At 59.7% G+C, this 57,671-nt stretch carries 33 protein-coding genes and 2 rRNA genes; 10 read left to right on the top strand and 25 right to left on the bottom strand.

What is annotated here, in order from left to right; all coding sequences use genetic code 11:
• Positions 1-49: 49 nt before the first annotated feature.
• From GIW79_RS11930 to GIW79_RS11890, 9 genes are all read right to left on the bottom strand, one after another.
• Positions 50-1,492 (bottom strand): efflux transporter outer membrane subunit, encoded by a 1,443-nt coding sequence (locus tag GIW79_RS11930; protein ID WP_032894227.1) that lies wholly within the window; start codon positions 1,490-1,492, stop codon positions 50-52.
• Positions 1,489-2,379 (bottom strand): efflux RND transporter periplasmic adaptor subunit, encoded by an 891-nt coding sequence (locus GIW79_RS11925; protein WP_032878498.1) that lies wholly within the window; start codon positions 2,377-2,379, stop codon positions 1,489-1,491. Before GIW79_RS11925 ends, GIW79_RS11930 begins: the two co-directional genes overlap by 4 nt.
• Positions 2,376-2,585 (bottom strand): DUF1656 domain-containing protein, encoded by a 210-nt coding sequence (locus GIW79_RS11920; protein ID WP_003187469.1) that lies wholly within the window; start codon positions 2,583-2,585, stop codon positions 2,376-2,378. Before GIW79_RS11920 ends, GIW79_RS11925 begins: the two co-directional genes overlap by 4 nt.
• Positions 2,582-4,660, bottom strand: a complete 2,079-nt coding sequence (locus tag GIW79_RS11915) for an FUSC family protein (protein WP_054922453.1) — start codon at positions 4,658-4,660, stop codon at positions 2,582-2,584. The genes GIW79_RS11920 and GIW79_RS11915 overlap by 4 nt, the downstream gene beginning before the upstream one ends.
• Positions 4,657-5,076 (bottom strand): MarR family winged helix-turn-helix transcriptional regulator, encoded by a 420-nt coding sequence (locus tag GIW79_RS11910; RefSeq protein WP_236282468.1) that lies wholly within the window; start codon positions 5,074-5,076, stop codon positions 4,657-4,659. Before GIW79_RS11910 ends, GIW79_RS11915 begins: the two co-directional genes overlap by 4 nt.
• 285 nt (positions 5,077-5,361) lie before the next feature.
• A complete protein-coding gene (locus GIW79_RS11905; protein WP_125919887.1) occupies positions 5,362-5,646 on the bottom strand; it encodes a hypothetical protein in 285 nt (94 codons plus the stop codon).
• Positions 5,647-5,746: 100 nt separating this feature from the next.
• Entirely contained in the window at positions 5,747-7,219 is a 1,473-nt protein-coding gene (locus GIW79_RS11900; protein WP_127880572.1) for a Fic family protein, read from the bottom strand.
• Positions 7,220-7,319: 100 nt separating this feature from the next.
• Positions 7,320-7,565, bottom strand: coding sequence for a DUF2789 domain-containing protein (locus GIW79_RS11895; RefSeq protein ID WP_236454129.1), 246 nt, complete (start codon positions 7,563-7,565; stop codon positions 7,320-7,322).
• Positions 7,566-7,597: 32 nt separating this feature from the next.
• Positions 7,598-9,178, bottom strand: a complete 1,581-nt coding sequence (locus GIW79_RS11890) for a glycosyltransferase family 39 protein (RefSeq protein WP_054896849.1) — start codon at positions 9,176-9,178, stop codon at positions 7,598-7,600.
• Between the two features lie 194 nt (positions 9,179-9,372).
• On the opposite strand from GIW79_RS11890, the gene GIW79_RS11885 reads away from it, so the two are divergent.
• The 4 genes from GIW79_RS11885 to GIW79_RS11870 all read left to right on the top strand — a co-directional run bounded on the left by GIW79_RS11885 (position 9,373) and on the right by GIW79_RS11870 (position 13,999).
• Complete coding sequence (locus GIW79_RS11885; protein ID WP_236454132.1) at positions 9,373-11,535, top strand: outer membrane assembly lipoprotein YfiO; 2,163 nt, start codon at positions 9,373-9,375, stop codon at positions 11,533-11,535.
• Positions 11,532-12,236 carry a DUF3142 domain-containing protein gene (locus GIW79_RS11880; RefSeq protein WP_236454135.1) on the top strand — a complete coding sequence of 235 codons (705 nt, stop codon included), beginning with the start codon at positions 11,532-11,534 and terminating at the stop codon, positions 12,234-12,236. The genes GIW79_RS11885 and GIW79_RS11880 overlap by 4 nt, the downstream gene beginning before the upstream one ends.
• 205 nt (positions 12,237-12,441) lie before the next feature.
• Positions 12,442-12,801 (top strand): helix-turn-helix domain-containing protein, encoded by a 360-nt coding sequence (locus GIW79_RS11875; protein WP_047712283.1) that lies wholly within the window; start codon positions 12,442-12,444, stop codon positions 12,799-12,801.
• On the top strand, positions 12,779-13,999 hold the full coding sequence (locus tag GIW79_RS11870) for a type II toxin-antitoxin system HipA family toxin (RefSeq protein ID WP_081089471.1): 1,221 nt from the start codon (positions 12,779-12,781) through the stop codon (positions 13,997-13,999). The genes GIW79_RS11875 and GIW79_RS11870 overlap by 23 nt, the downstream gene beginning before the upstream one ends.
• A 62-nt stretch (positions 14,000-14,061) precedes the next feature.
• Here GIW79_RS11870 and GIW79_RS11865 read toward each other — a convergent pair whose 3' ends face one another.
• From GIW79_RS11865 to GIW79_RS11815, 11 genes are all read right to left on the bottom strand, one after another.
• The gene (locus GIW79_RS11865; RefSeq protein ID WP_054896851.1) at positions 14,062-16,515 is read right to left on the bottom strand and encodes a TonB-dependent siderophore receptor; all 2,454 of its coding nucleotides are present in this window, start codon (positions 16,513-16,515) and stop codon (positions 14,062-14,064) included.
• 92 nt (positions 16,516-16,607) lie between these two features.
• The gene (locus GIW79_RS11860; protein ID WP_198790408.1) at positions 16,608-17,558 is read right to left on the bottom strand and encodes a FecR domain-containing protein; all 951 of its coding nucleotides are present in this window, start codon (positions 17,556-17,558) and stop codon (positions 16,608-16,610) included.
• Positions 17,555-18,064, bottom strand: coding sequence for a sigma-70 family RNA polymerase sigma factor (locus tag GIW79_RS11855; protein WP_019819531.1), 510 nt, complete (start codon positions 18,062-18,064; stop codon positions 17,555-17,557). The genes GIW79_RS11860 and GIW79_RS11855 overlap by 4 nt, the downstream gene beginning before the upstream one ends.
• Before the next feature lie 74 nt (positions 18,065-18,138).
• The gene (locus GIW79_RS11850) at positions 18,139-19,584 is read right to left on the bottom strand and encodes an efflux transporter outer membrane subunit (protein WP_089042749.1); all 1,446 of its coding nucleotides are present in this window, start codon (positions 19,582-19,584) and stop codon (positions 18,139-18,141) included.
• Positions 19,581-20,639, bottom strand: coding sequence for an HlyD family secretion protein (locus tag GIW79_RS11845; RefSeq protein WP_236454138.1), 1,059 nt, complete (start codon positions 20,637-20,639; stop codon positions 19,581-19,583). The genes GIW79_RS11850 and GIW79_RS11845 overlap by 4 nt, the downstream gene beginning before the upstream one ends.
• Positions 20,640-20,654: 15 nt before the next feature.
• On the bottom strand, positions 20,655-22,190 hold the full coding sequence (locus tag GIW79_RS11840; protein ID WP_054922445.1) for an MFS transporter: 1,536 nt from the start codon (positions 22,188-22,190) through the stop codon (positions 20,655-20,657).
• 227 nt (positions 22,191-22,417) lie between these two features.
• A complete protein-coding gene (locus GIW79_RS11835) occupies positions 22,418-23,338 on the bottom strand; it encodes a LysR family transcriptional regulator (protein ID WP_200584051.1) in 921 nt (306 codons plus the stop codon).
• Positions 23,339-23,398: 60 nt separating this feature from the next.
• Complete coding sequence (locus GIW79_RS11830; RefSeq protein ID WP_087149556.1) at positions 23,399-24,271, bottom strand: TauD/TfdA dioxygenase family protein; 873 nt, start codon at positions 24,269-24,271, stop codon at positions 23,399-23,401.
• A 219-nt stretch (positions 24,272-24,490) separates the two neighbouring features.
• The gene (locus GIW79_RS11825) at positions 24,491-25,855 is read right to left on the bottom strand and encodes an HlyD family type I secretion periplasmic adaptor subunit (protein ID WP_014716369.1); all 1,365 of its coding nucleotides are present in this window, start codon (positions 25,853-25,855) and stop codon (positions 24,491-24,493) included.
• Positions 25,845-28,001, bottom strand: coding sequence for a type I secretion system permease/ATPase (locus GIW79_RS11820; RefSeq protein ID WP_236454141.1), 2,157 nt, complete (start codon positions 27,999-28,001; stop codon positions 25,845-25,847). The genes GIW79_RS11825 and GIW79_RS11820 overlap by 11 nt, the downstream gene beginning before the upstream one ends.
• 41 nt (positions 28,002-28,042) lie before the next feature.
• On the bottom strand, positions 28,043-29,398 hold the full coding sequence (locus GIW79_RS11815; RefSeq protein WP_034125411.1) for a TolC family outer membrane protein: 1,356 nt from the start codon (positions 29,396-29,398) through the stop codon (positions 28,043-28,045).
• Positions 29,399-29,737: 339 nt separating this feature from the next.
• Between GIW79_RS11815 and GIW79_RS11810 the strand changes: the two genes are divergently transcribed.
• Complete coding sequence (locus tag GIW79_RS11810) at positions 29,738-45,535, top strand: LapA family giant adhesin (RefSeq protein ID WP_236477369.1); 15,798 nt, start codon at positions 29,738-29,740, stop codon at positions 45,533-45,535.
• Between the two features lie 150 nt (positions 45,536-45,685).
• A complete protein-coding gene (locus GIW79_RS11805; protein ID WP_054896857.1) occupies positions 45,686-46,024 on the top strand; it encodes a hypothetical protein in 339 nt (112 codons plus the stop codon).
• A 22-nt stretch (positions 46,025-46,046) separates the two neighbouring features.
• Here GIW79_RS11805 and lapD read toward each other — a convergent pair whose 3' ends face one another.
• Entirely contained in the window at positions 46,047-47,993 is a 1,947-nt protein-coding gene (gene lapD / locus GIW79_RS11800; protein WP_034125402.1) for a cyclic di-GMP receptor LapD, read from the bottom strand.
• Positions 47,994-48,007: 14 nt separating this feature from the next.
• Complete coding sequence (gene lapG, locus GIW79_RS11795; RefSeq protein ID WP_442968590.1) at positions 48,008-48,631, bottom strand: cysteine protease LapG; 624 nt, start codon at positions 48,629-48,631, stop codon at positions 48,008-48,010.
• 318 nt (positions 48,632-48,949) lie between these two features.
• Here lapG and GIW79_RS11790 point away from each other — a divergent pair, with 318 nt between their 5' ends.
• The 4 genes from GIW79_RS11790 (at position 48,950) to GIW79_RS11775 (ending at position 55,110) form a co-directional block, all read left to right on the top strand.
• Positions 48,950-49,660 carry a GntR family transcriptional regulator gene (locus GIW79_RS11790; RefSeq protein ID WP_096143747.1) on the top strand — a complete coding sequence of 237 codons (711 nt, stop codon included), beginning with the start codon at positions 48,950-48,952 and terminating at the stop codon, positions 49,658-49,660.
• A gap of 373 nt (positions 49,661-50,033) precedes the next feature.
• Entirely contained in the window at positions 50,034-50,792 is a 759-nt protein-coding gene (locus GIW79_RS11785; RefSeq protein ID WP_054899075.1) for a DUF3050 domain-containing protein, read from the top strand.
• Complete coding sequence (locus tag GIW79_RS11780; RefSeq protein WP_034125398.1) at positions 50,789-51,736, top strand: diiron oxygenase; 948 nt, start codon at positions 50,789-50,791, stop codon at positions 51,734-51,736. The genes GIW79_RS11785 and GIW79_RS11780 overlap by 4 nt, the downstream gene beginning before the upstream one ends.
• Positions 51,733-55,110, top strand: a complete 3,378-nt coding sequence (locus tag GIW79_RS11775; protein ID WP_236455389.1) for an amino acid adenylation domain-containing protein — start codon at positions 51,733-51,735, stop codon at positions 55,108-55,110. The genes GIW79_RS11780 and GIW79_RS11775 overlap by 4 nt, the downstream gene beginning before the upstream one ends.
• Positions 55,111-55,173: 63 nt before the next feature.
• Here GIW79_RS11775 and GIW79_RS11770 read toward each other — a convergent pair whose 3' ends face one another.
• The 3 genes from GIW79_RS11770 to rrf (GIW79_RS11760) form a co-directional block, all read right to left on the bottom strand.
• A complete protein-coding gene (locus tag GIW79_RS11770) occupies positions 55,174-57,054 on the bottom strand; it encodes a methyl-accepting chemotaxis protein (RefSeq protein WP_034125396.1) in 1,881 nt (626 codons plus the stop codon).
• 274 nt (positions 57,055-57,328) lie between these two features.
• Positions 57,329-57,444 (bottom strand): 5S ribosomal RNA (gene rrf, locus GIW79_RS11765).
• 109 nt (positions 57,445-57,553) lie between these two features.
• Positions 57,554-57,669, bottom strand: a 5S ribosomal RNA gene (rrf, locus tag GIW79_RS11760).
• Positions 57,670-57,671 lie beyond the last annotated feature (2 nt).

The following is a 57,671-nucleotide window of genomic DNA, read 5'->3' as shown; positions in this document are numbered from 1 at the left end:
GTCGGGTGAGGCGCCAGCGGGCCTCACCCAAGAAAGCATAGCAATCACCTCACGGTTTGCCGGGTTTTTCCCCTTGCGTTCGTCCGCTTTCCCAACCGCCGCCCAGGGCCAGGAACAGGTCGATCTGGCTCATGGCAACCTGGGTGTTGGCCGCCGCCAGTTGCGCACGCATATCGGTGTAGGTGCGCGTGGCTTGCAGGTCGGCCAGGAAGGATTCGCGGCCGGCCTGGAAGAAGCGATGGGTCTGGCCGGCGGCTTCTCGCGCCGACTGTTCGGCGTCGGCCAGGGCGTCGCGGCGTTGCAACACGGCGGTGTATTGGGCCAGGCCGGTCTGGGTTTCGCGGATGGCGTTGAGCACCACGCCGTCGAAGTGGGCCAGGGCGCCCTGGGTCGCGGCTTCAGCTTCATGCACGCGGGCGCGAGCGCCGTTGGTCGGTACAGTCCAGCTGATCATCGGGCCAAAGCCCCAGCGGTTGGTGGCAGGCGTGCCGAGGTTTTCCAGCAGGCCGACGGTGCCGACCGTGGCGCCGATGCTGATATCCGGGTACAACGCGCCGGTCGCCACGCCAATACGTGCCGTGGCGGCGGCCAGCTGGCGTTCGGCCTGGCGCACATCAGGGCGACGCTTGAGCAGCGTGGCGCCATCGCCTACCGGCAGCAGTTGAGCAATATGTGGCAGCTCGGCACAGGTGCCCGTGCCGGCTGGCAGTTGGTCGACAGGTTTGGCCAGCAACATCGACAGCCGGAACAGCGCCGCCTGACGCGAGGCTTCATAACGCGGTATGTCGGCACGCAGGGATTTGTATTGGGTTTGCGAACGTGTCACCTGGGTCTCATCACCACGCCCGGCATCTCGCAAGCGCTGGGTCAGTTTGGTGCTCTGGGCTTGCAGGTCGAGGGACTCGTTGGCAATCGCCAGTTCTTCGTTGGCCGCGCACACCTGGGTATAGGAGCGCACCACATCGGCCACCAGGGTGATGCGGGCGATATCCGCCGCGGCCTGGGTGGCATCGGCGCTGGCCTGGGCGCTTTCGATGCCGCGCTGCAAGGTGCCGAAGAGGTCGAATTGATAGGACGTGGTAATCCCGACGCTACCGATATTGCCTACCGGGACTTTGTCCGGCAGCAAGAAGGCCTCGCCAGATTCCTGCAAACGCTGGGCCTCGGCCTTGACGCCGGCACTCCAGCCGCCAGCGGATTCGGCCTGCTGCACCTGATAACGCGAGCGCTGCAAGTTGGCGGCGGCCACGCGCAGGTCGGTGTTGGAGGCCATGGCCTGGCGCACCAGTTCGTCCAGGCGCGGGTCTTTGTACAGCTTCCACCAATCGGCCGGCACCGGTGCCGAGACGACGTTGCTGCCCTCGCCCATGATCGGCCCTTGCAGGTCGCCACGGTTGACGGCGGCCTGTTCCGGCAGTTTGTAATCGGGCCCCACCACTTGGCAGGCCGACAGCAACAACCCCAGGGAAGCGGTTGCCAGAAGCCGCTTCATGGTTTGTCCCCGTCTTTGACCTTGTCGTCGATGATCGACACCGTCGCGGTGCGCCCGGCGATCATGCGAAAGTCCGCCGGCACGTCATCGAAGGCGATACGCACCGGGATCCGCTGGGCCAGGCGCACCCAGCTGAACGCCGGGTTGACGTTGGGCAACAGGTTGGAGCCGCTGCTGCGGTCGCGGTCTTCGATACCGGCGACGATGCTCTGCACGTGGCCATGCAGGCGCGCGTTGTCGCCGATCACACGGATGTCCACGCCCATGCCGACGTGGATGCCGTCGAGCTTGGTCTCTTCGAAATAGCCGTCGATGTGGAAGGAGTTGCTGTCTACCACCGACAGCACCGGGCGCCCGGCGGTGACGAACTCCTGGGTACGCGGTGCGCGGTCGTTGACGTAGCCGTCCACAGGGCTGCGGATCACCGAGCGGTCGAGGTTGAGTTGGGCGGAGTCCACCGTCACTTGCGCTTCGGCCAGTGCCGATTGGGCGCGGGCGACGCGGGACTGGCTCTCTTCCAGTTGCTCGCTGGGCACCAGGTTGCCCAGGCCACGGTTACGCTTGTACTCGCGCTGGGCCTGGGCCAGGGTTTCCTGTCGGTCGGCCACGGCGGCCTGGGCTTGGCGCAGGGCCAGCTTGAAGCGGTCCTGGTCGACGGCGAAGAGCACCTGGCCCTTGGTCACCAACTGGTTGTCGCGCACGTCAACGCGCTGGATCAGCCCGGAAACGTCCGGGGCGATCTGCACGATGTCGGCACGGATGTGGCCGTCACGGGTCCAGGGCGCAAACATGTAGTACATGACCATGCGCCACACAACGACGACCGCGAAACTCACGATCAACAACGTCAGGACGACACGGCCGATAGTCAAAAAAGGTTTTTTCATGTCATCAAATATCGACTGAGTGAGTCCACCGCGCCCAGCAACAGCGCGTAGAGCCCCACATTGAACAATGCCCGGTGCCAGACCAGGCGATAGAAGTGCATGCGCGTCAACAGCCCGTGCACCACCAGAAACAACACATAAGTAATGCCCATCAGCACCAGCAGCGTGGGCAGGAACACCCCGCTGATATCCAGGTCACCGATCATAAAGGCGCTCCATCAGGTAACGGCGCTTGCATCTCTGTACCGCCAATGAACTCCACACCGGGCAACAGCGCCAGACGCAGGCCGGCCAAGGCGTGCAGCAGATGCAGGCGCGTGTCGTCTTCGTCTTGCAGGCCCTGGCCATTGAGGGCGCGACGCGTGCGGTCCAGGGTCATCAGCAGACCGCTGGGCGCGGGCAAGCGTTCACCCGCCTTGAGGCAGGCCTTGAAGTAACCGCCCACGCCTTCCACCACCTGGTTGAGCAACACCCGTGGCACACCGAGGATGCGTGGCGAGTAGGCCAGCAGGTCGAGCAGGTTCAGCGCCACGCGCAGGTCGCGCAGAGCGATGCCAGTGTCCTGGCCGGTGAGGGCCAGGCGCGGCAGGTGTTGCATCAGGCGGTCGAGCATTTGTACGGCCATGTGCCGGTGCTCAGCCAGGGTGGCGGGCTCGGTGAGGCTGACGATGTCGCGCCAGCTGAAACGGGTGAGGCGCTTGGCCGCCAATTCAGCGCCGAAGGGTCGGGCGATCAACGTCCACACGAACGCGAACAGCAGGCCAACGGGCCCGGCCAGGTTGACGTTGGCGAAGTTGAGAAAGTCCGCGTCATAGGCGCCCTGGATGCTGATGAACGACGATGTGTTCACCAGCGTCAGCAACATGCCCAGGTAGAAGCGTGGCTGAACCGTAAGGGTGCCGATGCAGATAAACGGCACGGCGAAGGCCAGCACCAGCATGGGGAAGTCATGCAGGTTGGGCAGCACCAGAAACAGATACAAGCTGGCGAACAGCACCGACATGGCGGTCCAGAAAAAGAACCGGTAGATCTGCGGTGCCGGATCGTCCATCGAGGCGAAAAAGCTGCAGGCGACGGCGGCAAGGATCACGGCGCTGCCGCCGTCGGTCCAGCCCAGCAAAATCCACAGCACCGAGGCGACAATGATCGCGGTCACGGTGGAGAACGCCGAGTAGAACATCAGCCCACGGTCGAGGAACGGCGTGAGCCGCCCCAGGCGCCAGTGGCGGTAGACGGCGCGCCAGGTGTCCTGGCTTTCACACTGGATGGCGGCTTGCAGGCTACGACAGTCTTGCCACAGGTCGACCCATTCGCCCAGGCGGTACAGGGCGTTGGAGAACAGCAACGTGTGGCGGTCATCCAGCGCTTCGCCCTGGGGTTGGGCAGCGTCGATCTGGTCACGCAGCACGCGCCAGCGTTCCAGGGGCGCTTGTTCGGTGGTGCTTTGCAGCCAGGCGTTGGCCTCTTCCAGCAACGGCTTGAGCCGGTCGAGAAACTCCGGTGCGCGATGCTCGATGGCGTACACCGCATCATCCAGCGCATCGATTACCGGCAGCAGATGGATCATGCGCCCGCGCAGTTCCTTGGTGTTGCGCACCGTTTGTGGCCGCGCGCCTTCGTGAGGCAACTGGCCGATCATCAACTCAAGGGTGTTGAAGGTGGCGACCATGCCGCCGCGCAGGTTGCTGACTTCTTCTGGGTCTACCTGACGGGTGAGGAAGCGCTGGCTATAGACCTGGGCGTCGCTGAACCACTTGGCCACCGAGCCATCGAACACCGGCATCAGGCGCCGAGGCCAGAACATCGCGCCCACCACCGCTGCGACCGCGATGCCGAGGAAAATTTCTTCGGTACGCGCCTCCGCCACATCCCAGACCGCCAAGGGGTTATCCACCACCGGCAGAGCAATCAGCGGCAAGGTGTAGCCGGCCAGCATCAGGGCATAGTTATTCGCGGTGCGCAGGTGCATGGATAAGAACAGCAAAGTGCCGGTCCACAACGCAATCACCACCACCAGAATGTAGGGTGACTGAACGAACATCGGCACAAACAGCACCGCCGCCGCCGCGCCCATCAAGGTGCCGATGGCGCGGTACAGGGCTTTGGAACTGGTAGGGCCGACAAACGGGCTGGAGACGATATACACCGTGGCCATCGCCCAGTACGGACGCGGCATTTGCATGAGCATGGCGATGTACAGCGCGATCATCGACGCAGCGAAGGTACGCACCCCGTAGAACCAGTCGCGGGCGGGCGGGAAGCCAGTAAAAAATCCGTTCAAGGCGTCACAGCCTCGGCCGCTTCGAAGGCGCGCAATACACGCAGTGCCGCTCGCAGATCGTCGGGGGCGATATCGGCCAACACATCCTTGCGCAGACGCACCAATTGCGCCTCCACCGCCTGCACCAACTCACGGCCACGCTCGGTAAGGCTCAGAGCCTTGGCGCGGCGGTCGTGGATATCTTCGGTGCGGCATACGTAGCCGTCACCGCACAGTCGGTCGAGCAGGCGCACCAGTGATGGGCTTTCCATACCGGAAGCCTGGGCTACTTTGACCTGGTGCACACCGTCGCCCAAGCGACCGATCATCAACAACGGCACGGCGCAGGCTTCGGAGATGCCATAGCTGACCAGCGTGGTCTGGCAGATTTTGCGCCAATTACGGGCGCCCACCACCATGCTGCTGCTGAGGCTCATCTGGAGTTGTTCGAGGGATTGAGGCACTGGATAGTTCGCATACAGTTAGTTTGCTAACTATCAATATGGTCGATGCATGAAGCATCGTCAAGTTTTGAAACAATTTCGCAGATGAGTGGTGGGATGTGGCTTGAGTAAAGCGGGTTTTAGGGTAGGCATCAGCAAATCGCTGATATTCGCCATACGACAAACAAAATGTGGGAGCTGGCTTGCCTGCGAAAGCGGTGGTTCAGTTGAATATTCAGTGACTGACACGCCGCCTTCGCGGGCAAGCCCGCTCCCACATTAGGTCAGCGTCAGCATTTTTTGCTCCATCGCCACACGCTCCAGACTTTTAAAATCTCCGACGCAGCGATCAATCCAGCCATTGCCAGTACGTTGTAATGCGGGAAAACTCGAGCGCCAATCAACAGGAGCGAAACGGACGGAATAATGTGCACAAGTCGTAAGGGGGTTTGAAAAAAGACAAGCCACCTGACTGATTTTTTCTGAAGAAAAAACATGGCACAGGATGCGAAAATTGAGGCCTGTAAAACCAACCAACGCCCCCATAAACATGACAATTTGCACATCACTGTGCTCTCGCAAAACATCTGAGGCGCTTATCACATCACTCAGATACGGAATTCCTTTTTTTCAGACGCCTCATCTGGCGTGACTGGATGACCTCTTACTCGCCCATCAACCTCAAGCTCTCCTCCTCAATAAACCCAAACACCTCTTCCGCCACACTGTACTGAAACTGCTTACGCCGATGCTTGGAAAGCTTCCCACCGTTATCCAGGCACATCATCACCAGCTTCGACAGATCGCTGCCGCGCACGTCGTAGCGTTGGTTCACCGCTTTGATCACTTGGTCATAACGGTCGAGGAATTCGGTTTCTTCGCGCAGTTCCACTTCCAGTGCGCGGCGGGCCATTTGCAGGGTGAATTCGACGCAGCGGGTCGCATCCCAGTAGCGATAGATCGAGGGGTGGCCGATGAAGTCGAACGCCATGTGGTCGGCGTCCAGCCAGGTGACGTTCCAGAATTCCCGAGTCGGCTGGGAGAAGGTCTTGAGTGCCTCCAGATAGGCTTGTTCCTCGTGCTTCATGGCGACAGAGACCGGTAGCAGCAAACCATTTTCCAGTGCGCCGTAGTGGCAGAGCGTCTGGTGAATCAGGAAGCGAGACAGGCGCCCATTACCGTCCATGAACGGGTGCAGGAAGACGAAACCAAAAGCGGTGACCGCGGCCGCCACTAAAGGATCGACGTCTCGCACGGGCTGGTTGGCGAAGGCCATCAGCTCTTCCATCAATTCCTGGCAAAGCGCGGGAGCTGGCGGCACGTAGCTCACACCGGCTGCGCCGCGTAGCCCGTTGTGCAGATGGTTCTGTTCGTGGCGAAACGCGACGGCTTTGTCAAACGAATTGGAGATGGTGCTGTTTTGCAGCTCGACCAAGTAGACCTCGGTGAGCAACCGGCCTTCGTGGGCCTGGCGCAGGAGTTGGACGAAGCGGCGGGATTTTTCTTCGCTGGGTTGTTCTTTTTCGATGGCAAATGAATCGCGGGTTTCGTGCAGGTATGCCCACTGGATGGCGCGGTCCATCATTTCGGGAGGGAGGGTGGCCATGAAGGATTTGGCACGAGCCAATACATCAAGCGCCAACAACGCTTCCAGCTCAGGCGTTCGCTCTACGGTGGCGCAATAATGCAAAGAGCCCAAACCGTTGAAATCCACTCGCCAACGACTGTTGCGAATGCTCGGGCCGGTTACATAGCGCTGGGGATCGAACAAGGGAACAACGCGACCACGAACAGGAAGGGTGTGATCCAGCATTTTCCCGGTAAAGCCTTCCCACAGAAAACAGGCTTTTCGGATAAACGCACCGTTAGGCGAGTCGGCCAGCGCGTCCAAAAACGGTTCTGGGCCGAGCTGTTCAAACACCTGAGCAAGTATCGCCAGGTTCACGCCTTCATGCTTAAGCGCAAATAACACATGCTCAAACAGCGCATGTTGGGCGGGCGCCACCGAATGGGGAACTGCCAGGCAGTCGCCGATCAAGGTAATCCTCGTCACCGGCTTGATCATCGCAGTCCTCAAGGGTGCGATAACCTTTAGATCCAGCGCCTCACACAGATGAGCGTATCCGACTGTTGGCATGGCGAGCTTTCCAGAAAAAATTCACTTAGGCGATTAAAGCCCAGTTTTTTTTACCGCTCACCATTTTTTTTTACATACTCGCCCTTATTTGGATATTTTTTTACACCTTTCGCCCACTCCGCAACATCAAGTTCAACTCATCCACCACCACCGCCCAATCCGCATCATCCAGAATCTCTTCACGCAAAAATGCCTTCTGGGCGTCGCTCCAAAAAAACGCATCCGCCAGTTTCAACTCCGGCTTGAGCGGCGAATGAGAGGCGACAAATTGCTCGATACTGACCGGGTCGTGCGGCAAGCCAAGCTGTTTGAACAAAGCCGGTAGGCTGTGCACTGGCGATTCCATGGAGGGTTCCTCATAAGTAGGTTGAAGTGAGTCTAGCGGCAGCCTTCAGGTTGCGGCGCCGGTGCGTTGCATAGCACGAACAACCGCGCCCTGGCGCCACCGCCGTCCTGGCGACTGAGTTCGTGCCAACTGGTGGGCAGCGGCGCGAATTCATCCGGGGCTTCGTTGCTGCTGATCAACCATACCCGTCGCGTTTGAGCAGGCAGTGCTGAGAGGCGGTCCAGATAGATGCGGCCACCGTCCTGGTCCACCAGTGTGCCGAAACCATAGGCGTTCGGGCGAGTGGCAGTCCCGTCGGGTTTGGGGGGGGTGTAGAGCTGAAGTTGCGCGTCGGTCTGGTCGTAATACACGTAGCTGAGGTACCACATCATGTCGCTGAGGACGATGCGGTCGCCTTCCTGGTAGTTGCGATTGACGAACTCCACCGGCACGTTGAACTGGTCGTGTTCATCCACCTCGAAGTTGTTTTTTAACCCCAGCAGTTCTACGCCAACAAACAGTGCGAACAACGCCACGCCCAGCCAGGACAAACGGGACGGCAAACGGTCGATGGCAAGCGCCAGGACTATCGGCAGGCCTAACGCATACACCGTGAGGTAGCGCTCGATAAACACGGGCGAGATAAAGGACACGCCATAGACCAGCAGCAGCGGTAGCAGGCAAAACAGTGCCGGTAGGCGCGCCGCGTTATTGCGCCAGGCCGTCGATACAACCACCACGGCCAGCAGCAGGGGTAACAGCCAGAACAGCGGCGGCCACAGGCCGAGACCGTCATCCTGCAACAGGAACTGCCAGACCATCGACGGTAGCGACAGCAGATTGACCGGCTCTTCCCAACCAATGTCGCCGCCGACTTTGAGCTGTTCGACGTGCTGCACCAGGTCCAGCAGGTTGGGCAGCCAGGGTAGATACAGCAACACTATCGCCACGTTGGCGACCCACCAGGCAGGTCGCGTGATCAAGCGCTGACCCGGCGCCTGCAACCCCAGGTACGCCCAATGCACCAGCACGCACAGCGCAGTGAAGTAGTGGGTATAGAAGCCGGCGCTCATCAGCAGCACATACACAGCCAAATAGCGCGCGCGTTCGGGCTGCCTCACCCAGTACACCAGCGCCAGCGTGGCGCCCAGTAGCCACACGCCGAGCAGCGAATACATACGCACTTCCTGGCTGTAGCGCACCGCAGTGGGCATTAGAACCAGCAGGATCCCCGCCAGCACGGCTGCGCGTCGGGTGGACAGTTGCCGTGTCAGCCAGATGCCCAGGCCCACGACGGCCACGCCGGGGATCGCACTCAGGCTGCGAATTGAGCCGATGCTGTCGCCGAACACCTCGATCCAACCGCGCAGCAGCAAGAAGTACAGCGGCGGGTGCACATCATGGGCCGCGTGAAACCACAGGTCGGCCAGGGCGTATTCGCTGAGCAACAGGCTGGAGCCTTCGTCGCCCCAGATCGCCGCCGAGGTGAGGTGGTAAAACCGCAGGGCCATGGCCAGCGCCAGGATCGGCACCCACCACAGGCGGCTGAGCCAGCCGGCACCTTCCCAGCTCAAGCGATGAAAGGCAGGCAATGCCCCGTCTTTTTCGTGTTGCTCTACCACAGACCGACGCATATCGACTCCGCTACTACTGCCCCTCTTACAGGACAAACACTACGCATGCGCAAACACCGCCACTCTAGGCCAAAAGCCCTGGCCTCGCTGCTGGAATCGGACAAATCAGCAATTTGTGTAGGCCTTCACCGAAGCACTCGCCGGATCAGGCTATTATTGCCCCTTCTCCAAGGACTCAGGATCAAGGAAACGTTATGCGTATCGGTTTGCTGTCACCTCTGGCCCTGGCCCTGCTGGCCGGTTTTTCCCTACCGGCCCAGGCCAGTTCTGACGACTCGTGCTACCCCGACTGGCGGGTATCGCGTGACAGCTACGAGCCGTGCAGCAACCAGCCGTTTCTCAGCCCTGGCAACGACAGCCGAGTGAACCTGCGCCTGTTGCTGGCCGACAAAAAAGCAGCACCCCTGGCCCCCAATGCCTTGGGCGAAGACGATTTGGCGCAAGGGTTCGGCCCGGTGCCGTTTCCGGTGTACCGCCTGGTGCCGGCTCCGGCCACGAATGAGGAGCCTGACAACAAGGCTGACGATTCACGCACAGCCGAACTCGACACTTTGCTCCAGCCCCTGGGTATCAAGCGCGAGGAGTACAAGACCGCAGGCCAGGCCTTCCTGAATGGCGAAGGCAGCCGTTGCCGCAGCAATGACGATGACAGCGCCACGGCGTTTATCAGCCAGGTGATCAAGGCCCAGATGCCGCCCGCCGAGCGCGATGTGTTGGTCAAAGCACGCCTGCAATTACTGAGCACCTGTGACTGGAGCCGCCAGGTGGTGGACGCGCAGCTGACCCCGTCGGCCAATGCTCAGTTGTTTCGTACCTACTTGCAGGCCGCCGGCGATTTCTACAGCGGGCGCTTCGATTACGCCGAGCGCGGGTTCGCCGCCGCCGCCACCAGCGATGTGCCGTGGCTGAAGGAAACGGCGCTGTACATGACTGCGCGTACGTCGCTGAATCAGGCCCAGGCCGAAGCCTTCGACGAATACGGCATGCCGCAGCGCGAGCATGTGGATAAGTCGGCCCTGAGCGATGCCGAGCAAGGCTTTCTCGGTTACCTGAAAACTTACCCACAGGGCGATTACGTCGCCTCCGCCCGTGGGCTCTTGCGCCGTGTGCACTGGCTGGCGAACGACGATGCCAAGCTTGCCGAAGACTTCACCTGGCAATTCACCGAGGCCACCGACGCCCAGCGCAATGTGAGCGTGGACGAACTGGTGGAAGAGGCCGACCTCAAGTTACTGATGGTCGGCAACAAAGCCGCGAACAGCCCGATGCTGCAAGTGGTCAGCGACCTGATGGCGATGCGGGCCCACACCCCGCCGCTGTTGAGCCGCGAAGACCTGGATAAGCAAAAGAGCACCTTCGCCACTGAGCCCGCGCTGTTTGACTTCCTGCAAGCCAGCTATGCCCTGTACGTCGAGCACCAACCCGACACGGCCTTGAAGCACCTGCCTGCGGATGTGCCATCGAGCCTGGATTACTTCGCCTTCAGCCAACAGACCCTGCGCGCCCTCGCCCTGGAGGCCAAGCAGGACTGGAAAGGCGCCGAAGCCCTGTGGCTGCAACTGCTGCCGCTGGCCAAGCAACCGCTGCAACGTGACCAGCTGGAGCTGGCATTGGCCATGAACTACGAGCGCAGCGGCCAACTGGCCAAGGTGTTCGCCGCCGACTCACCGATCAGCGCCAAGCAAGTGCGCTACATCCTGCTGCGCAACGTCGCCGGCCCCGACCTGCTACGCCAGCAGATCGCCAACGCCAGCGACCCGATCGAGCGTCAGAGCGCGCAATTCGTGCTCCTCTACAAAGACCTGCTGCGCGGCCAGTACGCCACCTTCGCCGATGACCTCAAGCAGGCCTCGCTCTCTGACGACAAACTCGGCACCAGCCTGGGCTACACCTATACCAGCGGCCAGACCTTGAAGCTGTTCCAATGGAACGGCGACAAGGCCGAATCTGGGTACGCGTGCCCAAGCATCGCGCAAACCGCGGCGACCCTGCAGAACGAGGCCAAAAACCCGCATGCGTTGAACTGCTTCGGGGAATTCATCCTGCGCAACGGCCTGGACGGCATGCCGTTGGAACAACCCCGCGCCGCCGGCAGCCTGGGCAGTACCGACTCGGACTTCAAGGGTGAAACCTTCTCGCGCCTCGACGGCTACAAACAGGTGATCGCCAACGCCAAGGCGCCGAAAACCGACAAGGCCTATGCGTTGTTCCGCGCCATCAACTGCTACGCGCCGGCCGGCTACAACAGCTGCGGCGGCGAAGACGTTGCGCCGGCAGTGCGCAAAGCCTGGTTCCGCCAACTCAAGAGCGGTTTTGCCGATACCCAGTGGGGCAAATCGCTGCAGTACTACTGGTGAAATCGCTGTGGCTAGGCTTGCTGTTGCTGGCAAGCCCGGTTTTTGGCGCCGTTGACGCAGGCGACTACGACGCCTTCTGGCTGTGGAGTGGCGTCACGCCCCAGCCGGTCATCAAGCAGGCAAAAACCCTGTACATCCTGCAAGGCCAGATCAACGCCACGCGCCGCGCACCCCAGTGCGGTGTACAACTGATCGCCCAGGGCATGAGCGTGCCGCGCATTACTCAAGGCGACGTCTGGGTGGTGTACCGCGCCCACACCCTGCGCTGGCCGGAACGGGTCTACACCCAGGTGCTGGGCCAGGTGCAACGCTGGCGTGACGCCGGCAACCCGGTGGTCGGTATCCAGATCGACTTCGATGCCCGCACCCAATACCTGCACGAATACGCCGACTTCCTGCGCGACCTGCGCCAACGCCTGCCCGCCGACCTGCGCCTGAGCATCACCGGGCTGATGGACTGGAGCAGCAACGCCGACCCGGCCGCCATCGCCCAGCTCAAAGGCGTGGTGGATGAAGTGGTGGTGCAGACGTATCAGGGGCGGCACAGCATCCCTGACTATGCCGCGTATTTGCCGCGGATGAATCGGCTGGGCGTGCCGTTCAAGATTGGCTTGATTCAGGGCGGGGAGTGGCAAGAGCCGGGGTATCTGCGGGGCAATGAGTGGTTTCGGGGGTATGTGGTGTTTTTGCAGAATCTTTGAAGTTTGGTAACACCTGTAGGAGCGAGCTTGCTCGCGAAAAACGTCAACGACAACGCGTGTTTCCTGATTGAACGCGGCGCCTGTGAGTTTTTCGCGAGCAAGCTCGCTCCTACAAAAAGCCTTGGCATCGAGCCGATTTTTTGCAGGTAGCCCTAGAGACTTGGATGATATAAGTTACCTCTACTGTTTTAAAGAGTGATATATCATGCAAGAAACAGCGAAGCCCTACCCCCACAAAGGGTACATCTCAGAGAGAAGCGCTGAACTGATGAGAGGTATCGGCAACGGTATCGAAATAGCCCGCATTCGTCGTCGGTTGAAAATCTCCACCATATGCAGCCGGGCGGGCATTACACGGCAGACGTATCAGCGGCTGAGACAGGGCGAGGCCGGCGTATCCCTCGGCGTGCTGATGAACGTGCTGAGCGCGATGGACTTGGAAGAAAGCATGGCGAGCATCGCGTCACCAGAGCTTGACCAGGTTGGGATTACCATGAGCCTCGCCCGTGAGCCTGAGCGAATTCGCACTGAAGGAGAACACGATGTCCTGGAAGCCGATTGGTAATGCCTTTGTTTTTTCAGCTCACTTAGTCGGTGACCCGGTCCCTGTTGGCGAAGTGGCCATGCATGGGAATGGATTCGTTTTTCGCTACGCCAACAGTTGGCTCGCACGGCCCGACGCATTTGCGATTGACCCGCTGAGTTTGCCACTGACCCCTAACCAGTATTCCTCGACGCGCATGTTTGGTGTGCTCGACGATGCAACGCCCGATAATTGGGGTCGGCGTGTTCTGCTGGCGACCCACAAACAGCATCCACAAAACGAAGTTGAATGGCTGCTTGCCTCGCGGGGAGCAGGAGTGGGTTGCCTGCTGTTCAGTGCGTCAAGAAGTCAGCTGCCAACCCTGCACCAACCCCCGCAATTTGAAGACCTTGAGAAAATCATGGTGGGCCTTGATCGAGTCGAGAAGGGTGACGTCGACCTGCCTGCGGAAATCGCACGGTTATTCGAGTTTGGGAGTTCCATGGGCGGCGCCAGGCCGAAGGTCACCGTGACCCATGAAGGCAAGGAATGGATAGCTAAACTCGGCCGTAGCGACGATGTGTTCGACCAGCCACGGGCGGAATTCGCCAGCCTTCAAATGGCGGATGCAGCAGGTCTACCCGCAGCCAAGCACAAGTTGGTAGAGGTCGCAGGCAAACCGGTGTTGATGGTCGAGCGTTTTGACCGACATGAAGCCGCTGGTCGCGAGCACTATGTCAGCTGCAACTCTCTGGTAAGCACTGAGAAGCCGAGAATGCGGGTTGATGCGGCTGACGGTGCCGTTTCCTACTCCAGGATCGCCGACGTATTGAAGAAGGTCAGCGACGATGCCACCTTTGACATGCGTGAGCTTTACAAGCGTATGGCTTTCAATGTGCTCATCGGCAATAGCGACGACCACCTGAAACAAACCGGGCTACTGCTGACCAGCGCCTCGGGCTATTCCCTTGCGCCAGTATTTGACGTGTTGCCCCACCCTACCCAACTAGGCTTGCAGGCGCTCATCATCGGCAATGAAGGCCGGTTATCGTCTGTCAGTAATTTGCTGAGTACGCCTGAACGCTTTGGGTTGGGGGCCGATGAAGCAAGGTCCATCGTCACGGATATGTATGCCGTCGTGCGAGAAGCCTCCGGTTTTTTCGAAGCGGCAGGCTGCAGCGGTGCCGAGGTACGCATGCTTTCCAATGTGTGTACACGATTTGCAGCGGACCTGGTGTAGGGCGGCAACAGAGCGCACCCTTGAAGGGTGCGCGCCGCAGCAAATATCACCTAAACGCTAAGTTACCAATCGTAGGTCAGGCTCGACACCACCGTGCGTCCTTCCCCGTAGTAGCAATCCAGATCACTGGTGCACTGCGAGACGTAGGTCTTGTTGCTGAGGTTCTGCACGTTCATCGCCAGCTTCACGCCCTTGAGCTTGAGCGGCGAGGCGCCCAGGTCGTAGCTTAGGCTTGCATCGTAGACACTGTAGGACGGCACGTTGAAGGCGCCTTCGTAGTAGTCGCCCAGGCTTTGACGGGCGTAACGCACGCCAAGCCCTGCACCCAGCCCCGCCAAGGGCGTGTCGCCGAGCACGGTGTAGTTGACCCACATCGAGGCGGTGAGTGGGGAGATGCCGGCCGGGTGGCGACCTTGGCGGCCATCGTTGTCCTTGGTGTATTTGACGTCATTGCGCGCAGCCGAGGCGACCACGTCCCAGGCATCACTCAAGACGGCCTTGGCTTCCAGTTCAACACCTCGCGAGCGCAGGGCGCCGCTTTGGGTGCTGAAGGTGGTGTCCACCGGGTTGGTGGTCAGCACGTTTTCCTGATCCAGTTGATAAACAGAGGCCTGGATGAAGCTCTTCTGGCCCGGCGGCTGGAACTTCACGCCGACTTCGTACTGTTTGCCGGTGGAGGGTTCGAAGGGTTTTCGGTTCGCATCAGTGCCGGCCAGCGGCAGGAAGGATTCCGAATAGCTGACGAAGGGCGACACGCCGTTATCGAACAGGTACACCAGGCCCGCACGGCCGGTGAATGCCTGGTCTTTGCTGGCAAAGCGGGTGTCCTGTATCGGCTCCTTGTTCACCACATTCGCCCAGTCATAGCGGCCACCGAGTACCAGCACCCATTTATCCAGCTTGATCTGGTCCTGCAGATACAGGCCGGTCTGGGTAATGGTGCGGTCCCAGCGGTACGGTTGGCCGAAGTTCAAGGGCTGGCCGTACACCGGTTTGAACAGGTCGATGATCGGCGGGTTGCGGTCATACAGGCCATGGAACTGCGAGTTGGAATGGTAGTAGTCCAGGCCAACGATGAAGGTGTGGGACAGTGCGCCCGTGTCGAATTCAGCCTGGGCGATGCTGTCCACGCCGAACACTTTGTTGGTCTGCGACCAGTCCACGCCGAAACGTTGCAGGTAGCGTTGGTCCTGCACGCCGGTGTTGGGGTTGGCGACGAAGCGGTAGCCGTGCAGCGGCGCGGTGTAGCGGTCGTCGACCTCGGCGTAACGGGCGTTTTGCTTGAGGGTCCAGATGTCGTTGAGGCGATGGGAAACTTCGTAGCCCAGCACGTATTGCTCGCGGTTGTACTGGTTGACGCCCGGCTCGCCGATAAACACATCGCGCTTGATCTTGCCGTTGGGGTTGTCCCACAGCGTGCCGGACGCCGGCAGGCCTTGGGCTTCGGGCACGCCTTTATCTTTCTGGTACTGGGCGAACAGGGTCAGGCTGGTGTCGTCGTTGGGGCGCCAGGTGAGGCTGGGGGCGATGAACTGGCGCTTGTTTTCGACGTAGTTGATTTCGTCTTGCGCATCATTCGCCAGGCCGGTCAGGCGGTAGAGAAACTGCCCCTCCTCGTCCAGCGGGCCGCCCAGGTCGATGGCCGCGCTTTTGTGTTCGTAGGTGCCGGCTTCCAGTACCACTTGGTGTATCGGCGTTTCGCTGGGGCGCTTGCTGACCATATTGACGATACCGCCCGGCTGGTTCTGGCCGTAAAGTACGGACGCCGGGCCCTTCAGCACCTCGATGCGCTCCAGGGAATACGGCTCGATCTGCAACGCGCCACCTGTGCTGCCGCCGCCATAAGGCAGGTGCAGCCCGTCCAGGTACAGCGGCGTGGGCGAGAAGCCGCGTGACGTCGGCTCATCGAACAATTTGACTCGGTCGGCAAAACCACCAGCGCTCATACCTGGGGTGTAGAGCAACGCCTGGGTGACACTCTGGGCGCCACGCGCCTTGATCTCGGCGGCGGTGATCACGTTGATGGTCTGGGGGATTTCTACCAGCGCCGAGTCGGTCTTGCTGCCCGAGGCGCTGCGCTTGGCGACAATACCGTCCACCGGGCCCCAGGCGCTTTCCTGCTCCTGCCGGCCACTTATCTGGGTCGCGCCCAACTGCAAGGCTCCGTCGCCGGAAAGGGCCTGCAACGACCAACCGCCCTGGGATTGCACCGCCGCCAAACCACTGCCCGCCAGCAAGCGCTGCAATCCCGAACCTACACCGTAACGCCCTTTCAAGCCGGCGCTGCGCTTGCCGTCGGTGAGCGATGCGTCAACCGACAGCAAGATGCCTGAGGCACTGGCGAAACGGTTCAACGCCTGGTCGAGGCTGCCCGCCGGAATGTCATAGCTGCGCAGCGCTTCGGTGCTTTCTTCGGCTTGAACCATGCTCGGCAGTACCGGAGCCGTTGCCAGCAGGCCGGCAAACAGGCCACGACGCAGCGCGCGGGCCAAAGGTTGGATTGGGTGGTGCGACATGGCAGGACTCCCCGTGAGAACGCTTCTTGATTGGCTTTCAAGAGGTATCCCGAACGGGCCGCAGAAACCGACAAGCCCTGTACAAAGTATTTTCAGACCCGCGCCTTGATCGTTACCCAGTAACGGGTCACCGCCTGCACGTGCACGGGCAATGAACGCTCCAAGGCCGCCAGGATCGCGTCGGTGTCGTTCAGCGGGAACACGCCGGTCAACAGCAGGTTCGACACCGCCTGATCACAGCGCAACAGGCCCGGGCGGTAGCGACTCAGTTGCGCCACGAACTCACCCAACGGCTGACGTTCGGCAACCAGACGATGCTCGGTCCAACTGCTGGCATTGGCGCTCACTGCCGGCAACGCGGTGCTTTGGCGTGCGTTGAACCACAGGCTGTCCCCTGCCTGCATATGCACCGGCGTGCCCTGCAACGGCGTGACCCGCAGGCGACCTTCGTACAAATCCACACGGCTGCCGTCGGGCAATTCACGTACCGCAAAGCGCGTGCCCAACGCCTGTACATCACCGGCAGGCGTTTCGACGATCAGCGGGCGCGAGGCATCGTGGCCGCTGGTCAGCAAGACCTCGCCACGGATCAGCCGAATACGTCGTTCGGTAGCGCTGAAACGCAGGTCTACGGCGCTGTCACTGTTAAGGTCCAGTTGCGTGCCGTCGCTCAAGGTCATATGGCGAATTTCGCCCGTGGCGGTACGCAGCTCTGCAAAGGCCGCCTGCCAGGGCTCGCTGCGTTGCACCAGATAGCCGCTGCCACCGGCCACCAACAACAGGCCGAGCAATTTGAGCGCGGCGCGGCGCTGGGTATCCGGGGTGTCGCGCAATACGGCGCGAGCGCTGTCGGCGGGTACGCCGCCAAGGGTGTGTTGCAGCTGCTGCAAGCGCTGCCAGGCGCGGCGGTGTTCCGGGTCAGCGGCCTGCCAGCGGGCGAACGCCTGGCGCTGCTCGCCCTTGAGCTCGCCGCCCCATTGCAGCATCAACCACTCGCTGGCTTGCTCGACAATCGCAGGGGCGATGGGCGCGTCGCGCTTCATTCTTCGTACACCACCTGGTAGCAGGCGACGATGGCCCGGGTCATGTACTTCTGCACCGAGCTGACGGTGACGCCCAGGCGCTCGGCGATTTGCGCATAGCTCAAGCCTTCGAACTGCGACAGCAAAAACGCACGGCGCACATTGTCGGGCATGCGATCGAGCATGGCGTCGATCTGCATCAGGGTTTCGAGGATCAGCGCGCGGGTTTCCAGGGACGGCGACTCGGGCTCGGGCAGGTGCGCGATGCTTTCCAGGTACGCACGCTCGATGCGCAGGCGGCGCCATTGGTCGATCACCAGGTTGCGGGCGATCTGCGCCAAGTAGCTGCGGCTTTCTTTGTCACCCGGGAAGCGCCCGGCCACCAGCAGGCGCAGGAAGGTGTCCTGAGCCACATCGGCGGCCTGTTCCCGGTCGCCCAGACGCTTGCGCAACCAGCCTTGCAGCCAGCCATGATGGTCGCGGTACAGGATGTGAAGCTGTTGCTGGCCGTCAGTCGCGATGCCCATGAAAAGCTCAGAAGTGTTATTGAGAGCAATTATCATTACATCTTATTTGGCGACTGACAAAAACTCTTTCTCGCTCAGCGCACAGCGGTCTGCAACGGGTACACCGACTCCCACCCTCCTCCCAGCGCTTTGTACAGCCCGACCATGGCCAACGACACGCCGGTGGAGCTTTCCACCCACTGCTCCTGCGTCGCCAGCAATGCGCTTTGCACGGTGAGTACGTTGACGAAATCCGCCACGCCTTCGACGTACTGATGTTGCGCAGTGGTCAGTGCGATCTGGTTCTGGCGCACCGCTTCGGCCAGGCTGTCGCGACGCAGTTGGCTGGCGTTGTAGCGGGACAGTTGATCATCGATTTCATGCCAGGCGCGTAGCACGGTTTGCTGGTAGGCCAGCGCCGCTTCCTGTTGCTGGGCTTCACGCAAATCGACCATGCCTTGCAGGCGCCCGCCGTTGAACAGCGGTAGGCTCAATTGCGGGCCGAAGGCAAAGGCACGGGAACCCCAGGAGCCGAAATCCGAGAGTTGCATGGCTTGGGAGCCCAGGCTGCCAGACAGGGTGATACGTGGGTAAAAGTCGCCCTTGGCCACGCCGATGCTGGCAGTGGCGGCGTGCAAGCGAGCCTCTGCCTGACGGATGTCTGGGCGGCGCTCGGCGAGTTCCGATGGCAGGCCGATCGCGACCTGGCGCTGTGTTTGCGGCACAGGGGCGTCTTTGGACAGCTGCGCGTACAGCGCCTGGGGTGGCTCGCCCATCAGCAGGCTCAGGGCGTTGATCAACTGGTCCTGACGCTGCTGCAGATCCGGCAGGCGCGCTTCGATAGCCGCGACCTGGGCGGCGGCTTCGGCCACGTCCAAGTCGGTCGCCACGCCGTCGGCCAACCGCAATTGCGAGAGCTTGAGGCTGTGGCGCGCAACGTCGAGGTTTTGCTCGGTGACAGCGCGGGTGTTTTGGACGCCGCGCAGTTGGATGTAGTCCTGGGCGGTCTCGGCCAGTACCGACAACAACACGGCGCGACGGTCGTTTTCGGCGACTTCCAGGGTGGCGTCGGCGGCTTCGGTTTCGCGCTTGACCCGGCCCCAGAAGTCCAGTTCCCAGGCGGCCGAAAAGCCCATGTCCCATTGGTTGAAGGCTGCGCGGCCATTTTCGCCGGAAGGGTCGTTCAAGCCTTTGCCGCTGTTGCGCTTGCGCTGGTAACCGCCGCCCGCATCGACATTCGGGTAGCGCTCGGCGGTGGTTACCTGACGTACCGCGCGGCTCTGTTGCAGGCGGCTGCTGGCCAACTTCAGGTCGAGGTTATCGCTGAGGGCGCGGCGTGTCAGGGCTGAGAGCTGCGCGTCGTGGAACACGTCCCACCAGCGCTCCTGCAAGGGATCGCTGACGGCACGGCTGGCAGCTTGTCGGCCCTGAGGTTCGCTCCATTGATTGATCTGCGGGCTCTCGGGCCGCTGGAAGTCGGGACCGACCGTGCAGGCACTCAGGCTGATCAGGCTCAAGGTGAGCCAGGCGAGGTGTTTCATTGCTGGGCCACCTCACGCTGTTGCGCGACCGGCCGGGTGTCGACGCTGGCTTCCACCGACATGCCGACGCGCAAACGCTCGGTCAGTGGCTGGTTCGGTTCCAGGATGATCTTCACCGGAATACGCTGCACCACCTTGGTGAAGTTGCCGGTGGCGTTGTCGGGCTTGACCGAGGCGAAGGTCACCCCGGTGGCAGGCGCCAGGCTTTCCAGATGGCCTTTGAGCAGTTCGCCGTCAAGGCTGTCGACGCTGACTTGCACCGCTTGCCCCGCGTGCATATGCGACAGTTGGGTCTCTTGGAAATTGGCCACCACGTAGGCTTCGGCCAGTGGCACCACCGCGAGGATCTTGCTGCCCGGTGTCACATAGGCGCCGACCCGCACCGCACGCTCACCGACCATGCCATCCACCGGTGCGACAATGCGCGTGTAAGACAGCTGATAACTGGCCATTTCCAGCGCGGCCTGGGCGCGTTTGAGCCCACCTTCGGCGGCGTCGCGCTGGGCGGTGAGGATTTCCACCTGCTTGCGTTCGGCGGCCAGCACGGCGGTGGATTTGGCCAGGCGCGCGGTAGCCTGGTCGATGCGGGTCTTGGCTTGCTGGGCGTTCTGCACGGTGCCCGCACCGACGCCAGCGAGGTGGTTATAGCGATTCAGTTCATGCTCGGCAAACGCCACTTCTGCGCGATCTGCTGCCACGGTGGCCTGGGCCTGGGCGATCACCGAGCTTTGGCGCTCCAGGGTCGCGCTGGCGTTTTTCAGCTGGGCCTGGGCGACCAGGGTGTCGGCATCGGCGGCCTGGGCGGCGGCGCGAAAATCGCGGTCGTCGATCAACGCCAACAGTTGGCCAGCCTTGACGCGCTGGTTGTCTTCTACCAGCACTTCCTTGATGAAGCCTGCCACCCGCGGCGCCACCAGAGTGAAGTCGGCGGCGACAAAGGCGTCGTTGGTGGTCTGGTGCTTGCTGCCCAGTACGCCCGGCGCAATCAGGTAAACCAGCACGCCGACGGCAAATACAGCAATAACGGAGACGGCAATTTTGTCTTTGCGTTTCATGGAAAGTCCTTGAGGTCAGGCCGGAGCGCGAGGCGGATAGATCCGCGTGGGCATCCAGAAAATCAGCAGGATCAACGCCACCGCGACACCGGCCATGACGACGTAAAGATCCGAAGAGGTCAGCACCACGGTCTGCTCGTGCAAGCGGTGGGCGAGGCCCGGCGCGTCAGCGTCGGCCAGGGGCGAATTGCCCAGGCGGTCCACCAACATGGTTGAATGGAAATGCCCGCGCTGGGTGGTCAATGTATCCAGCACCGCAGTGGCGATCACAGCAGCCAGGCCTTTGACGGTATTGAACCAGGCCGAGGCAAACGGCCCTTCGATGGGCTGGATACTGCCGGTGGACAGCATCAGCAGCGGCAGCACGGCCATCGGCTGACCGAAAATCTGCAGCAGGTACCAGCCATAAAAGTCGTCACGAATCCACGCCGAGGTCAGGTGCGAGCTGCCGATGCAGCACAGCACCAACATGCTCAGGCCAATGCCCAGCACCCAGCGGCAATCGACCCAGCGCAGGTTGCACAGCGCCGCCACCAGCGGCAGCGCAATCAACTGTGGCAGCGCCATCAGCAGCATCACCGGCGCAGTTTGCAGCGGCCGGTAGCCCTGGACCTGGGCGAGGAAACTCGACGGGATGATGATCACCGAGGTCAGCACCATCAGCACGCCGGCCAGCACGATCAGGGCGAAGGCCAGGTTGCGCAGGCCGAGCATCTGCAGGTTGAAGAAGGGCAGCGGCTGTGACCATTCGTTGAGCATGAACAGCACCAGCAACAATGTGCCGCCACACAGCAGGAAGGTAATCAGGCCCGATTCGAACCAGTCCAGGCGATTGCCCTGCAACAAGCCGATCACCAGCATGCAAATCGCCGGAAAGCCCAATAGCAGGCCACGCCAGTTGAACTGCTTGAAGCGCTCCAGGCGCAGCGGGTCTTGTGGCAAACCGTAGGCCACGGCCGCCATGGCCAGCAGGCACGGCGCGACGATCTGCCAGAACGCCCACTGCCAGCCGACGTATTCGGTCCACAACGCCGCCAGCGGCGTGCCCAGGCTGGGCCCGAAGGTGGCGGTCAGTGCGTAACCGGCCAACCCGTACAACTTGACGTTGGCCGGCAAAAAACGCAGCGCCACGGTCATCAGCATCGGCGGCAGCGCGCCACCGGCCAGGCCTTGCACGGTACGCAGCAGCAGCAGGCTTTCGTAGTTCGGCGCAAACGGGCAAAGGATGCCCAGCACGGTGAACAAACCGATAGCGCACAGGGTGAAGCGACGCAGGGAAAACGTCACCGAACACCACGGCGCGAAGGCCATGGCTGCCACGGAGGTGGCGGTATAGGCGGCGACCAACCACGTGCCTTCATCAAAACCGATGTACAGCGCGCCACGGATATCGGCGAGAGCAACCTTGGTGACCATCTCGTTGAGACCGGAGACCAGCACCGCCAGCAACACGCCGAGCAAGCCGATGATGATGCGCGGGCCGAACACGGGTGGGCTCGGGGCCGTAGGTTTGGCTGCGGCCTGGAGGACGGGGGCAGCGAGGGACGTCATGAACAGGTAACTCGGAATGAGAAATACCCGAGCAGTTTAATCAGGCACTCTCATGACAAAAAGTTACTTGTTGGCAGGTTATAAGTGCGCCAGGCGCAACTTTGAACATCAATACTGAACCCTGTGGGAGCTGGCTTGCCTGCGATAGCGCCAGTTCAGTAAGAGATTCAGTGACTGACACGCCGCCTTCGCAGGCAAGCCAGCTCCCACATTCATCCGCGTTCGCTTTATACCGGCTGGGCTTCTAGCCAGGTGGCATGACAGCTTTCGCGCATGGTTTCACGCAGCCATTTGTGCGCCGGGTCTTTGTCGAAACGTGGGTGCCAGGATTGGGCCAAGACCAGGGTTGGCAGTGGAATCGGCAAGGTAAATGCACGCAGTGGCAGGTTCAGACGCTTGGCGCTCAGGAGGGCTTCCTTGGGCACCGGCAGCAGCAGGTCGGAATCGGGCAGCATGAACATCGCACCGTGAAAGCCTGGGGCGATCATGGCCACACGGCGCTCCAGGCCTTGGGCATTCAACGCTGTATCGATGGGCCCACGGGCGATGCCGCGCCGGGAGATGCTGATGTGGGAGTAGCTGGCAAAGCGTGCCGCCGTGATTTCTTCGTCGAACAGCGGGTGGTCTTGTCGTGCCAGGCCGACAAAGGTGGTGGAGAAGAGGTTCTGCACCTTCACTTCCGGGCTGGCAGGCATGGTGTTGCTCACCCGCAAGTCCAACCGCCCTTCGCGCAGGGCTTCATCGTCAGTGTCGCCTTCGGGCACAAAGCGCAGCTCACACAACGGCGCCACACGCTCCATGGTGTCGAACAGTCGCCCGCCATACACGCCGATGAAAAAGTCATTGGCGCGCACGCTGAAGCGGCGGCGCAAGGTGCTCAAATCGACTTGGTCCGCCGAACGGAACAGCAACGCAGCCTGCTCCACCACATTGCGCACCTGGCCTTGCAGCTCGAGCGCCTTGGGCGTCGGCACCAGGCCACGGCCGGCACGCACCAGGATCGGGTCACCGACCGCTTCACGGATACGCGTGAGGGTGCGGCTCATGGCGGCCGGGCTGAGGTTCATCCGCCGCGCGGCGCCCACCACACTGCCCTCGTCGAGCAACGCGTCGAGGGCGACCAGCAGGTTCATGTCCGGTAGTTGCATGCCAAGCACTCGTAATCGGTTGGGAGTGAACTGGGCGCAATCCTAGCAGGCTTTATCGGGTTAGAACGGCGCGTCACCCTGAATCGTGGTGCGGTACAACTTGCGACGCAGGTGGCTTGGGCAACCAGCGGCCAAGTGGATCAGCGAGCGGTTGTCCCAGAACACCAGGTCGTGGGGCTGCCACTGATGACGGTAGATATTTTCCGGCAGCACGCTGTAGGCATAGAGCTGGGCCAGTAGGTCACGGCTTTCGTCATCGGGCAAGCCGACGATACGGGTGGTGAAGCCCTCGCTGACGAACAGCGCCTTACGGCCGTTTTCCGGGTGGGTGCGCACAACGGGGTGCACCACTTCGGCAACCTGGGCGAGCTGTTCGGGGGTAAGGGTTGGGCGCCAGTTGCCTTCGAATTTGGTCTCGCTGTAGCGCGCCGTGTAGGAATGCGCGGCGCTGCGGCCTTCGACCGCGTTGCGCAGGTGACCTGGCAAGTGCTCCCAGGCTTTGTGCATATCGGCGAACAGAGTGTCGCCGCCTTCAGATGGCAGTTCCTGGGCATGCAGCATCGAACCCAGGCTGGGCAGTTCTTTGTATGAGAGGTCCGAATGCCAGAACTTGCCTGCATCCCCCAGGCCGATGGATTGGCCGTTCTCGATGATGTTGGAAACGATCAGGATCTCGGGGTGGTTGGCCAACAGGAACTGCTTGAGCACATGGATCTGCAACACGCCGAAACGGCGGCTGAAGGCGATCTGTTGTTCGGGGGTGATGCGTTGGTCGCGGAACACGATGACGTGGTAGTCCAAGTGCGCGCGATGGATGCGGGCGAAGTCCTGCTCGTTGACTGGGCGGGATAAGTCCAGGCCGATGATCTCGGCGCCGACACTGCCGGGGAAGGGGTGGATGTCGAAGGTTTGGAGGGCGGTGGTGGCAGACATTTGATTCATTCCCGGCGGACAGGGGAGTGAATTTATAGGCATAAGGATGGAAGCTTAAATACCGTTAGCGCATATGGATATGGCGTTTGGTTTGAGGTTCAGGGGCATGCTGATGGCCTCATCCGGAGCAAGCCCCCTCTCACATTTTGATTTGTGAACACATTCAAATGTGGGAGCTGGCTTGCCTGCGATGAGGTCGGTACATATAGGAGCCGAAGATCAACGCTCGTGCAACGCCTCGGCCCGTGCCTTGATGATCGGCTTGAGCAGGTAGCTGAGGATGCTTTTCTTGCCGGTGATGATATCCACCGAAGCAACCATGCCAGGGATGATCAGCAGCGGCTTCTCATCGGTGCCCAAGTGGCTGCGGTCGGTGCGCAGAGTGATCATGTAGTAGGTGGTCTTCTTGTCTTCATCCGTGATGGTGTCGGCGCCGATGCGTTCGAGCTTGGCCTTCAGGCCACCGTAGACCGTGTAGTCGTAAGCGGTGAACTTGACCACCGCTTCCTGCCCTGGGTGCAGGAAGGCGATGTCTTGCGGGCGGATCTTGGCCTCTACCAGTAGGGTGTCGTCCAGCGGCACGATTTCAACCATATCGCTGCCCGGCTGGATCACACCGCCAACGGTGTTGACCAGCAACTGCTTGACGATCCCGCGCACGGGCGAGGTGACCAGGGTGCGGCTGACCCGGTCTTCCAGCGCGCGGCCGGTGGACTCGGCCTTGTTCAGTTCAGTACGGGCTTCGTTGAGTTGGGTCAGGGCTTCGCTGCGGAATTTGCCGCGGGTTTCATCGATCTTGCGTTGCACTTCCTTGATCGCCGATTCAGCACGCGGGATCGCCAGGGTGGTAGCGTCCAACTGTCCGCGGGTTTCCATTTCGGCGCGCTTGAGGCGCAGCACTTCTACCGGCGACACCGCGCCCTGGGCCACCAGCGGCTCGGACATGTTGATTTCCTGGCGTTGCAGGGACAACTGGCTGCGGTATTGGCCCTGCTTGGAGGTGAACTCGCGCAGTTCCTGTTGGCGTTGCACGAGTTGTTCCTGCAAGCCGCCGACTTCGTCTTTCAACTGCTGGCGGCGGCTTTCGTACAAGGAGCGCTCGTTGGCGGCCTGGCTCGGCGCGGCCTTGAGCACCTCGTCAGGGATGTTCAGCGGGCGGTCATCCACCTGGGCGCTCAAACGCTCGACACGCAGTTGCATGGCCAGGCGCAGGGCTTCGGTTTCCCCGGCGTTGGAGACAAACCGCGTGTCGTCGAGACGAATCAACGGCGCGCCAGCCTCTACGATCTGGCCTTCCTTGACGTACAGCTCGGCGACGATGCCGCCTTCAAGGTTCTGGATTTTCTGCAGCTTGGACGACGGAATCGCCTTGCCGTCGCCACGGGTCACTTCGTCGATCTGGGAGAAACCGGCCCACACCACCAGAAATACAAAGAACGCGATGATTGCCCAGATGGTCAGGCGGATGACCCGTGGCGCATCTTCGATCAGCGCCTTGTTGACCTCGGGCAGCGGCTGGCCCTGCAGCGAATCGGAGCCTTTGAAGTAGCGGCCGACCGCACTCTTGATGGAGTTAAGCAACACTGATCTGCCCCTTCTTCAACGCTTCCATGACCACGGCTTTCGGGCCGTCCGCGAGAATCTGCCCACGGTCGACCACCAGCAGGCGATCAACCAGGGAGAGCAGTGAGGCTCGGTGCGTGACCAGCACCACGGTCTTGTTTTGCACCACGGCTTGCAGGCGTTGCTTCAAGCGTTCTTCACCGGTGTTGTCCATGGCGCTGGTGGGTTCGTCCAGCAGCAGCATGGGCGGGTTGAGCAGCAGCGCACGGGCCAGTGCAACGTTCTGGCGCTGGCCGCCGGACAGGTTCTGCCCACGCTCGCCGACTTGCAGCTCGTAGCCTTGGGGATGCAGGCGGGCAAATTCGTGCACGCCAGCCAGTTCGGCGGCTTGCAGGACCATTTCATCCTCGACGTAGCGCGCACCGCTGACTAGGTTGTCGCGCAGGGTGCCGGCCAGCAATTGAATGTCTTGGGCGACATAGCCGATGTTGTGGCGCAGTTCGCTCACGTCGATCTGGCGCACGTCCACGCCGTCCACCAGCAAGGAGCCGGAGTCGGGTTGGTAAAGGCCAACGATCAGCTTGGCCAGGGAGCTTTTGCCCGAGCCGCTGCGGCCGATGATGCCGATTTTTTCCCCTGGCTTGATCACCAGGTTGATGTTTTTCAGCGCCAGGTTCTGCTGGTTCGGGTAAGTGAAGTTCAGGCCCCGGCACTCGATGGCGCCTTGCAGGGTGCGCCGGCTCATGGGGCGCTCTTCGAAGTTGCGCTCCTGGGGCAGCTCCATCATCTGGTCCACCGAGGTCATGGTGACCTTGGCTTGCTGATAGCGCGTCAGCAGGCCCGACAGCGAGGCCAGCGGGCTCAAGGCGCGACCACTGAGCATGTAGCAGGCAATCAGGCCGCCCATGCTGAGGTTGCCGTCGATGATCTGGTACACGCCGAACACGATCATGATCACGCCGGCCAGTTGCTGGATCAGCAGGGTCATGTTCATCGACAGGCCCGACAGCAACTTCACCCGCAGCTCAAGCCGGCTCAGGGTGCCGATGGTCTGTTCCCAGCCGTACTGACGCTCGCTCTCGGCATTGTTGACCTTGACCGCATCGAGCCCGGCGAGGGTTTCGATCAGGCTCGACTGGCGCTCGGCGGCCAGCGCCATCGTGCGTTCCATGGTTGCGACCAAGGGCTTCTGCAAGGCGTAGCCGATGCCCAAGGCGAGCGGGAACGCCAACACTGGAATCCACACCAGGTGCCCGCCGAGAATGGCGATGACCAGGAAGATCAGCAGCGTAAACGGCAGGTCGATCAGGCTGGTGAGGGTCAGCGACGCGAGGAAGTCGCGCAGGCTTTGAAACTCGTGGATGTTCTGCGCGAAGCTGCCGACCCGCGCCGGGCGGTATTTCATGGACATGCCGACGATGCGCTCGAACAGCGTGGCCGAGATGATCAGGTCGGTCTTTTTACCGGCCAGGTCCAGGCACAGGCTGCGCAGGCTTTTGAGGATCAGGTCGAACAGGTAGGCACCGCAGATGCCCACGGCCAGCACCCACAGGGTGGCGGTGGCCTGGTTCGGCACAACGCGGTCGTAAACGTTCATCACGAACAGCGGCGCGGCCATGGCGATGATGTTGATCAGGAAGCTGGCGGCGATGGCGTCGGTGTAGAGCCAGCGTGAACGCATGAGGGTGTCACGGAACCACGAGCGCGCCCGCGGAATCAGGCTGCCGTGGTTGACGTCGAACTTGTGCTGCGGCTGTGCAAAGAAGACTTTGCCGATGTAGTCGTCGGCCAGTGCTTCGCGCTTGATCAGCACTTCACCGCCGTCGCTTTCGCTGAGCAGGATCCGCGCTTCATCTTCGCCCTTCCAGCCCACCAGCACGGTACTGCGACCGTCCTTGAGCAACAGCAGCGCCGGCAGTGCAATGGTCGGGATCTGTTCCAACTTGTGTTGCAGCAGCCGGCCTTGCAACCCGGCCCGCGCAGCGGCACGCGGTAGCAGTTCGGCACTCAAGCGTTGCGAAGGCAGCGGCAGGCCGGTGGTGAGCATGGCCGCACTGGCCGGTTTTTGATGCAGGGCGCAGAGCGCCAACAACCCGTCAAGTAACGGGTCGTCGTGCAGTGCGCGTGGATCATGACTGAGATGAACTCGACTGACTTCAGGTTCCACGCGGGGCACTCTCGACTAACAGATGGGGCTATTGGGGTGGCTCAATTCATCCCAGGCAGTTGGACTTTAGGTTTCACGTCGTTCTGCACGACGGAGGCCATTGGTGCAACCACTCCCTGGCTCTTGAGCAATTCGCCCATGGTCGCCTTGATTCGGTACTGAGTAAATAACTGAATGTTCTTGATTTCTTCCAGGCGGCGGGAAGCGGTGAACAATTCATTTTCGCTGTCGAGCAAATCCAACAGCGTACGTTGACCAAGGCTGAACTGTTGCTGGTAGGACGTGCGTACGCGGGTGCTGTGATCCACGTACTGCTGGGCGACCGGCAATTGCGCATTGGCGTTGTTCAGGGCGTTCCAGGCCAAGCCTAGTTCTTCATTGAGTTGGCGCAAGGCATTGTTACGGATGTCCAGCGCCTGGTTGGCCTGGTAGGACTTCGATTGCAGGTCGGCCTTGTTGCTACCACCGGCGAACAGGTTGAAGCGCATGCGCACCATGGCTTCCCAACCATTGCTGTGGTTGGGATCACCGGAGACGTTGTTGTCGGCGTTGGTACCCAATTCAGCGTCAAAACGCGGATAGAAGTTGGACTTGGCGGCGTCGTACTGCTTCTCGGCGGCAGAGATATCCGACTCGGCCGAACGCAGGATCGGGCTGTTGTCGAGCATCTGGCGACGCGCTTCATTCAGGTCGGCCGGCAGCATGGCCATGAATGGGGCCGGACGCTCGAGTTCGTCGGGCATCTGGCCGACGGCGCTGAGGTAGTTGACCTGCGCATCGGCCAGGTTGGTCTGCTCGGTGATCAAGTTGTTACGGGCCTGGGCCAGGCGCGCTTCGGCCTGGTCCTGGTCGGCACCGTTGCCGACGCCGCGCTCGGTGCGCAACTTGATCTGGTCGTAGATGCGTTCGTGGTTGCGCAGGTTATCTTCGGCCAGGCGTACGAACTCACGACGGGTCAATACTTCCAGGTAAACCTGGGCAACGGTCAGCGCGGTGCGCTCCGAAGTCCCGAGCAAAGAGTAAGCGCGGGAATTAACGTTGGCTTGTTGACGCCCGACTTCGCTGGAGGTGGCGAAACCGTCAAAAATCATTTGCTGCAGGCGCAGGCTGGATTCACCGCGGTTGAGCGTGTCCCAGTGATTGCCGCCAGGATTGTTGGCGCGGGTGGTGGCGTTGTCGGTTCCTTGGCGGCCGTAACCGGCGTTCAGGTCGACACGCGGCAGGTAGCCGCCTTGTGCAGCGCGCAATTGGTAATCGGCAGCGATGCGGCTGTTAACACCTGCCTGGATTTCCGGGTGTACATCCAATGCCTGTTGCATGGCTTGGGGCAGTGTCTGGGCTTGTACGAAACTGGCGGCGAGAACGAACGGTATTGCCTTGAACAGGTGCAGACGCATTTAAAATTCCCTAGGACTTCTTGTCTCAAATCACAGCGATTGGCACCGCTGCGTCGGATAATGGCTACCGTAATGACCGTACGTCGGAAAGTTCAAAAAGCGGAACTGCTTCACACACATGTAGGACGGTTCGCCGCATAAATATCAATGTGACATTACGGGGCCGATTGTTTAGGATGGCGGCCCTAAGGTCAATAGTTTGGCACTAACTAGATAGCTAAAAAATCTAGCCAATTATTTGACGTCAATGCATATATAGACTACGCCCTCCCAATTGGCAGCCCTAATAGCGCGCTGCGAAATGGAATTTGTCGAAACGGATCGCCGGAGAAAATTTTAATGAGCAGTGTTGTTGCCATCGTCAAAAGCATTGTTGGTCAAGTTTTCGTTATTTCTCCGGAAGGTGCTCGGCGCGTCCTCGTTGAAGGTGATCGCTTGTTCGCGGGCGACCAGATCGACACCGGTATGTCGGGCGCCGTGAGCCTGGAGCTGGCCGACGGTCGCATTCTGGACCTGGGCCGTGACACCCAGTGGAGCGCCGACCTGCCGGACTCCAGCCTCGACCTCGCCGCTGCCAGCGAGCAAGCCGCGCCATCGGTTGCCGAGCTGCAACAAGCCATCGCCGCTGGCGCCGACCCGACCACCGACCTGGAAGCCACTGCCGCCGGCGCAAACGCTGCCGGTAACGGCGCAGCCGGGGGTGGCCACAGCTTCGTGGTGCTGGACGCGACCGCCGGCCGTGTCGATCCGACCATCGGCTTCCCCACCGGTACGCTTGGTCAGGGCACTTCGGCTCTCAACGCGCTGACCGGTGCCCCAGGCTCCGCTGACGCGGGCAACCTGGTGCTGCAGCCTTCGACCCTGTCCCTGAGCGCAACCCCCACCATCACCGAAGCCGGTGGTGTGCTGACCTACACCGCGACCGTGACGCGGCCATCCAGCAGCGACCTTACCGTCACCTTGTCCAATGGCGCGGTGATTACTATCCCGTCAGGCCAACTGACCGGTACAGTCAACGTACCCCTGGCGCCCAACGACACCCCGTACAACGACCCTAGCCAGATCAGCGTGGGCGTTACGGGCACCACCGGTGGCGGCAACCTGGTATTGACCATCGACCCTAACCCGGCCGTGACGCAGATCACCGACACCATCGACACCACCACGGTCACTCTAACGGCTGGTTCGACCGTGACCGAAGGCGGCCAGATCACCTACACCGCCACCTTGACCAACCCGGCGCAGACGCCGGTGAATGTCACCTTGAGCAATGGCTCGGTGATCACGATCAAGGCCGGTGAGTCGACAGGCAGCGTTGTCGTAGATGCGCCAGCTAACGACGTCTACAACAACGGCTCGACGGTCAGCACCACGATCACGGGCGCAACGGGCGGTAACTTCGAGAACCTGGTACCGAATACCACGCCAGCGGTTACCACCATTACCGATTCGATCGACACCACCACGGTCACCCTGACCGCGGGTACGACCGTGACCGAAGGCGGCCAGATCACCTACACCGCCACCCTGACCAACCCGGCGCAGACCCCGGTGAACGTCACCTTGAGCAATGGCTCGGTGATCACCATCAAGGCGGGCGAATCGACGGGTACCGTTGTGGTCGATACGCCGGCCAACGACGTTTACAACAATGGTTCGACGGTCAGCACCACGATCACGGGCGCAACGGGCGGTAACTTCGAGAACCTGGTACCGAATACCACGCCAGCGGTCACCACCATTACCGATTCGATCGACACCACCACGGTCACCCTGACCGCGGGTTCGACCGTGACCGAAGGCGGCCAGATCACCTACACCGCCACCCTGACCAACCCAGCGCAGACCCCGGTGAACGTCACCTTGAGCAATGGCTCGGTGATCACCATCAAGGCGGGCGAATCGACGGGTACCGTTGTGGTCGATACGCCGGCCAACGACGTTTACAACAATGGCTCTACCGTCAGCACCACCATCACGGGCGCAACGGGCGGTAACTTCGAGAACCTGGTACCGAATACCACGCCAGCGGTCACCACCATTACCGATTCGATCGACACCACCACGGTCACCCTGACCGCTGGTTCGACCGTGACCGAAGGCGGTCAGATCACCTACACCGCCACCTTGACCAACCCGGCGCAGACGCCTGTGAATGTCACCTTGAGCAATGGCTCGGTGATCACCATCAAGGCCGGTGAGTCGACAGGCAGCGTTGTCGTTGATACGCCAGCTAATGACGTCTACGTCAACGGCAGCACCGTCAGTACGACGATTACGGGCGCGACTGGCGGCAATTTCGAGAGCCTGGTGCCGAGCACCACGCCAGCGGTTACCACCATTACCGATTCGATCGACACCACCACTGTGACGCTGACAGCCCCAACCGAGGCGAACGAAGGTGGTCAGGTGACGTATACCGCCACGCTTTCCAATAAAGCGGGCACTGATGTCACGTTGAAGTTGGACAACGGCTCAAGCATCACCATCAAAGCTGGCGAAACCGTTGGCACCGTGACCGTGCCCGCCCCTACCGATGACGTGTTCATCGACAAAAGCACCCAAACGGTCAAGATCACCGAAACCACCGGCGGCAACTTCGAAAAACTGGAAGTTGCAGGTAACGGCGCGACCACCACGATCAACGACACCATCGACAAAGTTGATGTGGTTCTGACCGCTACCACCACCGTTGGCGAAGGCGGCAACATCGTCTACACCGCCAGCCTTGTGGATAAAAACGGCGCACCGGTGACTAACATCACTAACCCGTTGACCGTCACTTTGGATAACGGTCAGACCATTACTATCGGTGTTAACCAATCCAGCGGCACCGTTACCACCGTGGCGCCAGACGATATTTATAAAGGCGATCAGACCGTCACCGCTGCTATCAAGGGTGTGACCGGCGGCGAGCATTTTGAAAATCTGGTTCCAGGTACTACCCCAGTTAACACGACCGTTACCGATACACCGGGCACCGATAACACCACTACCGTGACACTGACGGCTCCGACCGAGGCGAATGAGGGTGGCGAGATCACTTACACCGCCACGCTTTCCAACAAAGCGGGCACTGACGTCACGCTGAAGTTGGATAACGGCTCAAGCATCACCATCAAAGCTGGCGAAACCGTTGGCACCGTGACCGTCCCTGCGCCTACCGATGACGTGTTCATCGACAAGAGCACGCAGACCGTTCAGATCACCGAGGCCACTGGCGGCAACTTCGAAAAACTCGAAGTGGCAGGCAACGGCGCGACCACCACGATCAACGACACCATCGACAAGGTCGATGTAGTTCTGACGGCCACTACCACTGTCGGCGAAGGCGGCAACATCGTCTACACCGCCAGCCTTGTGGATAAAAACGGCGCACCGGTGACTAACATCACTAACCCGCTGACCGTGACCTTGGATAACGGCAAGACAATCACCATCGGTGTGAACCAGTCGAGTGGCTCTGTCACCACTATCGCGCCGGATGACGTTTATAAAGGCGACCAGACCGTCACTACCGCTATCAAAGGCGTCACTGGTGGCGAGCACTTTGAAAACTTGGTCCCTGGCACGACGGCAGTGAACACCACTGTCACCGACACCCCCGATACCGACAACACAACGACTGTCATCCTGACTGCGCCAAATGCAGTTAACGAAGGTGGCCAGATCACCTACACCGCAACCTTGAGCAACAAGGCCGGCACCGACGTCACGCTGAAACTCGACAACGGCTCAAGCATCACCATCAAGGCTGGCGAAACCGTAGGCACCGTCACTGTCCCTGCGCCTACCGATGACGTGTTCATCGACAAGAGCACACAGACCGTCAAGATCACCGAGACCACTGGCGGCAACTTCGAGAAGTTAGAAGTCGCAGGCAACGGCGCGACCACCACGATCAACGACACCATCGACAAAGTCGACGTAGTCCTGACCGCCACCACCACCGTCGGTGAAGGCGGCAATATCGTCTACACCGCCAGCCTTGTGGATAAAAACGGCGCGCCGGTGACCAACATCACCAACCCGCTGACCGTTACCTTGGACAACGGTAAAACCATCACCATCGGCGTAAACCAATCGAGCGGTAGCGTTTCGGTTGTTGCTCCTGATGATGTGTACAAGGGCGACCAAACCGTCACCACCGCCATCAAAGGCGTGACCGGCGGCGAGCACTTCGAAAATCTGGTTCCAGGTACTACCCCGGTTAACACCACCGTTACTGATACACCGGGCACCGATAACACCACTACCGTAACGCTGACAGCTCCGACCGAGGCGAATGAGGGTGGCCAGATCACTTATACCGCCACGCTTTCCAACAAAGCGGGCACTGACGTCACGCTGAAGTTGGACAACGGCTCGTCGATCACCATCAAGGCTGGCGAAACTGTTGGGACCGTCACCGTGCCCGCCCCTACCGATGACGTGTTCATCGACAAGAGCACGCAGACCGTCAAGATAACCGAGACCACTGGCGGCAACTTCGAGAAGTTAGAAGTCGCAGGCAACGGCGCAACCACCACGATCAACGACACCATCGACAAGGTCGATGTAGTTCTGACGGCCACTACCACTGTCGGCGAAGGCGGCAACATCGTCTACACCGCCAGCCTTGTGGATAAAAACGGCGCGCCGGTGACCAACATCAACAATCCGCTGACTGTGACTTTGGATAACGGCCAGACCATCACTATTGGCGTAAACCAATCGAGCGGTAGCGTTTCGGTTCTAGCTCCTGATGATGTGTACAAAGGCGACCAGACCGTTACCACTGCTATCAAAGGCGTCACTGGCGGCGAGCACTTTGAAAATCTGGCTCCAGGTACTACCCCGGTTAACACCACCGTTACTGATACACCAGGTACAGACAACATCACTACTGTGACGCTGACAGCGCCTAACGCTGTTAACGAAGGTGGACAGATTACGTACACCGCCACGCTTTCCAACAAAGCGGGCACTGACGTAACACTGAAACTCGACAACGGTTCAAGCATCACCATCAAGGCCGGCGACACTGTTGGCACTGTGACCGTGCCCGCCCCTACCGATGACGTGTTCATCGATAAGAGCACCCAGACCGTCAAGATCACCGAAACCAGTGGTGGCAACTTCGAAAAGCTCGAAGTGGCAGGCAGCGGCGCGACCACTACGATCAACGACACCATCGACAAGGTTGATGTAGTTCTGACCGCCACTACCACTGTTGGTGAAGGCGGCAATATCGTCTACACCGCTAGCCTCGTGGATAAAAACGGCGCACCGGTGACCAACATCACCAATCCGCTGACCGTCACCCTCGATAACGGCAAGACCATCACCATTGGCGTAAACCAATCGAGCGGTAGCGTTTCGGTTATTGCTCCTGATGATGTGTATAAGGGCGACCAAACCGTCACCACGGCTATCAAAGGCGTGACTGGCGGCGAGCATTTTGAAAACCTGGTCCCAGGTACAGATAACGTCACTACAACTGTGACTGATACACCGGGTACCGACAACACCACTACCGTGACGCTGACGGCTCCGACCGAGGCGAGCGAAGGTAGTCAGATTACCTATACCGCGACCTTGAGCAACAAGGCTGGCACTGACGTCACCCTGAAGCTGGATAACGGCTCGTCGATCATGATCAAGGCTGGCGACACTGTTGGCACCGTGACTGTCCCTGCGCCTACCGATGACGTGTTCATCGACAAGAGCACGCAGACGGTCAAGATCACCGAAACCACCGGCGGCAATTTCGAAAAACTCGAAGTGGCAGGCGACGGCACAACCACCACCATCAATGACACCATCGACAAGGTAGATGTGGTCCTGACCGCTACTACCACCGTCGGCGAAGGCGGCAATATCGTCTACACCGCCAGCCTTGTGGATAAAAACGGCGCACCGGTGACCAACATCACCAATCCGCTGACCGTGACCCTGGATAACGGCAAGACCATCACTATTGGCGTAAACCAGTCGAGCGGTTCTATCACCACCATCGCGCCGGATGACGTGTACAAAGGCGACCAGACCGTCACTACCGCCATCAAAGGCGTGACCGGCGGCGAGCACTTTGAAAATCTGGTTCCAGGTACTACCCCGGTTAACACCACCGTTACTGATACACCGGGCACCGATAACACCACTACCGTAACGCTGACAGCTCCGACCGAAGCGAATGAGGGTGGCCAGATCACCTATACCGCGACCTTGAGCAATAAGGCCGGTACCGACGTCACGCTGAAGTTGGATAACGGCTCTTCGATCACCATCAAGGCTGGCGACACGGTTGGCACCGTGACTGTCCCTGCGCCTACCGATGACGTGTTCATCGACAAGAGCACGCAGACGGTCAAGATCACCGAAACCACCGGCGGCAACTTCGAAAAACTGGAAGTTGCAGGCAGCGGCGCAACGACCACGATCAACGACACGATCGACAAAGTTGATGTGGTTCTGACCGCTACCGCCACCGTTGGTGAAGGCGGCAACATCGTCTACACCGCCAGCCTTGTGGATAAAAACGGCGCACCGGTGACTAACATCACCAATCCGCTGACCGTCACCCTCGATAACGGCAAGACCATTACCATTGGTGTGAATCAGTCGAGTGGCTCTATCACCACCATCGCGCCGGATGATGTGTACAAAGGCGACCAAACTGTCACTACCGCCATCAAAAGCGTGACCGGCGGCGAGCACTTCGAAAACCTGGTCCCTGGCACGACGGCAGTGAACACTACTGTCACCGATAACCCTGGCACCGATAACACCACCACCGTTACGTTGACGGCTCCGGCTGAGGCAAACGAAGGTGGTCAGATTACGTACACCGCGACCTTGAGCAACAAGGCCGGTACTGACGTCATCTTGAAGCTGGATAACGGCTCTTCGATCACCATCAAGGCTGGCGACACGGTTGGCACCGTAACCGTGCCCGCGCCGACCGATGACGTGTTCATCGATAAGAGCACTCAGACCGTCAAGATCACCGACGCTTCCGGCGGCAACTTCGAAAAACTGGAAGTTGCAGGTAACGGCGCGACCACCACGATCAACGACACCATCGACAAAGTTGATGTGGTCCTGACGGCCACCACCACCGTTGGTGAAGGCGGCAACATCGTCTACACCGCTAGCCTTGTGGATAAAAACGGTGCGCCGGTGACTAACATCACCAATCCGTTGACCGTCACCTTGGATAATGGCCAGACCATCACCATCGGCGTAAACCAATCGAGCGGTAGCGTTTCGGTTATTGCTCCTGATGATGTGTATAAGGGCGACCAAACCGTCACCACGGCTATCAAAAGCGTGACTGGCGGCGAGCACTTCGAAAACCTGGTCCCTGGCACTACGGCAGTGAACACCACTGTCACCGATACCCCCGGTACCGACAACACAACGACTGTCACCCTGACTGCGCCAAGTGCGGTTAACGAAGGTGGTCAGATTACCTACACCGCGACCTTGAGCAACAAGGCTGGCACTGACGTCACCCTGAAGCTGGATAACGGCTCGTCGATCACGATCAAGGCTGGCGACACTGTTGGCACCGTCACTGTCCCTGCGCCTACCGATGACATGTTCATCGACAAGAGCACGCAGACGGTCAAGATCACCGAAACCACCGGCGGCAACTTCGAAAAACTCGAAGTGGCAGGCAACGGCGCAACGACCACGATCAACGACACCATCGACAAAGTTGATGTGGTCCTGACGGCCACCACCACCGTTGGCGAAGGCGGCAACATCGTCTACACCGCCAGCCTTGTGGATAAAAACGGTGCGCCGGTGACTAACATCACCAACCCGTTGACCGTCACCTTGGATAATGGCCAGACCATCACCATCGGCGTAAACCAGACTAGCGGTAGCGTTTCGGTTCTTGCTCCTGATGATGTCTATAAAGGCGATCAAACCGTCACCACCGCTATCAAGGGTGTTACCGGCGGCGAGCACTTCGAAAATCTGGTTCCAGGTACTACCCCGGTTAACACCACCGTTACTGATACACCGGGCACCGATAACACCACTACCGTAACGCTGACAGCTCCGACCGAAGCGAATGAGGGTGGCCAGATCACCTATACCGCGACCTTGAGCAATAAGGCCGGTACCGACGTCACGCTGAAGTTGGATAACGGCTCTTCGATCACCATCAAGGCTGGCGACACGGTTGGCACTGTGACCGTGCCCGCTCCTAGCGATGACGTGTTCATCGATAAGAGCACTCAGACCGTCAAGATCACCGACGCTTCCGGCGGCAACTTCGAAAAACTGGAAGTTGCAGGCAGCGGCGCAACGACCACGATCAACGACACCATCGACAAGGTCGATGTGGTCCTGACGGCCACCACCACCGTTGGTGAAGGCGGCAACATCGTCTACACCGCCAGCCTTGTGGCTAAAAACGGCGCACCGGTGACTAACATCATCAATCCGCTGACCGTCACCCTCGATAACGGCAAGACCATCACCATTGGTGTGAATCAGTCGAGTGGCTCTATCACCACCATCGCGCCGGATGATGTGTACAAAGGCGATCAAACTGTCACTACCGCCATCAAAAGCGTGACCGGCGGCGAGCACTTCGAAAACCTGGTCCCTGGCACGACGGCAGTGAACACTACTGTCACCGATAACCCTGGCACCGATAACACCACCACCGTTACGTTGACGGCTCCGGCTGAGGCAAACGAAGGTGGGCAGATTACGTACACCGCCACGCTGTCCAACAAAGCGGGCACTGACGTAACACTGAAGCTCGACAACGGTTCAAGCATCACCATCAAGGCTGGCGACACCGTTGGCACCGTAACCGTGCCTGCGCCTACCGATGACGTGTTCATCGACAAGAGCACGCAGACCGTTCAGATCACCGAGACCACTGGTGGCAACTTCGAAAAACTGGAAGTCGCAGGGAATGGCGCAACCACCACAATCAACGACACCATCGACAAGGTTGATGTAGTCCTGACCGCGACCACCACCGTTGGCGAAGGCGGCAATATCGTCTACACCGCCAGCCTTGTGGATAAAAACGGCGCACCGGTGACCAACATCACCAATCCGCTCACCGTGACTCTGGACAACGGCAAGACCATCACCATCGGCGTAAACCAATCGAGCGGTAGCGTTTCGGTTCTTGCTCCTGATGATGTGTACAAGGGCGACCAAACTGTCACCACCGCTATCAAGGGTGTGACCGGCGGCGAGCATTTCGAAAATCTGGTCCCTGGCACTACCGCGGTGAACACCACCGTTACGGACACACCGGGTACCGATAACACCACCACGGTTACGCTGACTGCGCCAAGTGCCGTTAACGAAGGCGGCCAGATCACCTACACCGCGACCTTGAGCAACAAGGCCGGTACTGATGTCACCTTGAAGCTGGATAACGGCTCGTCGATCACTATCAAGGCTGGCGACACGGTTGGCACCGTGACCGTGCCCGCTCCTAGCGATGACGTGTTCATCGATAAGAGCACGCAGACCGTCAAGATCACCGACGCTTCCGGCGGCAACTTCGAAAAACTGGAAGTTGCAGGCAACGGCGCAACCACCACGATCAACGACACCATCGACAAAGTCGATGTGGTCCTGACGGCCACCACCTCCGTTGGTGAAGGCGGCAACATCGTCTACACCGCCAGCCTTGTGGATAAAAACGGTGCGCCGGTGACTAACATCACCAACCCGTTGACCGTCACCTTGGATAACGGCCAGACCATCACCATTGGCGTAAACCAGACTAGCGGTAGCGTTTCGGTTCTTGCTCCTGATGATGTCTATAAAGGCGATCAAACCGTCACCACCGCTATCAAGGGTGTGACCGGCGGCGAGCATTTCGAGAATCTGGTCCCTGGCACTACCGCGGTGAACACCACCGTTACTGATACACCGGGCACCGATAACACCACTACCGTAACGCTGACAGCACCGACCGAAGCGAATGAGGGTGGCCAGATCACCTATACGGCGACCTTGAGCAATAAGGCCGGTACTGACGTCACGCTGAAGTTGGATAACGGCTCTTCGATCACTATCAAGGCTGGCGACACCGTTGGCACTGTGACCGTGCCTGCGCCTAGCGATGACGTGTTCATCGACAAGAGCACCCAGACCGTACAGATCACCGAAACCACTGGCGGCAACTTCGAAAAACTCGAAGTTGCAGGCAGCGGCGCAACCACCACCATCAACGACACCATCGACAAAGTCGATGTGGTTCTGACCGCCACTACCACCGTTGGAGAGGGCGGCAATATCGTCTACACCGCCAGCCTTGTGGATAAAAACGGCGCGCTGGTGATTAACATCACCAATCCGTTGACCGTCACCTTGGATAATGGCCAGACCATCACCATCGGCGTAAACCAGACTAGCGGTAGCGTTTCGGTTCTTGCTCCTGATGATGTCTATAAAGGCGATCAAACCGTCACCACCGCTATCAAAGGCGTAACCGGCGGCGAGCATTTCGAGAACCTGGTGCCGGGCACTACCGCGGTGAACACCACCGTTACGGACACACCGGGTACCGACAACACCACTACTGTGACGCTGACAGCGCCAAGTGCCGTTAACGAAGGTGGTCAGATCACCTACACCGCGACCTTGAGCAATAAGGCCGGCACCGACGTCACGCTGAAACTCGACAATGGTTCAAGCATCACCATTAAGGCTGGCGACACTGTTGGCACCGTCACTGTCCCTGCGCCTACCGATGACGTGTTTATCGATAAAAGCACCCAGACCGTTAAGATCGCCGAGACCACCGGCGGCAATTTCGAAAAACTCGAAGTGGCAGGCGACGGCGCAACCACCACCATCAATGACACCATCGACAAGGTAGATGTGGTCCTGACCGCTACTACCACCGTCGGCGAAGGCGGCAATATCGTCTACACCGCCAGCCTTGTGGATAAAAACGGCGCACCGGTGACCAACATCACCAACCCGTTGACCGTTACCTTGGACAACGGCAAGACCATCACCATCGGCGTAAACCAATCAAGCGGTAGCGTTTCGGTTGTTGCTCCTGATGACGTGTACAAGGGCGACCAGACCGTCACCACTGCTATCAAAGGCGTGACCGGCGGCGAGCATTTTGAGAATCTGGTCCCTGGCACTACCGCGGTGAACACCACCGTTACGGACACTCCGGGTACCGACAACACCACTACTGTGACGCTGACAGCGCCTAACGCTGTTAACGAAGGTGGCCAGATTACGTACACCGCCACGCTGTCCAACAAGGCGGGGACCGACGTCACGCTGAAGTTGGACAACGGCTCGTCGATCACAATCAAGGCTGGCGAGACCGTGGGCACCGTAACTGTGCCTGCGCCTACCGATGACGTGTTCATCGACAAGAGCACTCAGACCGTCAAGATCACCGACGCTTCCGGCGGCAACTTCGAAAAACTGGAAGTGGCAGGCAACGGCGCAACCACCACGATCAACGACACCATCGACAAGGTGGATGTAGTTCTGACCGCCACCACCACCGTTGGCGAAGGCGGCAACATCGTCTACACCGCCAGCCTTGTGGATAAAAACGGCGCAGCGGTGACCAACATCACCAATCCGCTGACCGTCACCTTGGACAATGGCAAAACCATCACCATCGGTGTGAATCAGTCGAGCGGTTCCATCACCACCGTAGCGCCAAACGACGTCTACAAAGGCGACCAAACCGTCACCACCGCCATCAAAGGCGTGACCGGTGGCGAGCATTTCGAGAACCTCGTGCCGGGCACGACGGCGGTGAACACCACCGTCACCGACACACCAGGCTCCACCGACCTGACCACCGTCACCTTGACTGCCCCGACCGCGGTCAACGAAGGCGGCCAGATCACCTACACCGCCACCTTGAGCAACAAGGCCGGCAGCGACATGCTGGTCCAGCTCGACAACGGTTCGAGCATCACCATCAAGCAAGGTGAGACCATGGGCACGGTGACCGTCCCGGCGCCTACCGATGACGTGTTCATCGACAAGAGCACCCAGACCGTCAAGATCACCGGCACCACCGGCGGCAATTTCGAGGGGGTGACCATCACACCTGCGGGCGCCACGACCACCATCAACGACACCATCGACGACGTGACCGTGGTACTCAAGGCCACCGGTTCGGTCAGCGAAGGCGGGCAGATCGTCTACACCGCGTCCCTGGTCGACAAGAACGGCGCGGCCGTGAACAACGTGGGCTCCGACTTGGTGGTAAGGCTGGATAACGGCTCGACCATCACCATCGGCAGTGGCAAGTCCACCAGCTTCACGACAGCTACCGCACCGAACGATGCCTATGTCGGCGCCAATGATGTCAGCGCCAAGATCACCGGCGTGGTCAGCGGTGGCGACAAGTACGAGCATCTGATTGTTGACGCCAGCCCCGCGGTCACCAAGGTCACGGATGTAGTGACGGATACCAAAATCAGCATAACGGGCGATGGCTCGGTCACTGAAGGTGGCACAGCCCACTACACCCTGACCTTGACCAACCCGCCGCAAACCGACGTAACCGTGACGCTCAAATACAGCGGCACCGCCACTGACGGTTCGGACTTCACCGGCGTGTACACCGTGAAGATCCCGGCAGGCTCCAGCAGCGTGCCGTTTGATATCCGCACGCTCGACGACAAGATCACCGAGCCTACGGAACAGATCGTTATCACCATCGACAAGGTCACCGGAGGCAACTTCGAGAACCTGGTGATCGACAAAGGCACCGTCACCACCAACATCCTCGACAACGATGCGCCGCCGGTGATCGACCTGGATGCCAACAACTCCAGCGGCGCCACGGGTGCCGATTACAAGACGACATTTACCGAGGGTACCGCCGGGCCGGGCGTGTCGATCGCCGATACGGATATCAAGATCACTGACCCAGACAGCACACTGCTGACGGGCGCGACGGTCACGCTGACCAACGCACAGGCCGGTGATGCCCTGAACCTGGGCAATAGCGTGAATGGCATCAGCGTCAGCACCAACAACCAGACGGGCACTATTACCCTGACGTTGTCCGGCAGCGCAACGCTGGCTGACTACATGCAACGTATCCAGAACATCACGTTCACCAACAACAGCCACGACCCGAGCACCACACCGCGCACCATCACCGTGACGGTGACCGATGGCGGCAACTACTCCAACGTGGCCACCACCACCGTCAACGTGGTAGCGGTCAACGATGCACCAGTGGCCACTGGCGGTGCTGTGACCGGTACGGAAGACACGGCGCTGGCCCTGACCTGGGCCAACTTCGGCGTGAGCGATGTGGACTCGCCACAAGCCAGCCTCGGGGTGAAAATCACCGACCTGCCAGTAGCCGGCAAGCTGCAATACCTTGCGGCGGACGGCAGCACCTGGACCAACGTGACCAGCGGCCAGACCTTTACCAAGGCCCAGATCGATGGCGGCCAACTGCGCTTTATGCCGAACGCCAACGAGTCCGGCGCCGACGGTTACGGCGGCACTGGCGTGGGTAACAAGCAGGCGGATTACGCGCAGTTCAAGTTCCAGCCAACCGATGGCAAGGACCTGGGCACCAGCGCTACGGTGAAAGTCGATATCACCCCAGTGGCCGACGCACCGACCCTGAGCGTGGCCGACAACAACGTTGCCTCGACCGGCCTGGTCAAACAGGGCTGGAACAGCATCGCCGGCCTCGGCAACAACGGCAACGGTGCTGCACCGGACGTGCTGAAAAAAGCCATCGATAACGCGGGCACACCCAACAGCACCTCTGTGGTGACCAACGTCGAGTCCGTCGACAACGTGGCCGCTGGCTCTGGTTCCAAGATCTCCGGCCTGATCTACATGGAAGCGGGCAAGAGCTACACCTTCAGCGGTATCGCGGATGACAGCGTGGTGGTCAACGTTGGCGGTAAAGACGTTGCGAGCGGTTTGTGGGGTACCAACAGCGGCAAGTTCAGCGGCTCGTTCACGCCAACGACCACTGGTTACTACAGCCTTGAGATCTACCAGGCCAACCAAGCGGGGCCTGGCAGCTTTGACGTCAACCTGTCGGTCAACGGCGGGGCGGTGCAGAACCTGAGCACCAGCACCGTGCCGCTGTACACCGGCCTTACCGACCTGACCAACGCCGGCGTCACCGTATCCGACCTGCATGGCAGCAACGGTGACGGTTACTACGTGGGCTACAAGCTCAACGAAGGCCAGGAAAACGGCACGGTCAAATTGTCCAAGGTCACCACCGCGCTGACCGACACCGACGGCTCCGAAACCCTGAGCGTGAAGATCAGCGGCATTCCGGCAGGCTCGGTGCTCACTGACGCGTCGGGGCACACCTTTACTGCGGGTAAAACCGTGGGCGAAGTGAATGTCACGGGCTGGGACCTGAACACCCTGACCATCAAGCCGCCGACCTACTACAGCGGTCAGTTCAACCTGACGGTCACTTCGACGTCCACCGAGAGCATCGGCGGTTCAGCGACCACCACCGCGCAATTGCCCGTCACGGTGCACCCAGCGACCTACAATTCGGTCACCGGCACCTCGGGCAGCGACACCATCAATGGCAGCGATGGCAACGACATTGTCGTGGCCGACGTCGCCGGCTTGAACGTGGTGCAGGGCAAGAACTACAACATCGCGTTCATGATCGATACATCGGGCAGTATGGGTGCGGACTCGATAGCAGCGGCAAAAACCTCGCTGACCACCACGTTCAACTCGCTGAAAAACAGTATCGGCGCCAGCACTTCTGGCACTGTGAATATCTTCCTGGCGGATTTCAGCGACCAGGTCAATCGCACGGTGACAGTCAACCTGAAAGACCCAGGTGCATTGGACTCGCTGCAGAAAGTCCTGGATTCCATGGTGTCTACCGGCGGGACTAACTACGAAGACGTGTTCAAGGCCGCGGCCAACTTCTTCAAGAGTGCCCAGGCGACTGGCAACACTGGCGCTATCAATACAACGTACTTCATCACCGATGGTCAGCCGACGTTTTACCAAGCGTCCGAGCAGACCAACCCATACTTGTACGGCAACGTCAGGCTCGATGATGTCGTCACCATGAACAACTACACCATAGGTACCGCCACCCGGATCAACATCGATTCGAATAACTACCTTGATATCAACTCTGCCGGCAAGGTAACCCTCTGGTCTTACGGCTGGGGGTACAACAAGGGAATCATCCACGCCCAAGGGGATGGCACCTATGAAATATCGGTGCAAGGCGGCCTCGGCTACGATACCGACTACTCCACCACCCTCAACTCCAACAGCGCGTTCGCACTGCTTAAAGGTCTGTCCACAGGTGGCGTAGAAGCCATCGGCCTCAACAGTGGGGTCAGCCTGAATCAGTTGGCACCGTACGACAGCGATGGCAAGCCACAGGCCAACATCGATCCGAAGGACCTGGCCAACGCTATCCTCGGCCACACAGAGGCGACGTTGCCGGGCGCGGACACCGTCAGCGGTGGCGACGGCAACGACATCCTCTTCGGCGACCTGGTGAGCTTCAGCGGGATCAATGGCGAGGGTTACAACGCGCTGCAGGCCTTTGTCGCACAGAAGACCGGCGTGGCTGTCTCGGCAGTGACTGCCTCTAACGTTCACCAGTACGTCACCGAGCACTATGTGGACTTCGACGTCTCCGGCGCCAAAGATGCCGGCGATACACTGTTGGGCGGGGCTGGCGATGACATCCTGTTCGGCCAGGGCGGCAACGACCTTCTGGACGGCGGCAAAGGCAATGACATCCTGCTGGGTGGCACGGGTAACGACACGTTGATTGGCGGCCAGGGCAACGACATCCTGATCGGTGGCTCGGGGGCCGACACCTTCGTGTGGAAGGCGGGCGACATCGGCAACGATGTGATCAAGGACTTCAAGGCGTCCGAAGGCGACCGCATTGACCTGCGCGATTTGTTGAAAGGTGAAACCGACAGCACCATCGACAATTACCTCAAGATCACCACGGTAGAAGGTGTGTCGACCCTGCAAGTGAGCAGTGAAGGCAAGCTCAACGCCGCCGGTGGCCTGGCCAATGCTGATGTGACGATCAAACTGGAAGGCAACGATTGGTCCCACACCAGCATCAACTCGCTGATCAGTGGTGCCGACCCGACCATCAAGATCGATCACACCTAAGACGCGATTGATCGGCCGCCCTTCCAGGCGGCCGATTTTTTGGCCTACGGGTCGCTGGCCCTGGCGGACGGCGCATCGCATACTCACGCCCATACACGCAGCGTTGACCTATGCTGTTGAACGCCTGTGGCGCATTTTCGAGGGGTTGTTATGTTTTACGTGCAACGTGATGCACAGGGCGCGCTGGTTCGCGTAGAGGCCGCTGCCTTTACCGAATCCACTGAAACCCTGCCGGCCGATCACCATGAGATACAGGCCTGGTACGCCAACGAAGTGGTGGAAACCAGCCTGGCCCAGCTCAAGCAGAGCGACTTTGAGATGATCCGGGTGCTGGATGACTTGATCCAGGTGCTGACCCGCAAGGGGGTGATCAGCGTGACCGACCTGCCGCCGGCAGCCCAGGCCAAGTTGATGGACCGTAACCAGGCGAGGGAAGCGTTGGGTGGGTTGAGCCAGTTGATCGATGATGACGAGAAAGGATTGATTTAATCCAACCGCTCCTACAGGTGAATTATTTCCAGGGCGCGGGCTCGCCAAACAGTTGGCCCTGCACGCCGAAAATCCCCATCTCACGAATCACCTTCAGTTCGCCCTCGGTCTCTACACGTTCGGCAATCAACGGCAGGTCGATGCTATGGGCCGCTCGCTGGATGGCCTCGATAAACAGGCGCTTGTCGCTTTCCTGGTCGATGGCGCGAATGTAGCTGCCGTCGATCTTCAGGTACGCCAAGCCCAGGCGCGCCAGGTTGCCGATGATGCTGAACCGCCCACCGAAACGTTGCAGGCTGAGGGAGAAGCCCAGTTCGCGCAGGCGCTGGGTCATCTGTTCCAGCACGGGCTGCTCAGGCAGTTGCTCCTCACCAATCTCCAGGGTGAGGCGCGGGCCCAGGTTGCTGTGCTGGCGTAGCAGGTCATAAACGCGGTTCAGGGCCTGGGTATCTTGCAAGGTTGCGGCCGAAAGATTCAGCGCCAGGTTCTCGGTGTGGCTGGCCATCTGCTTGAGCACCTGCTCCAGCATCAGGCGGTCCAGGCGGGCGGACCAACCAAAGCGCTCAAGCCACGGCAGGAAGCGCCCGGCCGGTATGGTGTGGCCGTCTTCGTCCTGCAAGCGCGACAGTACCTTGTAATGCAAGACCAATTGTGGGTCCTGGCTGGCGACAACCGGCTGGAAGTACAGCTGGAAGCGCTGCTGGGTCAGGGCCTGGTCCAACAAGGTGTGCCAGGCATGGTGATCGTCTCCCACGCTGGCGGCGGCGCTGCGGTCCAGGCACACCCAACTGGTGTCGCCCTGCGCTTGGGCCTGGGCCAGGGCCTGGTCGGCCAGGGTCAGCAGGGCTTGGGGCGCGTCGCCATGGCTGAACGGCGCCAGGCCGATATAGGCGACCGGCGTAACGTCACTGGCGCCGGTCGCTTGCAGGCTGAGCAAAGTGCTTTCCAGGTTTTGCGCCAGCTGCATCGCTTCTTCACGCATCAACCCCGGCGCCAGCACGGCGAACTCACCGCCACGAATACGGGTGACGAGGTTATGGGTTTCCGGGTACGGCGCGCACTGGCGCAGTAGTTGTTCGCCAACCGCTTGCAGTAACTGGTCGGTGCGCTGGCCACCCAGGCGCTGGTTGAGGCCGGCCAGGTCCTTGACCCGCAGCAGCAGAAGGTAGCCGGAGTTGGTCTCTTCCGGGTTACTGACGCGGGCGTTGAGCTGCATCTCGAAATAACGGCGGTTGGCGAGGCCGGTGAGGTTGTCCTGATAGGATTCGGTGCGCAGTTTTTCGCTACGCTCGGCCTGTTCCTGGAACAGCGCCTTGAGCTTTTCCACCATCTGGTTCATGGCCTGCACCACCCGCCGCAGTTCAGGCGTGCGGGGCAAGTCAGGCAGGCTGAGGAACTCGCGGCGGGCAATGGCGTGGGACTGTTTGACCATATAGTCCAACGGCTTCAATTGCCGGCGCAGCAGCAGCCCACCGAGCACCACGCTGACCGCACCGCACAAGAGCAACCAGCCCAGGCTACCCAGGGCGCTTTGCCAGAGCTTGGCCAGGGCGAACATCGGATGGCTGACCACTTCTACCCGTGCGGCCTGTTCCCAGCCACGGCTGACCAGGGCATCACCGCCTGCCGGCTCCAGTCCGATCAGCTTGACGAACCAGTTGGGCACGCCGTTGTTGTCGGGAATACCGCTGCGCTCGACGATGGTTTTGTCGGTGGCCAGGTCCACGACGCGGATGCTGGCATAGTAACCGCTGTCGAAGATCGAGCTGACCAACAGCTCCACCATGGCTGGGTCATCGATATTCGGGGTGAGCGACAGCGCCAATGCCGTCGCGGCATCCTGGGCGTGGGAGCGCAATTGGTTGACGTATTGGGTGCGCGAGCTTTCCAGGCTGACCATGAAGCTGCCGCTGAAGGCGACCACCAGGAACAGACAGATTGCGATCAATAGCTGTTTGAACAGAGACATCCGATCAGTTACTCCTAGTTGGCAGGCTCGGCTGGGAAGCCTTCCGCACGCATTTTTCTCAACACATCCTGCCAGCGCGACAAGCGTTTGGTATCACCGACTTTTTTGTTGCCTTTGGCACCAGGCAAGTACAACCCCTCGGCGTTGAATGAGTACACCGGGACCAGGTCGGTGCGACGGGTAGCCGGCAGGATCTCATCCATCAGGCTGTCGAGCACCAGTGGGACGGCGTCGGGGCTCGAATAATAAGTCAGGACCATGTGCGCCCGATTCTGCCGCAGGGCCTTGACGTAGGTAATGCGCAACTTGTCGCTGGACACGCCCAGGTGACGCAAACTGAAATATTTTGCGATGGCGTAGTCTTCACAGTCACCAGCACCTTTCCAGAGTGCCTCGACGGGCGTCTCCCAGTAATCCACAACGTGCCAGAGATCGATGTCTTCCACGTAGGTCATTTGCTTGTTGAAGAACAAATTGACGACCTTGAGCTGGTCCTGCTCGCTGACCTGTTTTTCGCTCACCAATAACCGCTGCCAGGCGTCGATACGCTGCTGGCCTTGACCCAAAGGCCCGTAGACGGCGGTAGCCTTGCGGCTGATTTGCGAGAAATCCCAATCGGCACGCAGCCCGCCGAGCATCAGGCCGGCCAGTAAAGTTGCTGATAAAAGCCAGCAAAGCAGTCGATAGGGATTAAAACTTACCGCCAAAATGTTCAGTCCGTGAAAGAGACGGAATTTCCAGGGATGGTGAAGCCTGGCCCTACAAAAAACAATGGCACAGTGCAATCATCGCAGGAGGCGGCGTTTTTATAACCGCCCTTGTGAGAGACACAAAGTATGCTGTGTAAGCACTTACAAACGGAAACTTTGGCTATTTGACAAGCACCTGGCCCATCTTTAGTGTTCTTTGGATCCAATTAGCCAGACTATTATTCAAGAAAGGAGGATAGCGCAACCGTGACGCAGAAGCCGAACCCATTAAGCAGCATCAAAATCAGCGGGCCTATTCCCGCCCATCTTGCGCGCTCCGTTATCGAAGAAACGTTGCGTAATGCCATCCTTGATGGGCGATTGCCCTGTGGCACCGCCATGCGCCAGCAAGAACTGGCCAGCCTGTTCGGCGTCAGTCGCATGCCGGTACGCGAAGCGTTGCGCCAGCTGGAGGCGCAATCCTTGTTGCATGTGGTGACTCACAAGGGTGCCGTCGTTGCTCCCTTGATCGAGGACAATTCGGCCGAGACCTATGCCCTGCGCATGTTGCTGGAGTCCGAGGCCCTGCGCCTGTCGATTCCGTTGCTCACCGACGCGGACCTTGCTCAAGCTGAGGCCTGTATCAACGCACTGGAAAGCGAGAAAGACTACACCGAGATTGGTCGGCTCAATCGCCTGTTTCACATGGTGTTGTACGGCAAGGCGCCCAACCAGCGGCTGCTCACTTTGGTCGAGCACGGATTGAATGAGGAGGAGCGCTTCCTGCGCTTCAACCTTGAGGCGATGGGGCTGGGGGAGACTTCCCAGGAGGATCACCGCGAACTGCTGAGCCTGGTAGCGCAGAGGAAGGTCGAGGAGAGCATCCTGACGCTGCGTAACCACTTGATGCGAGGCATGGAGGTGATCGCGACCTACCTCAGCGGCCTCGAGAGCGCCGAAAAAAACCCCACTCAGTAGGTTTTTTCGCTTTTGCCCTTGATCCTTAGGTGATGTAGCAACTTTCTTATCAGGGATTGTTGCTCCATCAGAAAAAACAAAGAACCAAATCATAATTAGAGCCGACTCAGCGCGCAGCAAAATCCCACGTATAGCTGGGGAATCACCACACACATAAATATCGGGAAAAACATCTAATACATTTGTATACCGGTTCAAACATTCAACCAGCTTATTATCTTTTCCCAGCAAGACACACCTTTCCATCCACTGCGTCTGCCTAGTGCAAGGGCCTCGCCGTGCGCGTGGGCGCGCTCAAGTTACTCTCGCACTCACAACTATAATATTTCAACACTGCTTTTAGAGCACTCGCAACAACTCATAGGCGTCAACCATGTACCCACATTCACTCGCGCAAAAAAAACGACAACTTTTTGATCATCCGTTATTTATAGAAATAACCAGCCTCGGCAAGTTACAACACTTCATGAAACACCATGTATTTGCTGTCTGGGATTTCATGAGCCTGACCAAACGCCTGCAACAGGACCTCACTTGCATGCAGTTGCCCTGGCTCCCCTCCACTGACCCGCACGCTGCCCGCCTGATTAACGAAATCGTGCTGGCGGAAGAGTCGGACGAGCACCCGACGCGGGGCTATTGCAGCCACTTCGAGCTGTACTTGGACGCAATGACGGAAGTGGGCGCCAGCACGGTCGCAATCACTCGCTTTATCGACCTGCAAAGCCAGGGAGTGGAGGTAAGCGCAGCCTTGCAGATGATCGATGCGCCCCAGGGCGTAGTCCGCTTCGTCGACAGCACCTTACAAATTGCCCTGAGCGCTCCGACCCACTGTGTGGCGGCGGCGTTCCTGCATGGCCGAGAGTGTGTGATTCCGTCAATGTTCGAAAGGCTTTTGCATAGCCATGCTTTCATAGGTCGGCAGGCCCCTACGCTATGTCACTACCTCAGCCGCCATATCGAAATAGACAGCGATGATCACGAGCCCGCGGCGCAACAGTTGCTACAGCGCCTGGTCGACGCAGACCCCAGTCGCCAGCAACAGGCCGATAACGCCGCCCTGGGCGCCGTGCAGAGTCGTATTACCTTCTGGGACGACGTACTGGCCTCGATGCAAGAGGTACGTCCGTGAACGCCGCTCATTACCAATCCTTTGCCGACGACTGGGAGCGTCGCGCAACCATCCGCACACGCCCCCGGCGGATGTTGGAAGACGACGACAAACTCATCTTCCCCCTGTGCCGTCAGCCTCTGGTGCTGAGTGCAACCTTTCTCAAGCACTGCCCGCAATGGCGCGACTTCGTGCTGGTGCAAAGCTTCTATAAATTCATCAATGACGTGGTGATTTTCGAAACCGAGATCGTCGACAAAACCGCGCGCAGCATCGCTAAAAATCGCTTCTCCCTGCCCTTCCCGCTCGCCTGCCGCTACGATGCGATGACGGTCGTTGTCGACGAGGATTACCACGCGCTGGTCGCGCTGGATTTCCTGCAGCAAGCCGTGCAGATGACCGGAATCCAACCGCTCGATCTACCCGGGCAAATTGAATTGGGCCGCGCGCTGCCGGCAGCCCAGGCACAGGTACCGGCATACTTGCACGATGCCGTAGAGTTGATCGGCGTCGCCATCGCTGAGAACACCGTCACCCATGACGTCGCAGCGTTTTCCAAAGATGGCAGCGTCAAATCCTCTGTCCGCGGCCTGATGGCCGATCATCTGTTTGATGAAGGGCGGCATGCGCGGTTCTGGACACAGTTGGTGCGCCTCTACTGGCAATCGGCAAGCTCTGAAGATCGCGACCACATTGCTCAAGCCCTGCCCGTGTTCCTGACGCACTACCTGACCAACGACCTACAGAAAGACTTCGATCTGCAACTGATCGAACACTTGGCTATCAGTGCCGATACGCGCCGAGCACTGCGCGACGAAATCCAGGCGCTGGACTTTCCCATCACCCCCCAACATCCGCTGCTGGCCAATATCATGGGCCTCCTGCACCACAGCGGCGTACTGCAAACCCCCAGCGTGGCACGAGCCCTGCGCGACTACCTGCCCGTATCGAGGAGGTTGGCATGAGGCGCTTGCAGATCGAGTGGCGTGGTACCGGTAACGCTCTGGCGGCGCTCAGGCAGGAGCTGGAGCAATATGGGCATGTGGCAGGAACGGGGTCTGTGGATCTGGTTATTGAAGACGGGAGTCAGCCGCTGCCGCCCTCGCCCGCCAGTGCGCCATGGTTAAGCTTGCGCGTGGGTATCGGCCCGCTCTGCGAACACGGGCTGCCCTCATTACAGTTACGCTGCTACGACCGGGAGCGGCGCCTGCTGACGGTGCACGACGTTGCCCGGGAGCCCAGCGGTAATGGGCAGCGGTTGCGTCAGCAGGCAACGAATGCAGTGGTGGAGTGGGCTGCTTTGTTGGTCTGCGGTTTTTCAAGAGACCCCGCTTATTTCTCGGCAACGGCCGCTGCTAACGCCTGGCCTGAACAGGGCCTGCAAGAGCTGGATGCCTTGGCTTTCATGCACCGGTTCAACCACACGGCGGCCCCTGCCTTACTGCACGCGGCCCGAACGCCCATGATCGAACGGCTGCAGGCCAGCCTCAATACCTTCGCGCATCGAACAGTGCTGAACATCGCCGGTCATGCGCTGACTTATCGGCAGCTCCAGCAACAAGCCATGGCTATTCAACAACGCCTGCTTCCCTTGCTGGAGGATGCCGAGGCTCCACAAGTGGTCGGCGTATGCCTGGAGAAATCTGCCGAGTTGTACGCCAGTATTCTCGCGGTGCTTGGCTGTGGCGCCGTGTATTTGCCGCTGGTGCCTGACCACCCGGAGCAACGCCAGCACTGCATGCTGACCAGCCTCAAGGCCTGTGTGCTGCTGGAGAATGGCCAGCACCCATTGCGAGAGCGTTTCGTTTCACTTGATGTGAGCCAGGTGGCCGCGCACAGCGCCGACATGACGCAACCGCTGATGCACCGTCACCCCCGTGCCGACGAGCCGTGCGTGGCACTGTTCACCTCGGGTACGACGGGCCAGCCCAAGGGGGTACTGCTGAGCCAATACAACCTGGCGCATTTCACGGCCTGGCTCGTCAGTTGCGTGGCGTTGGATCAACACAGTCGCGTCCTGCAATTTTCGCCACTGGGCTTCGATTCTTCACTGATCGATATTTTCCCTGCATTGATCGCCGGCGCCGAGTTGATTGTGCCCAGCCCAGACCAGCGTCACGACCCTCAGCAACTGGTAGAACTGATTCGCAAGCAACGCGTCACTCATGGGTTTGTGCCACCGGCACTGCTCAGCATCCTGCCGCTGGATCAGCCGTTGGGCATGACTCATTTACTGACCGGAGGTGATTTCTGCGAGCCCTGCGTGATCGAACAACTGGCCGGTCAATGCCAGTTGCATAACCTCTATGGGCCGACCGAGGCCACTGTGTTGGCGACCCATCGGGTATTCCAACGAGGTGACAGCCATCGCAATATCGGCCTCCCCATCGCTAACAGCCAGGTGCTGATTCTCGACGAGAACCTGCAGCCCGTGGATGAACAGGTAATGGGCGACTTGTACATTGTCGGTCCCGGAGTAAGCCTGGGTTATTCGAATACACTCTCGCGGGCCGACAATCCGTTCGTGGCGCTGACACTGCCAAATGGCCAAGTGCTACAGGCTTATCGCAGCGGCGACTTGGCAAAATGGACGCAAGAGGGCATCGAACTGGGCGGCCGCAGGGATGAGCAAGTCAAGATCCGCGGGTTTCGAGTTCAGCCTCAGGATATTGAACAGTGCTTGCGCGATAGTCGCTTGTTTCGCCAAGTGGCAGTGGTGATCGATACGGCACACAGAGTCATCGGCTTTGCCGCCCAGCCGGAATCTGGCGCTACGCTGGCAAGCCTGAAGGAACATGCTCGACAGTGGTTGCCGGTGCATATGCAGCCCAGCGCTTGGAGCGAACTGGCATGCATGCCCCGTTCGAATAACGGCAAGATCGATCGCAAGGCCTTGCTGGCCATGCCAATACCCATACCCATCGGGATGGATCGCTGTCGCATACAAGACCCTTTGCAGTCACAACTGGCTGACGTGTGGGGTGAGCTGCTGGGATTACCCGCAGGCGAACTCTCGATTGATGAGAGTTTTTTCAACCTCGGTGGCCACTCCATCCTGTTGTCGACCCTGTTGCTACGCCTGCGCGAGCAGTTTGGCCGCAGCTTCTGCCTGAGCCCCTTTTTTGAGACGCCGACCATCCGCACATTGGCCGCACTCATGGATGGCAGTGCACTGCCGGATACACCATCCAACCAGATGGAACAAGATGCGACGCGAGCACTGGAGGTCGAGATGCTGCCCGAGACCCTTGCGGGAGACTCGCGCAAAGCCATCGTCACCGGCGCGAACAGCTTTGTCGGGGTTCATATTGTCCAGGCACTGCTGACTGGCGGGGCGCAGGACGTGGCGTGCCTGGTGCGCGAGTTGCCCGGCCATTCGGCAGCGACAAGGTTCGCCCAGGCATTGCGTGAATACCGCTTGGAACATCTGGACCTGAGCCGAGTACAGGTATACGCCGCCGATATTCGTAAACCTCGCCTGGGCTTGGCCGACGACGTGTACGAGCACCTCGCCCGTCATTACGGCGTGGTGGTGCATAACGCCGCGCAGGTCAATCATGTGATGGATTACGCCTCACTCGCCAAGGACAACGTCGAGCCGGTGCTGGAATGCCTGCGCCTTTGCGAGACCCATTGCAAGAAGGTCCTCAATTTCATCTCGACGCTGTCAGCCTGCAGCAGCGTGGACGTCGACGGGTCCGTGCTTGAAGCGCCTGCCCGACGCGCACTGCCGCTCTATGTGAAAAATGGCTACAACCTCTCCAAGTGGGTAGCCGAGCGGCTATTAGGACGGGCAGTCGAGCAAGGGGCCTGGGTCAATATTCATCGGCCGGGAAATATCAGCTTCAACAGCCAGAACGGCGTTTGCCAGCCACAGAAAAACCGCTTGATGTTGATGCTCAAGGGGTCTCTGCAATTAGGGATGGTCCCGCGACTGGACGTCAATTTCGATCTGATGCCGGTGGACTTCCTGGCGCGTTTCATCGCCTACCACAGCGTGCGCTTTGACCCTGGGCGAAACGTGTTCAACCTGCACAACCCACTGCCCTTGAGTTGGGACCAGTATCTCGACGCCTTCAGCGAGGCTGGGCACGCTTTTGACCGAGTAAGCATTGAACACTGGCAACGGGCGCTGCGCAAAGTGAGCCGCAATAACGCGTTGTTCGGAGTGCTGGGCTTTTACCTGGACGGACTGGGCGAGGACATCGGTGACACATCGATGATCCGTTACGACAATGCCCGGTGGGGCGTGGAAAAAATGGGCATGTGCTATCCACCCAAGAGCCAGGCGCTGTTACGCAAAGGCTGCGACTATCTGAGCGCTATCAGTTTCCTCTGAATAGCATCCTGGACGTGAGACCAAGCGATCGGAGCGAGAGGCCTCGCTCCGATGCGGTCAGGATCAGATCTTGAAGCTATCGACCAATTGCTTCAGTCGGCTGGCCTGCTGGGACAGCGCATCGCAGTCCTTGAGCGTCTCGTTGAGGTTGGCCACACCCTGCTGGTTCAGCAAGTTGATCTGGTTGATATCGACGTTGAGGGTTTCAACCACGGCGGTCTGCTCTTCAGTGGCGGCCGCGACGGATTGGTTCATGCCATCGATCTCAACGATACGTTGCGTCACGCTGACCAGACGCTCACCTGCCTGGTTGGCGACTTCGACGCTTTCTTCGCTGGAAGCCTGGCTGGCGTTCATGGTGGTCACGGCTTCGCGCGAACCCACTTGCAGCGAAGTGATCATCTTGTGGATTTCTTCTGCCGACTCCTGGGTACGGTGCGCCAAATTGCGCACTTCATCCGCCACGACGGCAAAACCACGCCCTGCTTCGCCAGCACGGGCCGCTTCGATCGCCGCGTTTAGGGCGAGCAAGTTGGTTTGCTGGGAAATGCCTTTGATCACATCCAGGATGTGTCCGATGTTATCGGTACTGGCATTAAGGGTTTCGATCTGAGTGCAGGACAGGCTGATCTTTTGCGAAAGCTCCGACATCGCCTGAATGGTTTGCTCCACCACTTTACGACCATCGTCAGCTTGTTCGCTGGCACCACTGGCATGCTGGGACGCGTCAGCAGCGTTGCGCGCGATTTCCTGGGTGGCGGCCCCTAGCTCGTTGATGGCTGCGGCCACGCTGTTGGTACGCGCGCTCTGTTCGTCAGAACCGATGATCGACGCATTGGATGAAGCCATCACACGCTGGGACAAATCGTGCACCTGGCGCGTTGCCGAAGACACCTCGGAAATCGACGCGTGAATTCGCTCGACGAACTGGTTGAATGCGCTGCCGACCTCGCCGAACTCGTCTTTGCTGGTCACGTCGAGACGTCGGGTCAAATCACCTTCGCCTTGGGCAATGTCCTGCATGGCCACGCCCATGGTGGTCAACGGGCGCAACAGTACTTGAATCAACAGGCTCAGGAGCACCGCAATAGCCACAACGGCAATCAACATCGCAATCAAGGCCGAAGTACGGAATTTGCCCAGCGGGGCATAGGCTTTTTCTTTGTCGATCGAAAGGCCGATGTACCAGTCAGCGCCAGGCAAGCCGCTGATAGGCGTGAAGGAAAGGATGCGATCCTGACCGTTGAGGACAACGTCCTGATTGAGCTTCTCAATGCGCACGTTGGTGCCGGGATAGATGTCCTTGAGATTCTTCATCACTTGGTCCTGGTCCGGACTGACGATGACCTGGCCATCACCGCTGACCAGGAACGCATGGCCGATACCACCGAAGTCTACCGAGTTGATGATCTTCACCAGTGTCTGCAGGCTCAGGTCACCACCGACAACACCCAACAACTCGCCATTCTTTTTCACCGGCATGGCAATTGTCACGATCTGACCGCCCACAGCCGCCATATAAGGCGGAGTAAGCATGGTTTTGTCCGCCACTACTGCTTGCTTGTACCAAGGGCGCTGACGGGGGTCGTAGTCGTCAGGCATCTTCGCGTCAGGGCGCTGTGTGAATACCCCATTGGTTTGACCTACATAGGTGAACTGGAAATTGGTGGTGAATGCTGGCTGATCGACCAAACCTGGGAGGTCGGCGGCGCTGCCCTGGTGGGCAACGTTCTGCGCCAGGTTCTCGAGGACCAGGATGCGACCACTGAGCCAGTTCTGCACACTGCTGGCGGTGAGCTCGCCGGATTGCTGGATGGACGACGTAAGGTTTTGCCTGATGGTGCTGCGCTGCAGGTAGTCGTTGTAGAGGGTAAATAACGCGAAGGCTAAAACCACGACGCCTGACGCGGCCAACAGAATTTTATGACTGAACTTGAGATTCATTTCATCGACTTCTTTTGCCAAAGGGGGGTGAGCGTGCCGAGTGGAACATTCCATGTATCGGGATAGGCGGACTCTGCGGTCGCTCTATTTCGGTGCACGCATGGCTCGTCAGGCTTTCGGCCAAACTTCGACAAATCTTAGGAATTTGTGAGAAGCATCTTCTTTTAACGTAGGAAACCGACAGGCGGTAGCCGTAAGGCAGATTTGCTGCGGTGGGCCGCCCTAAACGACAAAACCCCTGTCTGCGTTAGCAGACAGGGGTTTCGGAATTCAATCTTGACGATGACCTACTCTCACATGGGGAAACCCCACACTACCATCGGCGATGCATCGTTTCACTGCTGAGTTCGGGATGGGATCAGGTGGTTCCAATGCTCTATGGTCGTCAAGAAATTCTGTGTACCAGACCGTTGCGTTGGCAACGTGCCGGTGAAATTCATGAGCTTCTACATAAACAAAACCCCTGTCTGCGTTAGCAGACAGGGGTTTTGGAATTTAATCTTGACGATGACCTACTCTCACATGGGGAAACCCCACACTACCATCGGCGATGCATCGTTTCACTGCTGAGTTCGGGATGGGATCAGGTGGTTCCAATGCTCTATGGTCGTCAAGAA

Source organism: Pseudomonas sp. PA-7-1E (assembly GCF_021605325.1).
Taxonomy (GTDB): Bacteria; Pseudomonadota; Gammaproteobacteria; order Pseudomonadales; family Pseudomonadaceae; genus Aquipseudomonas; species Aquipseudomonas fluorescens_BV.
This window is presented reverse-complemented; position numbering and strand designations above follow the sequence as displayed.

Excerpts from the sequence above, each read along its gene's own strand:
- GIW79_RS11930 (WP_032894227.1), bottom strand. The coding sequence starts at position 1,492 with ATGAAGCGGCTTCTGGCAACCGCTTCCCTGGGGTTGTTGCTGTCGGCC.
- GIW79_RS11925 (WP_032878498.1), bottom strand. The coding sequence starts at position 2,379 with ATGAAAAAACCTTTTTTGACTATCGGCCGTGTCGTCCTGACGTTGTTG.
- GIW79_RS11920 (WP_003187469.1), bottom strand. The coding sequence starts at position 2,585 with ATGATCGGTGACCTGGATATCAGCGGGGTGTTCCTGCCCACGCTGCTG.
- GIW79_RS11910 (WP_236282468.1), bottom strand. The coding sequence starts at position 5,076 with ATGAGCCTCAGCAGCAGCATGGTGGTGGGCGCCCGTAATTGGCGCAAA.
- GIW79_RS11900 (WP_127880572.1), bottom strand. The coding sequence starts at position 7,219 with ATGCCAACAGTCGGATACGCTCATCTGTGTGAGGCGCTGGATCTAAAG.
- GIW79_RS11895 (WP_236454129.1), bottom strand. The coding sequence starts at position 7,565 with ATGGAATCGCCAGTGCACAGCCTACCGGCTTTGTTCAAACAGCTTGGC.
- GIW79_RS11890 (WP_054896849.1), bottom strand. The coding sequence starts at position 9,178 with ATGCGTCGGTCTGTGGTAGAGCAACACGAAAAAGACGGGGCATTGCCT.
- GIW79_RS11885 (WP_236454132.1), top strand. The coding sequence starts at position 9,373 with ATGCGTATCGGTTTGCTGTCACCTCTGGCCCTGGCCCTGCTGGCCGGT.
- GIW79_RS11875 (WP_047712283.1), top strand. The coding sequence starts at position 12,442 with ATGCAAGAAACAGCGAAGCCCTACCCCCACAAAGGGTACATCTCAGAG.
- GIW79_RS11870 (WP_081089471.1), top strand. The coding sequence starts at position 12,779 with ATGTCCTGGAAGCCGATTGGTAATGCCTTTGTTTTTTCAGCTCACTTA.
- GIW79_RS11865 (WP_054896851.1), bottom strand. The coding sequence starts at position 16,515 with ATGTCGCACCACCCAATCCAACCTTTGGCCCGCGCGCTGCGTCGTGGC.
- GIW79_RS11860 (WP_198790408.1), bottom strand. The coding sequence starts at position 17,558 with ATGAAGCGCGACGCGCCCATCGCCCCTGCGATTGTCGAGCAAGCCAGC.
- GIW79_RS11855 (WP_019819531.1), bottom strand. The coding sequence starts at position 18,064 with ATGGGCATCGCGACTGACGGCCAGCAACAGCTTCACATCCTGTACCGC.
- GIW79_RS11850 (WP_089042749.1), bottom strand. The coding sequence starts at position 19,584 with ATGAAACACCTCGCCTGGCTCACCTTGAGCCTGATCAGCCTGAGTGCC.
- GIW79_RS11845 (WP_236454138.1), bottom strand. The coding sequence starts at position 20,639 with ATGAAACGCAAAGACAAAATTGCCGTCTCCGTTATTGCTGTATTTGCC.
- GIW79_RS11840 (WP_054922445.1), bottom strand. The coding sequence starts at position 22,190 with ATGACGTCCCTCGCTGCCCCCGTCCTCCAGGCCGCAGCCAAACCTACG.
- GIW79_RS11835 (WP_200584051.1), bottom strand. The coding sequence starts at position 23,338 with ATGCAACTACCGGACATGAACCTGCTGGTCGCCCTCGACGCGTTGCTC.
- GIW79_RS11830 (WP_087149556.1), bottom strand. The coding sequence starts at position 24,271 with ATGTCTGCCACCACCGCCCTCCAAACCTTCGACATCCACCCCTTCCCC.
- GIW79_RS11815 (WP_034125411.1), bottom strand. The coding sequence starts at position 29,398 with ATGCGTCTGCACCTGTTCAAGGCAATACCGTTCGTTCTCGCCGCCAGT.
- GIW79_RS11810 (WP_236477369.1), top strand. The coding sequence starts at position 29,738 with ATGAGCAGTGTTGTTGCCATCGTCAAAAGCATTGTTGGTCAAGTTTTC.
- GIW79_RS11805 (WP_054896857.1), top strand. The coding sequence starts at position 45,686 with ATGTTTTACGTGCAACGTGATGCACAGGGCGCGCTGGTTCGCGTAGAG.
- lapD (WP_034125402.1), bottom strand. The coding sequence starts at position 47,993 with ATGTCTCTGTTCAAACAGCTATTGATCGCAATCTGTCTGTTCCTGGTG.
- lapG (WP_442968590.1), bottom strand. The coding sequence starts at position 48,631 with ATGCTCGGCGGGCTGCGTGCCGATTGGGATTTCTCGCAAATCAGCCGC.
- GIW79_RS11785 (WP_054899075.1), top strand. The coding sequence starts at position 50,034 with ATGTACCCACATTCACTCGCGCAAAAAAAACGACAACTTTTTGATCAT.
- GIW79_RS11775 (WP_236455389.1), top strand. The coding sequence starts at position 51,733 with ATGAGGCGCTTGCAGATCGAGTGGCGTGGTACCGGTAACGCTCTGGCG.
- GIW79_RS11770 (WP_034125396.1), bottom strand. The coding sequence starts at position 57,054 with ATGAATCTCAAGTTCAGTCATAAAATTCTGTTGGCCGCGTCAGGCGTC.